Origin of the sequence: Enterobacter sp. GER_MD16_1505_Eko_090 (assembly GCF_003331015.1) — a bacterium.
Taxonomy (GTDB): Bacteria; Pseudomonadota; Gammaproteobacteria; order Enterobacterales; family Enterobacteriaceae; genus Enterobacter; species Enterobacter roggenkampii.
The window spans coordinates 1-57,119 of sequence record NZ_PUQF01000020.1 but is presented as its reverse complement, the minus strand read 5'-3'; the positions used below and the strand labels follow the sequence as shown (position 1 = coordinate 57,119).

52 protein-coding genes and 4 tRNA genes (1 of these 56 running past the window's edge) are annotated in these 57,119 nt (G+C 56.1%); 22 read left to right on the top strand and 34 right to left on the bottom strand.

From position 1 onward, the window contains the following. Positions 1-2,761, bottom strand: the 5' portion of a protein-coding gene (locus C6A40_RS20060; protein ID WP_023293866.1) for a flavocytochrome c. It extends 20 nt beyond the left edge of the window; only the first 2,761 of its 2,781 coding nucleotides appear in the window; the start codon lies at positions 2,759-2,761; its stop codon lies off the left edge, out of view. Positions 2,762-3,370: 609 nt separating this feature from the next. Between C6A40_RS20060 and C6A40_RS20050 the strand changes: the two genes are divergently transcribed. Continuing rightward, on the top strand, positions 3,371-4,879 hold the full coding sequence (locus C6A40_RS20050) for an anion permease (protein ID WP_008500292.1): 1,509 nt from the start codon (positions 3,371-3,373) through the stop codon (positions 4,877-4,879). 52 nt (positions 4,880-4,931) lie between these two features. After that, positions 4,932-6,581 carry a class I fumarate hydratase FumA gene (fumA, locus tag C6A40_RS20045; RefSeq protein WP_058657396.1) on the top strand — a complete coding sequence of 550 codons (1,650 nt, stop codon included), beginning with the start codon at positions 4,932-4,934 and terminating at the stop codon, positions 6,579-6,581. Here fumA and C6A40_RS20040 read toward each other — a convergent pair. After that, positions 6,570-7,463: a LysR family transcriptional regulator gene (locus tag C6A40_RS20040; protein WP_045336397.1), complete on the bottom strand. Its 894-nt coding sequence runs from the start codon at positions 7,461-7,463 to the stop codon at positions 6,570-6,572. The genes fumA and C6A40_RS20040 overlap by 12 nt on opposite strands. 106 nt (positions 7,464-7,569) lie before the next feature. On the opposite strand from C6A40_RS20040, the gene C6A40_RS20035 reads away from it, so the two are divergent. The 3 genes from C6A40_RS20035 to C6A40_RS20025 all read left to right on the top strand — a co-directional run bounded on the left by C6A40_RS20035 (position 7,570) and on the right by C6A40_RS20025 (position 11,247). Beyond that, positions 7,570-8,868, top strand: a complete 1,299-nt coding sequence (locus tag C6A40_RS20035; protein WP_045336399.1) for a serine hydrolase domain-containing protein — start codon at positions 7,570-7,572, stop codon at positions 8,866-8,868. A gap of 280 nt (positions 8,869-9,148) precedes the next feature. Beyond that, the gene (tcuC, locus tag C6A40_RS20030) at positions 9,149-10,462 is read left to right on the top strand and encodes an MFS transporter (protein ID WP_114191380.1); all 1,314 of its coding nucleotides are present in this window, start codon (positions 9,149-9,151) and stop codon (positions 10,460-10,462) included. Further along, a complete protein-coding gene (locus C6A40_RS20025) occupies positions 10,459-11,247 on the top strand; it encodes a substrate-binding domain-containing protein (protein WP_039024963.1) in 789 nt (262 codons plus the stop codon). The genes tcuC and C6A40_RS20025 overlap by 4 nt, the downstream gene beginning before the upstream one ends. Here C6A40_RS20025 and C6A40_RS20020 read toward each other — a convergent pair. The 3 genes from C6A40_RS20020 to C6A40_RS20010 form a co-directional block, all read right to left on the bottom strand. Further along, positions 11,222-12,121: a LysR family transcriptional regulator gene (locus C6A40_RS20020; protein WP_045336401.1), complete on the bottom strand. Its 900-nt coding sequence runs from the start codon at positions 12,119-12,121 to the stop codon at positions 11,222-11,224. The two genes, C6A40_RS20025 and C6A40_RS20020, sit on opposite strands and share 26 nt — an antisense overlap. Positions 12,122-12,215: 94 nt before the next feature. After that, positions 12,216-13,745 carry a cryptochrome/photolyase family protein gene (locus tag C6A40_RS20015; RefSeq protein WP_102135165.1) on the bottom strand — a complete coding sequence of 510 codons (1,530 nt, stop codon included), beginning with the start codon at positions 13,743-13,745 and terminating at the stop codon, positions 12,216-12,218. Then, entirely contained in the window at positions 13,742-13,888 is a 147-nt protein-coding gene (locus tag C6A40_RS20010) for a DUF2256 domain-containing protein (RefSeq protein WP_071530926.1), read from the bottom strand. The genes C6A40_RS20015 and C6A40_RS20010 overlap by 4 nt, the downstream gene beginning before the upstream one ends. 216 nt (positions 13,889-14,104) lie before the next feature. Between C6A40_RS20010 and mtfA the strand changes: the two genes are divergently transcribed. Beyond that, positions 14,105-14,902, top strand: coding sequence for a DgsA anti-repressor MtfA (gene mtfA / locus C6A40_RS20005; protein ID WP_023325586.1), 798 nt, complete (start codon positions 14,105-14,107; stop codon positions 14,900-14,902). Here mtfA and C6A40_RS20000 read toward each other — a convergent pair. Beyond that, positions 14,899-16,110 (bottom strand): MFS transporter, encoded by a 1,212-nt coding sequence (locus C6A40_RS20000; protein WP_045336406.1) that lies wholly within the window; start codon positions 16,108-16,110, stop codon positions 14,899-14,901. The genes mtfA and C6A40_RS20000 overlap by 4 nt on opposite strands. 138 nt (positions 16,111-16,248) lie before the next feature. Here C6A40_RS20000 and C6A40_RS19995 point away from each other — a divergent pair, with 138 nt between their 5' ends. From C6A40_RS19995 to C6A40_RS19970, 6 genes are all read left to right on the top strand, one after another. Further along, on the top strand, positions 16,249-17,991 hold the full coding sequence (locus tag C6A40_RS19995) for an IucA/IucC family protein (protein ID WP_045336408.1): 1,743 nt from the start codon (positions 16,249-16,251) through the stop codon (positions 17,989-17,991). Beyond that, entirely contained in the window at positions 17,991-18,938 is a 948-nt protein-coding gene (locus C6A40_RS19990) for a GNAT family N-acetyltransferase (protein ID WP_045336411.1), read from the top strand. Before C6A40_RS19995 ends, C6A40_RS19990 begins: the two co-directional genes overlap by 1 nt. Continuing rightward, positions 18,935-20,677, top strand: coding sequence for an IucA/IucC family protein (gene iucC, locus C6A40_RS19985; protein WP_045336414.1), 1,743 nt, complete (start codon positions 18,935-18,937; stop codon positions 20,675-20,677). The genes C6A40_RS19990 and iucC overlap by 4 nt, the downstream gene beginning before the upstream one ends. After that, entirely contained in the window at positions 20,674-21,999 is a 1,326-nt protein-coding gene (locus C6A40_RS19980; protein ID WP_045336416.1) for a lysine N(6)-hydroxylase/L-ornithine N(5)-oxygenase family protein, read from the top strand. Before iucC ends, C6A40_RS19980 begins: the two co-directional genes overlap by 4 nt. Before the next feature lie 26 nt (positions 22,000-22,025). Continuing rightward, complete coding sequence (locus C6A40_RS19975; protein WP_008499481.1) at positions 22,026-24,215, top strand: TonB-dependent siderophore receptor; 2,190 nt, start codon at positions 22,026-22,028, stop codon at positions 24,213-24,215. 164 nt (positions 24,216-24,379) lie between these two features. Further along, positions 24,380-24,455 (top strand) — tRNA-Asn (locus tag C6A40_RS19970). A 107-nt stretch (positions 24,456-24,562) separates the two neighbouring features. Here the strand turns inward: C6A40_RS19970 and C6A40_RS19965 are convergent. Continuing rightward, entirely contained in the window at positions 24,563-24,964 is a 402-nt protein-coding gene (locus C6A40_RS19965; RefSeq protein ID WP_045336417.1) for a RidA family protein, read from the bottom strand. A 141-nt stretch (positions 24,965-25,105) separates the two neighbouring features. On the opposite strand from C6A40_RS19965, the gene C6A40_RS19960 reads away from it, so the two are divergent. After that, positions 25,106-26,044: a LysR substrate-binding domain-containing protein gene (locus C6A40_RS19960; RefSeq protein WP_045336419.1), complete on the top strand. Its 939-nt coding sequence runs from the start codon at positions 25,106-25,108 to the stop codon at positions 26,042-26,044. An 8-nt stretch (positions 26,045-26,052) separates the two neighbouring features. Here C6A40_RS19960 and gcvA read toward each other — a convergent pair whose 3' ends face one another. Continuing rightward, a complete protein-coding gene (gene gcvA, locus C6A40_RS19955) occupies positions 26,053-26,964 on the bottom strand; it encodes a transcriptional regulator GcvA (RefSeq protein WP_045336421.1) in 912 nt (303 codons plus the stop codon). 170 nt (positions 26,965-27,134) lie between these two features. Between gcvA and C6A40_RS19950 the strand changes: the two genes are divergently transcribed. Beyond that, on the top strand, positions 27,135-27,743 hold the full coding sequence (locus C6A40_RS19950) for a glutathione S-transferase family protein (protein ID WP_045336423.1): 609 nt from the start codon (positions 27,135-27,137) through the stop codon (positions 27,741-27,743). A gap of 42 nt (positions 27,744-27,785) precedes the next feature. Here C6A40_RS19950 and cbl read toward each other — a convergent pair whose 3' ends face one another. Further along, on the bottom strand, positions 27,786-28,736 hold the full coding sequence (gene cbl / locus C6A40_RS19945) for an HTH-type transcriptional regulator Cbl (protein WP_008499476.1): 951 nt from the start codon (positions 28,734-28,736) through the stop codon (positions 27,786-27,788). A gap of 96 nt (positions 28,737-28,832) precedes the next feature. Continuing rightward, entirely contained in the window at positions 28,833-29,750 is a 918-nt protein-coding gene (nac, locus tag C6A40_RS19940) for a nitrogen assimilation transcriptional regulator NAC (RefSeq protein WP_008499475.1), read from the bottom strand. A 320-nt stretch (positions 29,751-30,070) separates the two neighbouring features. On the opposite strand from nac, the gene C6A40_RS19935 reads away from it, so the two are divergent. Next, a tRNA-Asn gene (locus C6A40_RS19935) sits at positions 30,071-30,146 on the top strand. A gap of 145 nt (positions 30,147-30,291) precedes the next feature. Here C6A40_RS19935 and ldtA read toward each other — a convergent pair. After that, positions 30,292-31,191 (bottom strand): L,D-transpeptidase, encoded by a 900-nt coding sequence (gene ldtA / locus C6A40_RS19930; protein ID WP_039266695.1) that lies wholly within the window; start codon positions 31,189-31,191, stop codon positions 30,292-30,294. A 191-nt stretch (positions 31,192-31,382) separates the two neighbouring features. On the opposite strand from ldtA, the gene shiA reads away from it, so the two are divergent. The 3 genes from shiA to C6A40_RS19915 all read left to right on the top strand — a co-directional run bounded on the left by shiA (position 31,383) and on the right by C6A40_RS19915 (position 36,015). After that, a complete protein-coding gene (gene shiA, locus C6A40_RS19925) occupies positions 31,383-32,696 on the top strand; it encodes a shikimate transporter (RefSeq protein WP_045336424.1) in 1,314 nt (437 codons plus the stop codon). A 73-nt stretch (positions 32,697-32,769) separates the two neighbouring features. Further along, positions 32,770-34,224, top strand: coding sequence for an AMP nucleosidase (locus tag C6A40_RS19920; RefSeq protein ID WP_008499471.1), 1,455 nt, complete (start codon positions 32,770-32,772; stop codon positions 34,222-34,224). Positions 34,225-34,242: 18 nt separating this feature from the next. After that, positions 34,243-36,015, top strand: a complete 1,773-nt coding sequence (locus C6A40_RS19915; protein WP_045336425.1) for an aminopeptidase P family protein — start codon at positions 34,243-34,245, stop codon at positions 36,013-36,015. Positions 36,016-36,160: 145 nt separating this feature from the next. Here C6A40_RS19915 and C6A40_RS19910 read toward each other — a convergent pair. Together C6A40_RS19910 and emmdR are read right to left on the bottom strand one after the other, a co-directional pair. Continuing rightward, a tRNA-Asn gene (locus C6A40_RS19910) sits at positions 36,161-36,236 on the bottom strand. 103 nt (positions 36,237-36,339) lie between these two features. After that, positions 36,340-37,794, bottom strand: a complete 1,455-nt coding sequence (gene emmdR, locus C6A40_RS19905) for a multidrug efflux MATE transporter EmmdR (protein WP_021241423.1) — start codon at positions 37,792-37,794, stop codon at positions 36,340-36,342. Positions 37,795-37,956: 162 nt separating this feature from the next. On the opposite strand from emmdR, the gene C6A40_RS19900 reads away from it, so the two are divergent. Then, a tRNA-Asn gene (locus tag C6A40_RS19900) sits at positions 37,957-38,032 on the top strand. A gap of 53 nt (positions 38,033-38,085) precedes the next feature. Continuing rightward, positions 38,086-38,421: a gamma-glutamylcyclotransferase family protein gene (locus tag C6A40_RS19895; protein WP_023325604.1), complete on the top strand. Its 336-nt coding sequence runs from the start codon at positions 38,086-38,088 to the stop codon at positions 38,419-38,421. 47 nt (positions 38,422-38,468) lie between these two features. Here C6A40_RS19895 and C6A40_RS19890 read toward each other — a convergent pair whose 3' ends face one another. The 6 genes from C6A40_RS19890 to C6A40_RS19865 form a co-directional block, all read right to left on the bottom strand. Continuing rightward, complete coding sequence (locus C6A40_RS19890; RefSeq protein WP_008499467.1) at positions 38,469-38,804, bottom strand: DUF496 family protein; 336 nt, start codon at positions 38,802-38,804, stop codon at positions 38,469-38,471. 158 nt (positions 38,805-38,962) lie between these two features. Beyond that, entirely contained in the window at positions 38,963-40,021 is a 1,059-nt protein-coding gene (locus tag C6A40_RS19885) for an FUSC family protein (RefSeq protein WP_008499466.1), read from the bottom strand. Between the two features lie 92 nt (positions 40,022-40,113). After that, a complete protein-coding gene (sbmC, locus tag C6A40_RS19880; protein WP_023293783.1) occupies positions 40,114-40,587 on the bottom strand; it encodes a DNA gyrase inhibitor SbmC in 474 nt (157 codons plus the stop codon). Positions 40,588-40,706: 119 nt separating this feature from the next. After that, entirely contained in the window at positions 40,707-41,873 is a 1,167-nt protein-coding gene (gene dacD / locus C6A40_RS19875; RefSeq protein WP_008499464.1) for a serine-type D-Ala-D-Ala carboxypeptidase DacD, read from the bottom strand. Between the two features lie 342 nt (positions 41,874-42,215). Further along, the gene (locus C6A40_RS25325) at positions 42,216-42,605 is read right to left on the bottom strand and encodes a HumD family translesion DNA polymerase (RefSeq protein WP_114191379.1); all 390 of its coding nucleotides are present in this window, start codon (positions 42,603-42,605) and stop codon (positions 42,216-42,218) included. After that, positions 42,605-42,844, bottom strand: a complete 240-nt coding sequence (locus tag C6A40_RS19865) for a hypothetical protein (protein ID WP_045355115.1) — start codon at positions 42,842-42,844, stop codon at positions 42,605-42,607. Before C6A40_RS19865 ends, C6A40_RS25325 begins: the two co-directional genes overlap by 1 nt. Before the next feature lie 99 nt (positions 42,845-42,943). Here C6A40_RS19865 and C6A40_RS19860 point away from each other — a divergent pair, with 99 nt between their 5' ends. Continuing rightward, entirely contained in the window at positions 42,944-43,210 is a 267-nt protein-coding gene (locus C6A40_RS19860; protein WP_063927759.1) for a DinI family protein, read from the top strand. A gap of 57 nt (positions 43,211-43,267) precedes the next feature. Here the strand turns inward: C6A40_RS19860 and C6A40_RS19855 are convergent, their stop codons facing one another. The 8 genes from C6A40_RS19855 to C6A40_RS19820 all read right to left on the bottom strand — a co-directional run bounded on the left by C6A40_RS19855 (position 43,268) and on the right by C6A40_RS19820 (position 50,964). Beyond that, a complete protein-coding gene (locus C6A40_RS19855; RefSeq protein ID WP_114191378.1) occupies positions 43,268-44,473 on the bottom strand; it encodes a tail fiber domain-containing protein in 1,206 nt (401 codons plus the stop codon). A 62-nt stretch (positions 44,474-44,535) separates the two neighbouring features. Continuing rightward, positions 44,536-44,769, bottom strand: coding sequence for a phage exclusion lipoprotein Cor (gene cor, locus C6A40_RS19850; RefSeq protein ID WP_114191377.1), 234 nt, complete (start codon positions 44,767-44,769; stop codon positions 44,536-44,538). A gap of 107 nt (positions 44,770-44,876) precedes the next feature. Then, positions 44,877-45,548 carry a hypothetical protein gene (locus C6A40_RS19845; protein WP_048962473.1) on the bottom strand — a complete coding sequence of 224 codons (672 nt, stop codon included), beginning with the start codon at positions 45,546-45,548 and terminating at the stop codon, positions 44,877-44,879. Next, positions 45,549-45,863, bottom strand: coding sequence for a hypothetical protein (locus tag C6A40_RS19840; RefSeq protein ID WP_059362929.1), 315 nt, complete (start codon positions 45,861-45,863; stop codon positions 45,549-45,551). 42 nt (positions 45,864-45,905) lie between these two features. Beyond that, positions 45,906-49,061 carry a host specificity protein J gene (locus C6A40_RS19835; protein ID WP_114191376.1) on the bottom strand — a complete coding sequence of 1,052 codons (3,156 nt, stop codon included), beginning with the start codon at positions 49,059-49,061 and terminating at the stop codon, positions 45,906-45,908. Positions 49,062-49,070: 9 nt separating this feature from the next. Then, a complete protein-coding gene (locus C6A40_RS19830) occupies positions 49,071-49,598 on the bottom strand; it encodes a tail assembly protein (RefSeq protein WP_045336285.1) in 528 nt (175 codons plus the stop codon). Further along, entirely contained in the window at positions 49,541-50,260 is a 720-nt protein-coding gene (locus tag C6A40_RS19825; RefSeq protein WP_114191384.1) for a C40 family peptidase, read from the bottom strand. Before C6A40_RS19825 ends, C6A40_RS19830 begins: the two co-directional genes overlap by 58 nt. Beyond that, a complete protein-coding gene (locus C6A40_RS19820) occupies positions 50,260-50,964 on the bottom strand; it encodes a phage minor tail protein L (protein WP_114191375.1) in 705 nt (234 codons plus the stop codon). Before C6A40_RS19820 ends, C6A40_RS19825 begins: the two co-directional genes overlap by 1 nt. 110 nt (positions 50,965-51,074) lie before the next feature. Between C6A40_RS19820 and C6A40_RS19815 the strand changes: the two genes are divergently transcribed. Next, on the top strand, positions 51,075-51,251 hold the full coding sequence (locus C6A40_RS19815; RefSeq protein ID WP_114191374.1) for an ATP-NAD kinase: 177 nt from the start codon (positions 51,075-51,077) through the stop codon (positions 51,249-51,251). Here the strand turns inward: C6A40_RS19815 and C6A40_RS25035 are convergent. The 7 genes from C6A40_RS25035 to C6A40_RS19785 all read right to left on the bottom strand — a co-directional run. After that, positions 51,248-51,415 carry a hypothetical protein gene (locus tag C6A40_RS25035; protein WP_161958635.1) on the bottom strand — a complete coding sequence of 56 codons (168 nt, stop codon included), beginning with the start codon at positions 51,413-51,415 and terminating at the stop codon, positions 51,248-51,250. The genes C6A40_RS19815 and C6A40_RS25035 overlap by 4 nt on opposite strands. A gap of 10 nt (positions 51,416-51,425) precedes the next feature. After that, a complete protein-coding gene (locus C6A40_RS19810) occupies positions 51,426-51,773 on the bottom strand; it encodes a phage tail protein (protein ID WP_114191373.1) in 348 nt (115 codons plus the stop codon). After that, positions 51,773-54,895: a tape measure protein gene (locus tag C6A40_RS19805; protein WP_114191372.1), complete on the bottom strand. Its 3,123-nt coding sequence runs from the start codon at positions 54,893-54,895 to the stop codon at positions 51,773-51,775. The genes C6A40_RS19810 and C6A40_RS19805 overlap by 1 nt, the downstream gene beginning before the upstream one ends. Positions 54,896-54,955: 60 nt before the next feature. Beyond that, a complete protein-coding gene (locus C6A40_RS19800; RefSeq protein WP_063863418.1) occupies positions 54,956-55,270 on the bottom strand; it encodes a hypothetical protein in 315 nt (104 codons plus the stop codon). Positions 55,271-55,285: 15 nt separating this feature from the next. Beyond that, on the bottom strand, positions 55,286-55,621 hold the full coding sequence (locus C6A40_RS19795) for a hypothetical protein (protein ID WP_239991060.1): 336 nt from the start codon (positions 55,619-55,621) through the stop codon (positions 55,286-55,288). Between the two features lie 150 nt (positions 55,622-55,771). Beyond that, positions 55,772-56,521, bottom strand: coding sequence for a hypothetical protein (locus C6A40_RS19790; protein ID WP_114191371.1), 750 nt, complete (start codon positions 56,519-56,521; stop codon positions 55,772-55,774). A 68-nt stretch (positions 56,522-56,589) separates the two neighbouring features. Further along, a partial coding sequence (locus C6A40_RS19785; protein WP_275061031.1) for a P22AR C-terminal domain-containing protein occupies positions 56,590-57,119 on the bottom strand: 530 nt, incomplete at its 5' end.

The following is a 57,119-nucleotide window of genomic DNA, read 5'->3' as shown; positions in this document are numbered from 1 at the left end:
GAGCCGCCTGATGTCCTGCAAGGGTACCAAAAATGATGATATCTGCCACTGCGTTACCGCCGATACGGTTGCCGCCGTGGATCCCGCCGACCACTTCACCGGCCGCAAACGCACCTGGCAGCACGTTGTGGTTGCTGTCCAGCACGCAGGTTTCGGTGTTGATGGTCACGCCGCCCATGGTGTGGTGCACGCCCGGTGCAATCTGAATGGCGTAGAATGGCCCTTCATTGATTGGCGCACGCAGCGCGGTGGTACGTCCAAAGTCGTCATCGTGCTGTTTTTCAACGAAACCGTTGTAACGTTCCAGGGTCGCCAGGAAAGCGTGGTAATCCATGCCGAGCGCTTCCGCCAGCGCTTTTGGCGAGCTGGCGCTGGTCACGAAGCCTTTAGCGATGTACTCATCCGCGGCTTTGTTTTTGGCGCGAACATGCTCGTCAAAGACGATGTACGCGTATTTCTCCGGCAGGGCGATGATTGACGCCGAGACTTTATCGCGGGTCGACATTTCGTTGTAGAAGCGTTCCCCTTTCTGATTGACCAGAATCGCCCCGCCGCCGCGGATGGATTCGGAAATCAGGTACGAGGTTTTCTGCTCAACGGTTGGGTGGATCTGGATCTCGCCCATATCAACCGTACCTGCCCCGATACGCTCCAGCAGCGCGATGCCGCCACCGGTCGCCCCTTTATGGTTGGTGGTAACGAACCCTTCCAGGTCAGGGCGGTATTTCACCACCATCTGGCTGTTAGCGCTGAAGCCGCCGGTGGCGACAATCACGCTTTTCGCTGCCACGGTGAGGGTTTCGTTCTCTTCGGTGGTCAGGCGCACGCCGGTCACTTCGCCGTTTTCGAAGATGATGTCGCTGACGGAGGTATCCAGCATCACCTCGATGTTGCGTTTGTTGACGTTACGCACCAGGCCGCTGATCAGGTAGCCGCCGACCGCTGAGCCGTCTTTTGGACGGTGGGTACGGTCAATGCTCATCCCGCCGGTGGTGGTGATGTCGTTCAGCATGATGCCGCGGGTTGCCAGCCATTCAATCGCCTGCGGCGCGTTCTCAACGAAGCGGTGCAGCAGTTCCGGGTTGTTCTTGTTGCCGCCACCTTTCAGGCTTTCCTGGTAGAACAGCTCTTTGCTGTCCTGAATGCCCTTCACGCGCTGGAAGCGGGTTTCTGCGGCGTTCATCCCGGCAGAGGCTTTAATGGTGTTGCCACCGATGGTTGGCATTTTCTCAACTATCAGCACGCTCGCGCCTTCGTCGTGCGCCTGAATCGCCGCCGCCAGACCGGCGCCGCCGCTGCCGACAACCACCACGTCCACGCTGCGGGTTTCGTTCGGGTCAACGCCCTCTTCCGCGGCCAGCGCTTTGCTGGATTTCAGCATCGCTTTAGAGACCGCTTTCTTCACCGCCTCGCTCTGGCTGGTGGCGCCGGTGATGGCATCCACGTGCGGGGTGTTGGCATCCAGAATGCGGGTACGGATCTCTTCAAAGCTGGTGACAAACTCAACGTCTTCGCTCGGGCCAGAGGCCAGCTCGATGTCTGCAATGCGGTCAGTTTCCAGACTGACGTTAATCACCAGCTCGTTCGCGTCGTCCTGCACCTTCTCAGTAAACATGCCCGGTTTGAATTTCGACTCGCCCATGCTCATGTCGCGGATCATCGCTTCCACCAGCGAGAAGCGCCAGAGCGGCTCAGGAATGTTCAGCGCCTCGCGCTGGGTGCTGTCCATAAACAGCTCCAGGTTTTCCCCGGCCGCGATGCGGTCGGTCCAGTCCGGGTAAGCGATGGTGGCACGGCCAACGGCAATCAGGTCGTAACCGTGGTCCAGCGCTTCATTGGCATCGGCGGCATTCACCACGCCGCCCACGCCCATCACCGGTACCTGAGCCAGCGTTTCAGAACGCATCGCGCAGTATTTTTCGATAAGCGGCGTCGGGTCCTGGGTGTCAACAATGGAAGGACGCAGGGTCGCGCCGACGGAGAAGTGGAGGTAGTCCACGCCGCGAGCCGCCAGTTTTTCCAGCAGGTACATGGTGTCTTCAAAGCGGATGCCCGGCACTTCAAGCTCTTCAGGAGAGAAGCGGTAGCCAATAATAAAGGCGTCGTCCGCGTACTGGCGCACCATTTTGTGGGTGATATCCAGTACTGCCAGCGGGAACTTCGCGCGGTTGTCGCGGCTGCCGCCCCACTCGTCATCGCGCTGGTTAGAGTTTGGCGAATAGAACTGCTGAATCAGATAGGTGTTTGCCCCGTGGATTTCCACGCCGTCGAAGCCGGCCTGGATGGCGCGGCGCACCGCTTCACCAAACTTGCCGATCATGCCTTCGACTTCTTCGCCAGTCAGTGCCACTGGCGTTGCTGCGCCCTCACGCGGCGCGGCAACAGCGCTTGGGCCAACCGGCGTACGGCCACCGATCAGTTTCGGGTCGACCATGCGGCCGCCGTGGTAGATCTGCAGCAGGGCTTTAGATCCTTTGGATTTGATCGCCTCCGCGATTTTCGCCAGCCCGGCAATTTTCTCGTCATTATCAATCCCGATCGCGCCCGGGAAGGCGAGACCGAGATCGTCGACGAAGCAGCACTCCACAATAATGGTACCGATGCTTCCGGAACGGGCACGATAGTACTCCACCAGTTCGCTGGTGACGGTGCCGTCGTAATAGCCGGTGCAGGTGGTCATAGGGGCCATTAACAAACGGTTTTTCAGTTCAGTGCCATTCGGTAATGTGAAGGGGCTAAGAATACGTTCGTTAGTGCTCATAATTGAAACTCCAAACTTTTTAAAATTAAGAATTCGTTATCGGATTGATTTTTTAGTTCGTCGTTATTTGCCGATGTCATGATATTAATATAATGATTTTTTTAGTTTCTAAAGTTATTACGTTAGTTAAAAAACTATTTAATCCCTGCAATAACACAATTAACACATTGGTGTTAGCGAATGTCATTTAGCCATTCACAATAATTTAAAATTCGTTAAATAATGATTGGTAAAACCACTTCTCCAAATCACTAAAAACACCAAACAAAACAAACATATATAAAATCACAGAAAATAAAAATGTTACAAAAATGATAAAATAAACCAATAAAAAAGGGAATGCCCACATACGCCAGAGTGGTTATTAATAAAAGCATAAAAATATCGCTGCAATTCTATTTTTTTGATCGCGATCAATAGTTATGGCATCCAAAAGCGCAATATAAAAACATCATCAATTTTTAATTTAGCGCCTCCATAAAAGCGTTAAATTGCTATTACTGAAAATACAAAATCGCACCTTTAATAACTAAAAAAAGCAAAGAAGCTTAAGAAAGTGATTTTGTTTTTCAGTACGACCGAATCTTTGACAACTTAAGACGTGAAACTATGAATACAAAAACTGCTGTAACGCCCCCTGTGGCGAACCAGGCATCAAATGGAAACGCAAAACGTCTGCTGATGATGGCACTGCCCGTCATCGTCGCCGTACTGCTGCTGTTTGTTCCGGTACCGGAAGGCCTGCCTCCTTACGCGTGGCACTATTTCGCTATCTTCGTTGGCGTGATCGTCGGTTTGATCTTCGAACCGCTGCCGGGCGCGGTGATCGGTCTCACCGGCGTGGTCGCCATTGCGCTGTGCAGCCAGTGGGTGCTGTTTAGCCCTGAACAGCTGGCTGATCCGAAATTCAAGCTGGCGGGCGCCTCCTTTAAATGGGCGGTGAGCGGGTTTGGTAACTCTACCGTCTGGCTAATTTTCGGTGCCTTTATGTTCGCCGCAGGCTATGACAAAACCCGCTTCGGCCGCCGTCTGGCGCTGATTCTGGTGAAGTACCTCGGCCGTCGCAGCCTGACGCTCGGTTACGCCATTACGTTTGCGGACCTGCTGCTGGCACCGTTCACCCCGTCCAACACCGCGCGCAGCGGCGGGACCATCTACCCGATCATCGCTAACCTGCCGCCGCTGTACGGTTCAAAACCGAACGACCCAAGCGCGCGTAAGATTGGTTCGTATCTGATGTGGGTGGCGATCACCGCGGCCTGTATCACCAGCTCAATGTTCCTCTCCGCACTTGCGCCGAACCTGCTGGCCCTGGCGCTGGTGAAAAGTACGGTTGGAATCGATATCTCCTGGGGGACCTGGTTCCTCGCCTTCCTGCCGCTGGGTATCCTGCTGATTCTGGCCATGCCGCTGCTGGCCTACTGGTTCTACCCGCCTGAAGTGAAGGTAAACAACGAAGTGCCGCTGTGGGCGACCCGTGAACTGGAAAAACTGGGCAAACTGTCCCGCAATGAAATCCTGCTGCTGGTGTTCGTGTGCTGTGCGCTGCTGATGTGGATCTTTGCCGCCGCGTGGATTGAACCGGCTATGGCTGCCCTGCTTATCGTCGGCCTGATGCTGTGGACCGGCGTGCTGGAGTGGAACGACATCACCGGTAATAAAGCCGCGTGGAACACCTTCGTCTGGTTCGCCACCCTGGTGGCGCTGGCGGATGGCCTCTCCTCTACCGGCTTTATCAGCTGGTTAGGTAAAGAAGGCGGTCTGCTGATGAGCGGTATCTCTCCGGGCGTAGCGACCATCGTGCTGCTGCTGGCGTTCTACCTGCTGCATTACCTGTTTGCCAGCACCACCGCGCACACCACGGCGCTGCTGCCAGCGATGCTGACCATCGCCTCCACCATCCCGGGCATGAATATGGAAGTGTTCGTTCTGCTGATGGTGACCTCGCTGGGCGTGATGGGGATCATCACCCCGTACGGCACTGGCCCAAGCCCGATCTACTACGGTAGCGGCTACCTGCCAACCAAAGACTACTGGCGCCTCGGCACCATCTTCGGTGCCATCTTCCTGGCGGCCCTGCTGCTGATTGGCTATCCGTGGATGTCCATGATGTTCTGATTCCTGACCGCCGGACTTCTCCTCCGGCGGTTTTATTTTTTTGGAGCAAGCTATGTCAAACAAACCGTTTTTTTATCAAAACCCCTTCCCACTGGCGCACGACGACACCGAATACTATCTGCTGACCAAAGAGCACGTTTCCGTTGCCGAGTTCGAAGGCCAGGAAGTGCTGAAAGTGGAGCCGGAAGCGCTGACCCTGCTGGCGCAGCAGGCCTTCCACGACGCCGCATTTATGCTGCGTCCTTCCCACCAGAAGCAGGTTGCCGCCATTCTTGACGACCCGGAAGCGAGCCTGAACGATAAGTACGTTGCCCTGCAGTTCCTGCGTAACTCTGAAATCGCGGCCAAAGGCGTGCTGCCAACCTGCCAGGATACCGGCACGGCGATCATCATGGGTAAAAAAGGCCAGCGCGTCTGGACCGGCGGCGGTGACGAAGCGGCCCTGAGTCAGGGGGTGTACAACACCTACATTGAAGACAACCTGCGCTACTCCCAGAACGCGGCGCTGGATATGTATAAAGAGGTGAACACCGGCACCAACCTGCCGGCGCAGATCGATCTCTACAGCGTTGACGGCGATGAGTACAAATTCCTGTGCATGGCAAAAGGCGGCGGCTCTGCCAACAAAACCTATCTGTACCAGGAGACCAAAGCGCTGATCACCCCGGCGAAGCTGAAAAACTATCTGGTTGAGAAGATGCGCACTCTCGGTACCGCGGCCTGCCCGCCGTACCATATCGCGTTCGTGATCGGCGGTACCTCGGCGGAAGCGACGTTGAAAACCGTGAAGCTGGCCTCCACGCGCTACTACGACGCGCTGCCAACGGAAGGTAACGAACACGGCCAGGCGTTCCGCGACGTTCAGCTCGAACAGGAGCTGCTCCAGGAAGCCCAGAACCTCGGCCTCGGCGCGCAGTTCGGCGGGAAATACTTCGCCCACGACATCCGCGTGATCCGCCTGCCGCGCCACGGCGCCTCCTGCCCTATCGGCATGGGGGTCTCCTGCTCTGCGGACCGCAACATCAAAGCGAAAATCAACCGCGACGGGATCTGGATTGAGAAGCTGGAGCACAACCCGGGCCAGTACATTCCTGAATCACTGCGCCAGCAGGGTGAAGGCGACGTGGTCAGCATCGATCTGAACAAGCCGATGAATGAGATCCTGGCGCAGCTTTCCGCGCACCCGGTCTCTACCCGCCTGTCGCTGAACGGGACCATCATCGTGGCGCGCGACATCGCCCACGCGAAGCTGAAAGAGCTAATCGACAACGGTGAGGAACTGCCGCAGTACGTCAAAGATCACCCGATCTACTACGCGGGCCCGGCCAAAACGCCGGAAGGCTACGCGTCTGGCTCCCTCGGCCCAACCACGGCAGGGCGCATGGATTCGTATGTGGACTTACTGCAGTCCCACGGCGCGAGCATGATCATGCTGGCGAAAGGCAACCGCAGCCAGCAGGTGACGGACGCCTGCCATAAGCACGGCGGCTTCTACCTGGGCAGCATCGGCGGCCCGGCGGCGGTGCTGGCGCAAAACAGCATCAAGAGCCTGGAGTGCGTGGCGTATCCTGAGCTGGGCATGGAAGCTATCTGGAAGATCGAGGTCGAGAACTTCCCGGCGTTTATCCTGGTGGATGACAAAGGCAACGATTTCTTCCAGCAGATCCAGAACCCGCAGTGTAAAGGCTGTTCACAGCGCTGAGTGCTTCCATACGTCCGGCAAGAGCGACAGCGTTTCAGCGATTGTGCTGCGCTTGTCGCTCCCCGGCTTCCAGATGGTTACCATCGTCTGACCAATCCCCTGGCTGCCCACTTCGGTGTGCAGCCTTTTTACGTTTTGACACTGCCCGGCGTGAAAATGCGTCGGTAAGAATCCCCAGCCGCAGCCGCGCTCCAGCAGACCGCGCAGCATCTCCGGCTCATTGGTAAAGAGGGTATGCCCCGAAATCTGCAGGCGGCGCGCCACCGGCTCGTCCGAGGCGGGGTGCATGACGAGCTGAGGTACCAGGGAGAGATCGAGCAGCGACAGAGGGGAAGCACTGTCCGCAAACAGCCCGCTGGCGGCATAAAAATCCATCTCGATGGCACCCAGGGCACGCCACTCCATGTCGTTGCCCACGCTGCGGTTGCGCGCCTGGCAGATGGCCAGATCCGCGTCGTTATTCGCCAGCAGCCGTTCCGATTCATCCCGCGAGGCGCAGATAAGGCTCAGGCGGATTTTTCGCACCGCCATTTCAGCAATCACCCCGTGCAGAAAGGCTCTGGGCGTAAAAGGATCGTAGACCAGCGTCAGGTCCTGCGTGGCACCGTGCGGCACCTCTCTGGCAAACGCCTCAAAGGCTTTTACCTGCCGCATCAGGAGGTGCGCCTGGCGCTGAAGCTGTTCCCCTTCGGGCGTGAGCCGCAGGGTGCGGCCGTCGCGAATAAACAGCGCGTAGCCCAACCCATCCTCAAGAAAATCAACCAGATCGCGAAGCGTCGTGCGGTCCTTCTTCAGCGCCACCGCGGCTTTACTGAGGCTCCCATTCTCGGCCACGGCGGTAAATGCCTCGAGCTGTGCAAAAGAGTAAATCAGTCCCGCCACGCTACGCTCCCTCTGTTTTTTAGGGGGATTTTCCCCCACTACGCGTTTTTTATTATAGCCCCGGGGTTTTTAAACTGAAGCCGTTCTTAACCTGTAAGAGACGGATATGAAAAACAGAAAAGTAAACCATGCCGTGCTGGCGGGCCTTGTCTTCAGCACCCTGATCTCCCCTGCGGCAGTGGCGGCCTGTAAAGGCACCGACCTCAGCGCCTGCCCTGCCCCCTTCGACACCACGCTGCCTGACACCCATAAGATGCTCACCTGGAGTCAGGCCGATCGGGTGGTGGGCTTTCGCAATGACTACCGCAACTACACCGGGGATGTTTTCCGCCACGGTAACGCTGTGCCGCTGGAAATGTCGGACAAGCCGCTCACGGACGCACACTATCAGGTCAACGGCAGGCGCTTCGGCCTTAAGGACTACCTCCAGCGGCAGAACGTCAGCGGCATGCTGGTGCTGAAGGACGGCAAAATCGCCTGGAAGTATCTTGGAGAGGGCAATACCGACTCGACGCTCTGGACCTCGCGCTCGGTTGGGAAATCGGTGGTATCGGCGCTGGTGGGCGTGGCCCTCAAAGAGGGAAAAATTCACTCGCTCGACGATCGGATCACGCGGTATGAACCCGACTTGAAAGGCACCGCGTGGGACGGCGTGACGCTTAAGCAGCTTATCACCCATACCTCCGGCGTGGCCTGGAACGAGGATTACGCCAACCCTAAATCCGACTTTGCGCAGCTCACCGAGTGCGAGGCGAAGCCGGGTACCTATGACTGCGTGCGCAAGCTGGTGAAGGGGCTGCGCAGGGCGCACCCGGCCGGAGAGAACTGGTCTTACTCTTCGGGCGGCGCCTGGCTGCTGGGTGACGTGCTGGAGCGGGCCACCGGCATGACGCTCGCAGCCTATCTGGAGAAAAGCATCTGGCAGCCTTACGGCATGGCGAGCGACGGCGTGTGGCATGCCTACAGCAAAGGCCAGCACGACGTCGGCGCGCACGGCTTTAACGCCACGCCGGAGGACTGGGGACGCTTCGGGCAATTTATCCTGAACAACGGTACGTTACCGAACGGTAAGACCATCCTGCCGGAAAACTGGATCCGGCAGTCGTCAGGCTGGACGAAGGCCAAAGGCTCGGTCTCAGACGCCCATCCCGAGGGGCTGTACGGCTATCAGTGGTGGAACAATGAAGTGCCCGCCAACGCCGCGGGCGTAGAGCCGACGGCACAGGATTCGCTGAAAGGTTCGCTCTGGGCGCTGGGCATTTTCGGGCAGATGATCGTGGTGAACCCGAAGGAAAATCTGGTCATCGTCCAGTGGTCTACCTGGCCGCAGGCGGAACCGTCCTTCTGCGCCCAGCCGCTGGAAGCCTCTCTGATGTTTAGCGCGATTGCCAGGGCGCTGCGCTAAATTGCATCCGCCGGGTAATGACGCGGTTACCCGGCTCATTCTGAAACGCGCCTCTGCGCCACATCACAAAATCGTAATATCAGAGACTTACAGAATATTGGTGAATAAAAAACCAACATTTTGTTAAGTTATTGTTGCCATTAATGGTATTTATTCGCCGGATTATATTCATGCAAGAAATGCATCAGTCGATGCGGCATTTGCGCTTATCTAATTCCTCATCCTGATCCAGTTTTCAGAAACAGACGCGTAAAACGTCAACAATAAACTGGAGATAACCATGTTTTCCTCAACCTCACCTGCAACCGTACGGTCGAAGGCGGGCGCGATACTTCGCGTCACGTCCGGCAACTTTCTTGAGCAATTCGATTTCTTTCTGTTCGGCTTCTATGCCACCTACATCGCCCACACGTTCTTCCCGGCGAGCAGTGAATTTGCGTCGCTGATGATGACCTTCGCCGTCTTCGGCGCGGGCTTTTTGATGCGTCCAATCGGCGCCATTGTGCTGGGGGCTTATATTGACAAGATTGGCCGCCGCAAAGGGCTAATAGTGACGCTTTCCATTATGGCGGCAGGCACCTTCCTGATCGTGCTGATCCCGTCTTATCAAAGTATTGGGCTTTGGGCGCCGCTGCTGGTGCTGACGGGCCGTCTGCTACAGGGCTTTTCCGCCGGCGCGGAGCTTGGGGGCGTGTCGGTCTATCTCGCGGAAATCGCCACGCCGGGCCGCAAGGGCTTTTACACCAGCTGGCAGTCCGGTAGCCAGCAGGTCGCCATTATGGTCGCCGCCGCAATGGGCTTTGCGCTGAACGCGGTGCTGGAAGAGAGCGCCATTCGCGAATGGGGCTGGCGCATCCCGTTCCTGTTCGGCTGTTTAATCGTGCCGTTTATCTTTTTCCTGCGCCGCAAGCTGGAGGAGACGGAAGAGTTCAGCGCGCGCCGCCATCATCTGGAGATGCGCCAGGTCTTTAAAACGCTGCTCGCGAACTGGCAGGTGGTGGTCGCGGGCATGCTGATGGTGGCGATGACCACCACGGCCTTTTATCTGATCACCGTTTATGCGCCCACCTTTGGTAAAAAGGTGCTGATGCTGAGCGCGTCAGACAGCCTGCTGGTCACGCTGCTGGTGGCGATCTCTAACTTCGTCTGGCTGCCGGTGGGCGGTGCCCTGTCGGACCGTTTTGGTCGCAAGCCGGTGCTGATTGCCATGACCCTGCTGGCGCTGGCGACCAGCTACCCGGCCCTGACGCTGCTGGCGAACGCGCCCAGCTTCTCGATGATGCTGAGCGTGCTGCTGTGGCTCTCCTTCCTCTACGGCCTCTATAACGGCGCGATGATCCCGGCGCTGACGGAAATTATGCCTGCTGAAGTCCGCGTAGCAGGGTTCTCTCTGGCTTACAGCCTGGCAACGGCGGTGTTCGGTGGCTTTACCCCGGTGATGTCCACCGCGCTGATTGAATACACCGGTGACAAAGCCTCGCCGGGCTACTGGATGAGCTTCGCTGCGGTATGTGCCCTGCTGGCAACGCTCTACCTCTACCGCCGTCGCGCGATGTCGCTGCAAAATACCGTCAAGTCACAGGGGGCCGCATGAAACGCACGTCTCGCTATACCGCCAGCGCGCTGGTGCTGATGTTCCTGAGCGTGAGCGCCTGCGCGCAGGACGTGAAGGTCATGATTTCCGGCGGTTTCAAAGCCGCCCTGGAAAAGCTGGCGCCCGAGTATGAACGCCAGACCGGGGATAAAATTGTGGTCATCCCCGGCCCCTCAATGGGCAATACGCCGCAGGCGATCCCAAACCGGCTCGCGCGCGGCGAGAAGGCCGACGTGGTGATTATGGTGGGTGATGCGCTGGAGAAGCTCGAAAAGGCCAGCCAGACCCGGCCGGGTTCGCGAACGGAACTTGCGGACTCTCCCGTTGGCATGGTGGTAAAAAAAGGAGCGGATATACCGGATATCAGCAGCGACGCGAAACTGCGTGAAACGCTGCTGCAGGCCAGCTCCATCGCCTACTCTGATAGCGCCAGCGGCAGGTACGTCAGCCAGGGGCTGTTCAAAAAGCTGGGCATTGAAAAGGAGGTCGCCGATAAAGCGACAATGGTCGAGCGCATTCCGGTCGCCTCAGAAGTGGCAAAAGGAAAATACGCCGTCGGTTTCCAGCAGGTTAGCGAGCTGTTGCCGGTTCAGGGCGTCACCTTTGTCGGGAAAATCCCTGACAATGTGCAATACATCACGCGCTTCGCGGGTGCGGTCACTCGTCACGCTGAACATCCTGACGAGGGGAAAGCGCTGTTGACCTATCTCGCCTCACCGCCCTCACGCGCCGTCATCGAGAAGACGGGGATGATCCCCGTTACGTCCGGCGATACTGCTCGGTGATCTGCTTTTCCAGTTCAGCCGCAATGTAAGACTGGATGCGCCCCCGGCGCCGGATAAGCCCAACGGTGCGTTTCACTTCCGGCGCCACCAGCGGCAGATGCGTCAACAGCGTGTGCTCTGAGGTCGGCATTGACATGGCGGGAACGGCAGCGATGCCAATCCCCGCCTCTACCATACCGAGCATCGTGGTGACGTGACGCGTTTCGCAGACGCTGGGGCGCCCGGGAACTATATCCCCCAGCATCCGATCGAGCAGGTTACGGTTACCTGACGTTTTATCGAGGGAGATATAATCCTGCTGATAAAACGCCTGCCACGTCAGGTGACTCTTCTGCGCCACGGGGTGATCCTTTCGGCACGCCGCGACGTAGACATCCTCCACCAGCGGGAAAAACTCGATTTCAGACGGCAGGTTTCCTGCGAAGCAGATGCCGAAATCCGCCTGGCTGCGGGCCACGGCGTCAATCACATTGCTCGCGCTGCTGTCGATGAGCTTAATGCGAACGCGCGGATACCGAGACTGAAAACGCCGGATCTCGTCGGGCATAAAGTAACAGGCCGCGGAAGGGACCGCGGCAACCGCGATCAGCCCCGTCCGCTCTTCGCTGGCCTTATCGACATCCGCCAGCATTGACTCCACGCTGTCGAGCAGCTGCGCGGAGCGCTCGGCAAAGTTTTGCCCGTAGAGCGTCAGCGCCACGCGGCGGGTGGTGCGATCGAACAGCCTGTTTCCCAGCGCGGCTTCCAGCTTTTCAATCCTGCGGCTCAGCGCCGACTGGGATAAGCAGATAGATTCAGCGGCGACACGGAAGTTACCGTATTCCACTAACGCTCTGAAAGCATAAAGATCGTTAAGGTCAAAATTCACGGGCATGGCGTCTGGATGTCCTGTCAGGGAATACGCAACAAAGTCAAAAATAATAGCGTCTTATTGACCTGCCGCAACCGGCCAGGCGTTGAAATGCCGATCAGAGGTCGTTGAGATGCAGACGGACGTACCCGGCGCGGTCGGCAATGGCCTGCCGCTCCTCTTCCGTCATGTCCGCAAGCTGTTTAAAGACAATGCCCAGGCGGGGATTGTTGCCGAGACGCGCCTGATTGCGCGCAAAGAAGTCCCAGTAAAGGGCATTGAAGGGGCAGGCCTGCTCTCCGGTACGCTGGTTGTGCTGATACCGGCATCCCTGACAGTAATTACTCATCTTATGAATATATGACGCGCTTGAGACGTAGGGCTTACTGGCCAGCAACCCGCCATCGCCAAACTGGCTCATGCCGAGGGTATTGGGCAGCTCCACCCACTCAAAGGCGTCAATATAGACGCCCAGATACCATTCATGAACCGCCTGCGGCGACAGGCCGCTGAGCAGGCTAAAGTTTCCAATGACCATCAGGCGCTGGATATGGTGGGCGTAAGCCTCGGTGAGCGACTGCCCAACGGCGTGCGCCAGGCAGCGCATCTGCGTCTTGCCCGTCCAGAACCAGTCCGGCAGCGGGGCGTGCTGGTCTAAGGCATTCAGTTCCCGATAGCCGGGCATCTGCGACCAGTAGATCCCGCGCACATACTCCCGCCAGCCGAGAATTTGCCGGATAAACCCTTCAACGGCAGGCAGCGGCGCGTGGCCCAAACGCCACGCCTGCTGGGCGGCGGCAACCACTTCCCGCGGATTAAGCATCTTTGTATTCAGCGCAAACGAAATTAACGAATGGAAAAGAAAAGGTTCCTCTGTGTGCATCGCGTCCTGCCAGTTTCCAAACTGCGGGAGCACGTGCGTGATAAATTCATCCAGCCTGGCTTTGGCTTCCGCACGGTTGAGCGGCCAGCGAAAATTGTCGGCCTGCGGTTCGCCGAAGGTCGTTACGCCGCAGCGTTGGATCTCCGCCCATAAGGCGGAACGATCGTGGCAGGGACGCGCGTCCCCCGGCGCGGGAGGCTCGCCGGACCAGCGCTTTCGGTTTTCAGCATCGAAATTCCATTTCCCCCCTTCCGGCTCGCCTGCTGACGTCAACAGGACGCCGTGCTGACGACGCATTTCCCGGTAAAAGTACTCCATTCGCCAGCTTTTGCGTGACGCAAAGAACGTGCTGACCTGTTCCCGAGTGGTGAAGAAATGCTCGCTGCTGACGCAGGCCGTGTCAACGGAGACCGTCTTCGCCCACGCCTGCAGTTGCGTATCAAGTCGCCATTCGTCGGGCTCCTGCCATATCACCCTGCCCGCGCCGTAATGCGCGACAAGCGCGTTGAGATTGTCTTCCAGCGCGCCGCGGTTTGAGTCATCAGAGAGCCGGACATACCTCACCCGATGCCCCTTCTCTTTTAATGCAGAGGCAAACGCCCGCATGGCGGCGAAGATAGCGATAACTTTCTGGGCGTGATGAAGCACATAGGCGGTTTCTGCCCGGAGTTCCAGCATCACGTAAATGATGTTCGGACTGCAGGTATCAAACCAGCTGTGATGCGGATTAAGCTGATCGCCCAGGATCAGACGTAGCTCGGTCAACGGTGGCTCCTGCGACAGCGCTCAGAACAGTATTTAACCTCATTCCAGCATTTCGCCCATTTCTTGCGCCACGTCATGGGCCGCTGGCAGTGCACACACAGTCGACTGGGCAGGTCCTGCTTGTTACCTTTGAAATCGCTCATCTTTTCAATACCGTACTGATTTATTCACCCCACCTGCGGATAAAGGCTACGACAGACTTCACAAAATGAAGGTGATGCCCGCAAACCGCTACCCACCGCTACGTACGAAATGATAGTTTATTCAGGCTGGATTTGTCGCAGCAGGCGATATTCTGGCATCTTAACCGAATCTGACTTTCCCATTTTTGTTCAAGTGACGAGTTTGCGAGCAAAGCGATGATAAAGTGGCCCTGGAAAACGAATGAGGCTGGCCGGGATGTGGCGCTGCCATGGGATGACGCGCTGACAATCCCTGTTCTGGCTAATCTAAACCCGGATGAACAATCGAAACTGGTTCAGCTGGCGGATCGTTTTTTACAGCAAAAGCGCCTGGTGCCGCTGCAGGGGTTTGAACTCGATCCTCTGAAAAACGCCCGCATCGCGCTGCTTTTCTGTCTGCCGGTGCTTGAACTTGGCATTGAGTGGCTGGACGGTTTCCACGAAGTGCTTATCTATCCCGCGCCGTTCGTGGTGGATGATGAATGGCAGGACGATATTGGGCTGGTGCATAACCAGCGCGTGGTGCAGTCCGGACAAAGCTGGCAGCAAGGGCCGATAATCCTCAACTGGCTCGATATTCAGGACTCGTTCGACGCCTCCGGTTTTAATCTGATTATCCATGAAGTGGCGCACAAGCTGGATACCCGCAACGGCGATCGCGCCAGCGGCGTCCCGCGGATCCCGCTTCGCGAGGTCGCGGGCTGGGAGCACGACCTGCACGCGGCGATGGATAACATCCAGGATGAAATAGACCTGGTCGGCGAAAGCGCGGCCAGCATTGACGCCTATGCGGCAACCGACCCGGCTGAGTGCTTTGCGGTGCTCTCCGAGTACTTCTTCAGCGCGCCCGAGCTCTTCGCGCCCCGTTTCCCGGCCCTCTGGCAACGTTTCTGCCAGTTTTATCAGCAGGATCCGCTACAGCGCCTGCGGCAGAATGAGGCGTCCGGCGGGCATTCGTCCCGCCAGGTCCATTAAGGTTTTTCAGCAGGGGTACGCTCGGTTGACCATACCCCTATGCTCAGGGCTAAAAACAGCAATGCCATTCCCCACGCGGCCACCGTTAAAGACTGCTCCCCGTAAAAGCGCGTCACGACCGGCACCATCAGCGCGCTGACGCCGTAGCCTAACGTGTGGCTGGTGGCGATGACGCCCGCCCCTTTCCCCGTGGTTAGCCGATCGTTCAGCAGCAGCTGGTAGCCCGGCGTGGCCATCGCCGCCCCGAGTGACGTGATAACAATCCCCACGTAGAACAGCGCTAAACCGGCGACAGCCATCAGCCCAAGCCCGGCCACCATCAGCACCGCCGCGATGCAAAGCAATGTCACCGGGCTGAAATGCTGCGGGCGGACCACCAGAAACTGTGCCGCGAGCGTGGCCAGCGCGGCCAGGCTCAGCAGGAGCGCGACATGATGGCTGATCTCCCGGGCGTTACTGTCCAGCAACGGGCTAAGATGCGGTGACAGGCCAATCTGCATCAGGCTCACCAGCGCCGCCAGCAGCAGCGCCAGCAGCAGGAACGGCAGCATGGAGGCCTGCAGGCGGGTTGCCTGGTGAGCTACCGGCGGCAGCGGCGGGTCAGCGACTTCACGAAGCACCAGCAGCAGGGCGATAAGCGGCGCAACCGCCATCAGCCAGAGCGGTGCCACCGGATTAACGCTGAGCATCAGCGCCGCCAGCGGCGGGCCGAGCAAACGCCCGCAGCTGAGGCCGGAGCTTATCGTCGCCAGCGCCGCCATTCTTTTCTCCAGCCCCGCACGCTGAATCGCCCACGTCTGGGCCGCAGGCACCAGCCCCGAGACCGTCAGTCCGTAGAGCAGGCGCGAGAAAATAAGCCCCGCCAGCCCCCAGACTGCATCCAGCCTTCCGGCCGCCATCGCCCAGACCACCAGCGCCATCACGACGAAACTCGCCAGATAGCCGCTTAGCGAGGCCAGCATGACGGACTTACACCCCTTCCGCTCGCTCTGACGCCCCCACCAGGGCGAGGCCGGTAAAAAGAGCATCGATCCGAACATCAACAGCCCGGCCCAGACCGAGAGTGACAGCCCGGTCAGGGTGACCAGCTGCGGGAGCATCACCAGCAAGCCGTTTTGTCCGATGCCGAGTAACCCCGCAGATAGCGCCAGGGGCCAGTTAGCTTTTGAAGTGACGTTTTCCGTCAAGGTTTCAGAGTCAGCGCGCATGAGAATGTGAACATAGTGTCAATAAATGTGTGGAAATTATGAAGTTTATGAAAACAAATATTGCAAAAATGGTTGCGAGTGTAAACAGAATGAATATCATAACGAGAATTATTATCAATCATGGAATGAGGTACATCTATGCGTGCTCTGCTCCGCGCCGCCGGTACAGACGTTGCAGCCCAGTGCTTTTTAAACGCCCTGTTGCGTGAAACGAAGGACTGGCGCTATCTCCCCGCTACCGATGCGGATGCACTATCTGAGATCCATATCCCGCTTTCCCAAACCCAGGCGCTTCGGGTGCCGGTACGCTATTTCTCACCCACCCAGCATCATCAGTACCGTTTCCCGGCAACGCGGATTCAGAGCAACAGCGACAGGGGTGACGCCGTCACTTTCCCTCAACTGGTTGATTTAATTCTTGAAAAACCGTCCGTAAAAGGCTCGCTGGATGCCGATACACTGGCGCGTTTTAAGCAGCGCGTTCTCGAAAGCCATGCCCACACCTGGCAGGCGATTGATTTACGCCACCGCTGGGCAACCCTGCGCGATAAGCCGCTGACGTTTGCCGAAGCGGAACAGGCGCTGCTGGTCGGCCATGCGTTTCACCCGGCACCGAAGTCCCACGAGCCGTTCAACGAAGCCGAGGCGCGCCGCTATTTGCCCGATTTCGCCTCCCGCTTCCCGCTGCGCTGGTTTGCCGTTGAGAGCACGCTCGTTGCCGGCGACAGCCTGAACGTCTCCCTGCGTGAGCGTCTGCTGCGCTTTGCGGCCCAGAGCGCGCCCGAGCTGCTCGGCCACTTTACCGACACCCGCTGGCTGCTGCCGATGCACCCGTGGCAGGCCGACTATCTGCTGGAGCAGGACTGGTGCCAGCGTCTGGTGGAAAACGGTTCGTTGCAGGACCTGGGTGAAGCGGGCGCACAGTGGCTGCCCACCAGCTCCTCCCGCTCGCTGTACAGCGAGACCAACAGCGACATGATTAAGTTCTCCCTCAGCGTGCGCCTGACCAACTCCGTGCGCACGCTGTCGGTGAAAGAGGTAAAGCGCGGCATGCGCCTGGCGCGTCTGGCAAAAACGGAACGCTGGCAGGAACTACAGGCACGCTACCCGACCATGCGCGTGATGCAGGAAGACGGCTGGGCGGGGCTGCGTGACGAAAGCGGCACTATTCAGGAAGAGAGCCTGATGGCCCTGCGCGTCAATCTGCTGTTCGATACGCCAGACACCCAGACCAACGTGCTGGTGAGCCTGACGCAGGCCGCGCCGGACGGCGGTGACAGCCTGCTCGCCGCGGCGGTGCGCCGTCTGAGCCAGCGTCTCGATTTACCGCTCGCCCAGGCCGCCCGCTGCTGGCTGGACGCCTACTGCGACCGCGTATTGCTTCCGCTGTTCAGCGCCGAGGCGGACTACGGTCTGGTCCTGCTGGCGCACCAGCAAAATATCCTCGTTGAGATGCAGCAGGATTTCCCGGTCGGGCTGATCTACCGCGACTGCCAGGGCAGCGCGTGGACCGAAGGCGCCGACGCGTGGCTGAAAGAGGCGGGCGAAACTGAGGTGGAAAACCGCTTCGGCGAGAGCCAGCTGCTGCGCTACTTCCCTTACTACCTGCTGCTGAACTCTACCCTTGCCGTCACCGCCGCCCTCGCCGCCGCCGGTTTCGACAGCGAAGAGAGCCTGATGTCCCGGGTGCGCGACGCGCTGGGAGAACTGCGCCGCACGGCGAAGCAGACCCGCTGCCTCGACTTCGTGCTCGACAGCCCGACCTGGAACTGCAAAGGCAACTTCTTCTGCTACCTGCACGATCGCAATGAAAACACCATCGCCGATCCGGCGGTGATCTATTTCGACTTTAGCAACCCGTTCTACAAGGAGAAGGCGTGATGGCTATCGCGAATATCGTCCATTCCGGCTACGGCTTTCACTGCACCGCAACGGATCGCGCCCTGCCGCTGGCGTTGGGTCTCGACGGCAGCGCGGTGCTGGAGCGTCTGAAGGGGATCCCGGACGGCTGGCTGGTGGACGCCCTGGATCAGCTGTTTGTGGCCGCCCCCGCGCTGACCGGCATTACGTTGCCGTGGGCGGACTGGCAGGATGAACCCCAGGCGCAGACGCTGTTTGGCCTGGCCCACGGTGATTATCTGGCGCGCGACGCCTTCTGGCAGCTGCCGCTGTGGCTGAAGGGCGAACGCCCGCAGGCGAGCGGCGGAATGCAGTTTGACGAGAGCCGTCAACTGTACTTCCCGCTGCGCCCTCGCCGCCCGCAGGGTGAGGTGTATCGCCGTTACGATCCGCAAATTAAGCGTACCCTCAGCTTCCGCGTGGCCGACGTGGCGCTGGACGGCGAGCGTTTTACCCGCTGGATGAATAACCCGCGCGTGAACGCCTTCTGGGAGATGGCGGGCCCGCAGGCCGAGCAGGAAAACTACCTGCGCCGTCAGCTCGACTCGACCTACTGTTACCCGGTTATTGGCTGCTTCGACGATCAACCGTTTGGCTATTTTGAACTCTACTGGGCACCGGAAGACCGCATTGGCCGCCACTACCGCTGGCAGCCGTTTGACCGCGGACTACACATGCTGGTGGGGGAAGAGAACTGGCGCGGCGCGCAGTACATCCGCAGCTGGCTGCGCGGTCTGAGCCACTATCTGTATCTCGACGAACCGCGCACCACGCGCATCGTGGCCGAGCCGCGCTTCGACAACCAGCGCCTGTTCCGTCACCTTTCCTCTGCCGGTTTTGACACGGTGAAAGAGTTCGACTTCCCGCACAAGCGCTCGCGCCTCATTATGAGCCAGCGTCACCGCTTCTTCAGCGAGGTGGGCCTGTGAACGCGCTCTGGGAAAAAGTGAACCGCGAGATGGTGGCGAAGATCCTCGCCGAGCTGGAATACGAGCGCACCCTGCGCGCCGAGCCGGTTTCGTCGGACGGCTGGCGCATCGCCATGGGCAACGCGTCCTGGCAGTTTTGCGCCACGCGCGGGATCTGGGGCTGGCTGCATATCGACCCGGACAGCCTGACCACCGCCAGCGGCGATGCCGTCGAAGCGGAAAGCGCGCTGCTGCAACTGGCGACGGTGCTGGAGATGAGCGACGCGCAAACGGCGGAGCACATGGAAGATCTCTACGCCACGCTGCGCGGCGACATGCAGCTGCTGCAGGCGCGTGACGCGCTGGATGCGGACGCGCTGATCCACCTCGATCCGGACGAATTACAGTGCCTGATGCGCGGTCACCCGAAGTTTATTTTCAACAAAGGTCGCCGCGGCTGGGGGCTGGACGCGCTGCGCCAGTACGCGCCTGAGTATCGCGAACGTTTTCGTCTGCACTGGATTGCCGTTCAGCGGGAGCATCTGGTCTGGAGCAGCGACGCCGATTGCGATATCAGCGCCCTGCTGGCGAGCGCCATGGACAACGCCGAGCGCGCCCGCTTTGACGCCCGCTGGCAGGCGCTGGGCCTCGACGAGAGCTGGCTGCCGGTGCCGCTGCACCCGTGGCAGTGGCAGCAGAAGATTGCCATTCATTTCCTGCCGCAGCTGGCGCGCGGTGAGATGGTTGAGCTGGGCGAGTTTGGCGATGAGTACCTGGCGCAGCAGTCCCTGCGCACGCTCACCAACGCCAGCCGTCGCGCGCCGTTTGACATCAAGCTTCCGCTGACGATCTACAACACCTCCTGCTATCGCGGTATTCCGGGCAAGTACATTGCCGCCGGGCCGCTGGCCTCGCGCTGGCTGCAGCAGCAGTTTGCCACCGACGCCACGCTTGCCCGCTCTGGCGCGCAGGTACTTGGCGAACCCGCCGCCGGATATCTGTCGCATCCGGGCTATGCGGCGCTGCCGAAAGCGCCGTACCGCTATCAGGAGATGCTGGGCGTGATCTGGCGCGAGAACCCGTCCTGCTATCTGCAGGAGGGCGAACAGGCGGTGCTGATGGCGGCGCTAATGGAAACCGACAACGCCGGGCGTCCGCTGATCGACGCGTGGATCACGCGCTCGGGGTTAACCGCCGACGCGTGGCTGGAAAAGCTGTTTGAGGCAACGGTGATCCCGTTCTACCACCTGCTCTGCCGCTACGGCGTGGCTCTGATTGCCCACGGCCAGAACGTGACGCTGGTGATGAAAGACTACGTCCCGCAGCGCATCCTGCTGAAGGATTTCCAGGGCGATATGCGCCTGGTGGATGAAGATTTCCCGCAGGCGGAAAGCCTGCCGGAACAGGTGAAGGCCGCCACGGCGCGCCTGAGCGCGGATTACATCATCCACGATCTGCAAACCGGCAACTTCGTGACGGTGCTGCGCTTTATCTCGCGCCTCACGCTGCAAAGCGGCGTCAGCGAAACGCGTTTCTATCAGATCCTCGCCGGCGTTCTGCACCGCTATATGGCCGCGCACCCCGAGCTTGCCGAGCGCTTCGCGACGTTCGACCTGTTTAAGCCGCAAATTATTCGCGTGATCCTCAACCCGGTCAAACTGACCTTCTCCGAACACGACGGCGGCAGCCGCATGCTGCCGAACTACGTCACCGACCTTGATAACCCTCTTTTTCTGGCCTCCCGGGAGTCCGCGCAATGAAAACCTATGATTTCATCGGCATTGGTATCGGCCCGTTTAACCTCAGCATCGCCGCGCTGGCGGAAGGGCTGGACGGCTTTAGCTCGCTGTTTCTTGAGCGTAAACCGCACTTCTCCTGGCACCCGGGAATGATGGTGCCGGACTGCCACATGCAGACCAGCTTCCTGAAGGATCTGGTCAGCGCCGTGGAGCCGACCAACCGCCACAGCTTCCTGAACTACCTGGTGCAGCGTAAAAAGTTCTACCGATTCCTGACCACCGAGCAGCGCACCGTTTCACGGGAAGAGTTTGCCGACTACCTGTGCTGGGCGGCGGACAACCTCACCAACCTCGCCTTCAGCCAGCAGGTACAGCAGGTGAGCTTTGATGAGAAAAGCGGCCTGTTTGAGGTAGTGACCCAACGCGATCGCTTCCTGGCGCGCCACGTCTGCGTGGGGATCGGTAAGCAGATCAACCTGCCGGACTGCGTCACGACGCAGGACGATAGTTGCTTCCATGCCAGCGAGATGATGCTGCGCACGCCGGATCTCGCGGGCAAGCGCGTTACCGTCGTCGGCGGCGGCCAGAGCGGCGCCGACCTGTTCCTGAATATTTTCCGTGGCGAATGGGGCCAGCCGCTGAGCCTGAACTGGGTCTCGCGCCGCAACAACTACAACGCGCTGGATGAAGCCGCCTTTGCTAACGAGTATTTCACGCCGGAGTACGTGGACAGCTTCTCCACGCTCGGTGAAGAGGCGCGTCGTCAGATGCTGCACGAGCAGAAGATGACCTCCGACGGGATCACCACCGAGTCCCTGCTGGCGATTTACCGCGCCATGTACCACCGCTTTGAAGTGCTGCGCGAAAAACCCTGGGCGCACCTGATGCCGTCCCGCTCGGTGACGGCCCTGACGCGCCTGGAAAACGGACAGCGTCTGAGCATAGAGCATCACCTCGACGGCGGCCGAGAGCAGCTGGAGAGTGACGTTGTGATCTTCGCCACCGGCTATCGCGCCGTGCAGCCAGCGTTCCTCGCGCCGCTGTCTCACCGCCTGCATCTGGATACGGACGAAGCCTTCTGCATCAACAACGATTTCACCCTCGAATGGGACGGCCCGCAGAGTAACCGCCTGTTTGCCGTGAATGCCGGGATGCACCGTCTCGGCATTGCCGAACCCCAGCTCAGCCTGATGGCCTGGCGCGCGGCGCGAATTCTGAATCGCGCGCACGCCGACGAGCCGTTTGAGCTGGCTACCACCCCTGGCGTTATCCACTGGCGAAGCACCACCAGCCCGGAGAACAGTCAGGTTTTTAAATCATTAGCAAAAACCACCGAGTACTGACACACACAATCAGGGTCAACATAACAATGAAACGTTCTCATCTTTGGGTTTTAAATCCTTGCTTGCTTGCAATGCTTTCTACCTCTGCGTGGGCGGAAGAACAAAAGGAAGAAAATATCGTTGTCTCCGCCAGCCGCGCGCACCGCAGCGTGGCGGAGATGGCGCAGACCACCTGGGTCATTGAGCGGGCTGAAATTGAGCAGCAGGTTCAGGGCGGGAAAGAGATTAAAGAAGTGCTGGCGCAGCTGATTCCGGGCATGGACGTCAGCAGCCAGGGGCGTACCAACTACGGCATGAACCTGCGCGGCCGCTCTATGATGGTGATGGTAGACGGCGTGCGCCTGAACTCGTCCCGCAGCGACAGCCGTCAGCTGGACTCTATCGATCCGTTCAACATTGACCGTATCGAGGTTATCTCCGGTGCCACGTCACTCTACGGCGGCGGCAGTACCGGCGGTCTGGTGAACATCGTCACCAAAAAAGGCCAGCCTGAGACCGAAGTCGAATTCCAGACCGGGGCTAAAAGCGGGTTCAACAGCCACAACGACCACGATGAGAACGTGTCGGCAGCGGTCAGCGGCGGCAACGATAACGCGTCCGGTCGTCTGTCGGTGTCGTATCAGCGCTACGGCGGCTGGTATGACGGCAACGGCGACGAGGTGATCATTGATAATACCCAGACCGGCTTACAGTATTCTGACCGTATCGATGTGATGGGCACAGGCACCCTCAATATTGACGATCATCAACAGCTGCAGCTGACGACCCAGTACTACAAGAGCGAGTCCGACGGCAAGCATGGTCTCTATCTCGGGAAGAACTTCTCGGCGGTCACGGGGGATGCGACCGCGTACAACAAAGGTAACCTCGATTCTGACCGCGTGCCGGGTACCGAGCGCCATCTGATCAACCTGCAGTACTCCAATACCGACTTCTGGGGCCAGGATCTGGTCGCGCAGATTTACTATCGCGACGAGAGCCTGACCTACTATCCGTTCCCAACCCTGACCAAAGGCGTGGTCACCAGCATCGGCGCGTCGCAGCAGAAAACCGATTTCTACGGCGGCAAGCTGACGCTGAACAGCAAGCCGGTGGACGATTTGACGCTGACCTGGGGTATGGATGCCGACCACGAAACCTTCGACGCCAACCAGCAGTTCTTCAACCTGAAAAAAGCTGCGGCGAGCGGCGGCATGGAGCTGGATAACGCCTACAACGTGGGCCGCTACCCGGGTTATAGCATCACCAACCTCGCCCCGTTCCTGCAGGCCAGCTATGACATTGACGCCATCACCCTGAGCGGCGGCGTGCGCTACCAGTACACCGAGAACAAGGTGGACGACTTTGTCGGTTACACCCAGCAGCAGGCCATCGCTACCGGGAAAGCCACCTCCGCTGACGCGGTGCCGGGTGGGAAAACCGATTACAACAACTTCCTGTTTAACGCCGGGATCCTCGGTCGCCTGACCGAACAGCAGCAGCTGTGGTTTAACTTCTCCCAGGGCTTCGAAATTCCGGACCTGGCGAAGTACTACGGCTCCGGGACCTATCAGCTCAGCAACGGTCACTATCGCCTGCTGAACAGCGTCAACGTCAACGACTCGAAGCTGGACGGTATCAAGGTCAACGCTTATGAGCTGGGCTGGCGCTACACCGGGGATAACCTGCGCACCCAGGTTGCGGCGTATTACTCGCTCTCGGATAAAACCATCACCATCAACAAGACGGACATGACCATCAACCTGGAAGACGACAAGCGTCGTATCTACGGGGTGGAAGGTCAGGTGGACTATTTCTTCACCGACAGCGACTGGAGCACGGGCGCGAACTTTAACGCCATTAAGTCGGAAACTCGCGAAAACGGGAAATGGGAGAAGCTGACGGTCGACAGCGCCAGCCCGTCGAAAGCCAGCGCGTGGGTCAACTGGGCGCCGGGCGACTGGACCCTGCGCGTGCAGAGCACGCAGACCTTTGATGTCTCTGACGCCGACGGCAAGAAGATCGATGGCTATAACACAGTCGACTTCCTGGGCAGCTACGCCCTGCCGGTGGGTAAAGTCAGCTTCAGCGTGGAGAACCTGTTGGACAAAGACTACACCACCGCCTGGGGCCAGCGCGCGCCGGGGCTGTATAGCCCAACCTACGGTGCACCGGGCCTGTACACCTATAAAGGCCGTGGACGGACGTTTGGTCTGAACTACTCCGTTCTGTTCTAATCCTCAGCGCCGCCTGCGGGCGGCGCATTTTGCTGTGTAATTTTGAAGCAAATTTGCCATAAAATCAGCGATTTGCTGAAATTGTCGGCAAACGAACAAAAAGCGCGTTTTCACCCTTTGACAAGGCGAACTGAGGTCGCTACTATGCGCCTCGTTCACACGATTCCTCTGTAGTTCAGTCGGTAGAACGGCGGACTGTTAATCCGTATGTCACTGGTTCGAGTCCAGTCAGAGGAGCCAAATTTGAAAAGCCTGCTTTTGAAGCAGGCTTTTTGCTTTTCTGCGTCGGGTAAAATTGTCGGGTGGCGGCTTCGCCTTACCCGACCTACGGGACTGCATCTCTGAAGTTAACTCTGAATCGCATCCAGCCTGGCAATCACCTTAATCTCAAACTTAAATCCGTACAGCCACGTCACGCCGATCCCGGTCAAGGTAGGGTAAGGCGCGTCCCCCCAATATTCTGGCAGGATACTCCAGATAGCGTCGAGGTTTGATTCGGGATCGACGACAAAGAGGGTCACGTCAAACACGTCAGCGAACGTGCAGCCCGCAGCCGCAAGGACAGCATTAAGATTATCGAAGGCCAGCCTGACCTGCGCTTTCAGATCGGGTTCAGGCGAACCATCCTCGCGACTACCCACCTGCCCCGAAACGAACAAGAAACCGTTGGATTTGATGGCCGGTGAATAGCGATTACGCTCATAGAGCGCCTGCCGACCGGAGGGGAAAACTGCTTCGCGTGCTGTCATGTTTGTACCTTTGCAATAGGGCAAAATCAGCCCGTTGAACATAAAGACACTTTACAGGTGCAGGTTCGGGCGGATAAACAAGCGACTTTGTCCATCATTGTTTGTAATATCCAAACAATCGGTGAAAAGAGAGGATAAGGGATGGATCGTTTCGACGCGATGCGCGCCTTTGCTCGCGTGGTTGAGGCAGGTAGTTTCACAAAGGCTGCCCAAACGCTTCATATGAGCAAAACCACGGTGACGCAGCTCATTCAGCAGCTGGAAGCGCGCCTGCGCGTCAAATTGCTCCATCGCACCACCCGAAGGCTCGGTGTGACCCCCGATGGCGCGGTCTACTACGAACGCGTCATCCGCCTGCTGGCAGACATGGAAGATGCTGAAAACAGCCTGTCCAGCGCGACGATGACGCCCAGGGGACGGCTACGGGTTGATGTGCCCAGTCCGCTGGCCCGCCTCATCCTGGTGCCGGCGCTTCCGGCTTTTCACGCACGCTACCCGGATATCCAGTTCGATATGGGCGTGAGTGACCGGGTGGTGGATCTGATCGGCGACAACGTGGATTGCGTCCTGCGCGGCGGCGAAATCAACGACCAGTCCCTGATCGCACGCCACGTCGGCGATTTGCAAATCGGTGTTTACGTCGCACCGAGCTATCTGGAACGCCTCGGCGCCCCTGCGCACCCGCGAGAGCTGGACAACACCGACCATCGCATTGTAGGGTTCTTGTCCTCGCGCACCGGTAAGATTGATCCTCTGGTACTGCGCAGTGAGAGTGAACATATTGACATCACGGGCAGCTATGTCCTTGCCGTGGATGATGGCAATGCTTACCTCGAAGCTGGGTTAGCCGGGTTAGGCGTGATTGCGCTGCCAGTCTATATGGCAGAAGCGCATCAGGCTTGTGGTTCCTTGATTCGGCTATTCGAACATTGGCGTATTAAGCCAATGCCCCTGTACCTGGCATTTCCCCCTAACCGCCACGTCAACGCCAGACTGCGCGTTTTTATTGATTGGATCGTTGAATTGATGCAGCAGCATGTCCCTAATTCCAATAATAAGTCACTCCCTCCCAGCCCCTGATTCGCTCATTAGGGTTGGTTACTTTCCACAGCACTCACCGCTCGCCGCCAGGCCGCCACCTCCTCATCCAGCCACGCCACAAAAAGCCCCACCTCCGGCTTCTCCTCCTTTGACTGCGCTGTCACCAGCCAGTAAGGCCAGGGATATGGCGCAGTGATGGAGGTTAGCTGGACCAGTTCACCTCGGGTGATGGCATCCTGAACCAGAGAGCGACGCTCCAGCGCGATGCCTTTCCCGAGCCGGACGGCTTCGATAATGATATTGGAGTCGTTAATACATAAACCGTCAGGCACGATCTCTTTCTCAAGACCCGCATTCATGCACCACGTTTTCCACGACTCCATGGAAAAAATAAGATGACTCTTTGCAATCTCCGCTGGCGTAGCGGGCAACACGCCCCTGTTATAGCCCGGTGCGGCCACCACAATAAGCTCATCGGAAAAAAGGTAATGGCTTTCGCTCCCTTCCCAGTTTCCCTGCCCCATCCGTATCGCGATATCTATCCCTTCCTGCTGCAGGCTGGTGACCGTCAGACTGGCCTGGATCCGCAGGGTAATAAGCGGATATTTCGCCCGAAAGCGTTCCAGACGCGGTAATAACCAGTGGCATCCAAATGACGGCACCATCGCCAGCGTCAACTCCTGCTTTCTCGGCTTCACCTGCACGAGCCGGGTGGCATCCGCGATGTGGTTCAACGCTTCGCGTACCTGTAAGGCATAGAGCCGCCCTTCTTCGTTGATCTGCACTCCTCGCCCCTGACGGATAAACAGCTTTACGCCCACCATCTCCTCCAGCGTTTTGATCTGCTGGCTAATAGCGGAATGGGTAACGTGGAGTTCTTTCGCCGCCAGCGTCACGCTGCCAAGACGGGCGACGGCTTCAAAGCTTCGCAAACTGGCAATGGGTGGAAAATCCGACATGAAAGCACTTCCTTATCTGCGCTGGATATACAGCGGCAACCTGACCATATGTCAGTAATACTAACCCTTACGGTAAGATACTGAAGATATTCGCCATGCAAATTGTATTGTAATGTCGGGTCATCCTTTTCAATGACGCGTTCTTTCACACAGACAGGAAAACGGGAAAGATGATTAAGCTTGTTGGCATGATGGATTCACCTTATGTACGGCGCGTGGCGATCTCCCTTGAGCTTTATGGGGTTGAGTTTGAAAGCCAGCCGCTGTCAGTCTTTAGCACCTTCGACGCATTCTCCCGGATCAACCCCGCGGTAAAAGCCCCGACGCTGGTTCTGGATAACGGAATACGTCTGATGGATTCCTCGCTGATTCTGAATTATTTTGAGGCTCAGGCCGACCCCGAGCGGAGACTCCTGCCCGTCGCGCCGGATGCGCAGGCAAACGATCTTCAGACGCTGGGCTTTATTCTCGCCGCCGCTGAAAAAGCGGTGCAAAATGTGTATGAACACAACCTGCGCCCGGTAGAAAAGCAGTACGTTTCATGGGTCGAACGCATTACAATCCAGCTGCTGGCGGCCTGCAGGGAATGGAATACCTTACTGGAGGGGCGTCCCGCCACCGCCGTTCCCGATCAGGTTGCCGTCACGAGCACGGTTGTCTGGACTTTTATTCAGTCGATGATCCCGCAGGTCGTTAACGCAGCGGATTTTAGAACGATTCAGGCGTTTGCCGAATCATTCGAATCACAGGCGGTCTTTAGAAAATACCCATTCAGCTAAGTGGCGAGCCCGGTAAGCACTCGCCACCGGGCAAACCCGCACCTAAATCTGATAATCAATCGCCACTTCTTCCGGCTCCATCACCTGACGTTTAATCTCATCCACCGACAGCCCGGCGTTGCAGAGCTCGATAAAGCGCCACACATAGTTACGCTGCAGCTGCCCGCGCTTCAGGCCAAGCCATACGGTGTTGGCGTCAAACAGATGACGCGTGTCAAGACGCACCAGGTTGCCGTCCTCGCGTTCTCCGCTGGACTGTTCCGCCACCAGGCCAATACCCAGACCCAGCTCGACGTAGGTTTTGATGACGTCAGAGTCCTGCGCGCTCAGCACGATGTCGGGCGTTAACCCTTTACGATTGAAGGCTTCATCTATGCGCGAGCGTCCCGTGATCCCCTGGCGATAAGTAATGAGCGGCCATTTCGCAACGTCTTCCAGCGTCAGGGGAGAGACCTGATTCAGCGGATGATCGACCGGGAGCAGTAAGCTGTGATACCAGCGGAACCACGGGAACGCCACCAGCAGCGGGTCGTTGCTCAGGCGTTCGCTGGCGATACCGATATCCGCCCCACCGTTTTGCAGCAGCACTTCAATTTCCTGCGGCGTGCCCTGGATAAGCTCCAGACGCACCTCCGGAAAAAGTTCGCGGAACGCCTTAATCACCGGCGGCAGGCTGTAGCGCGCCTGGGTGTGGGTGGTGGCAATGGTAAGCACGCCCGAGGCGTCATTGGTGAAGAGATCCGCCAGGCGACGCACGTTGCTAGCCTCGTTGAGGATCCGCTCAGCGATGGTGAGCAATGCTTTACCCGGCTCCGTCATGCCGAGCAGCCGCTTGCCGCGACGGATAAAGATCTCTATGCCCAGCTCCTCTTCCAGCTCGCGGATATGGCGGCTGACGCCTGACTGAGAGGTATAAAGCATATTGGCGACCTCGGTCAGGTTGTAGTCCCGCCTGGCCGCCTCACGGATAATTTTAAGTTGCTGGAAATTCACGATTCACTCCGGCGCATCTGACATAGCTCTATTGTTAGAGTCAGCCGAGCTGCAGAACAAATAATAAAAACCAGCATCTTATGCTTTTATGGAATATCAGCTCACGAGCTGGAGTTCACGGTTCTCAAGCGATGGCTTGCTGACCAGCGACATCAGAATCTCTTTTACCGCCTGCGCCTGTGGCGACAGCGAACCGCGTGCGGACATGTTCAGCGAGAGCGGCAGGCTCATGGAAGGCGTGGTGATCCGCGCCATCCAGCCGTTCGCCGCGCTGCACAGCGAACGCGCGGCGGATTCCGGCAGCACGGTGACGCCCATGCCGCTGGCAATGGCTGCGGTCAGCGTGGAGATCGAGTCAATTTCGCCGATGATTTTGGCCGTCAGGCGGCGCAGGGAGAACGCTTCGTCCACGCGCACGCGCACGGCGCTGTAGTCGCGCGGCAGATAGAGGTTCATCTCTGCCACGGCGGTAAGGTCTACGCTCTGGCCCGGACAGTCGCGGGTGCCCACGAGGTAGAGATCTTCTTTCAGCAGCGGCTGGCTGGTGATCCCGGCGACAGGAGAGCGATCGTAAAGGACCGCCATGTCCAGCTGGCCGTTGAGCAGTTTGTCATTCAGTACGGACCCGCTGTTTTCGTGCAGGTACACCAGCACTTCAGGCAGCTCAGCGCGAACGGCCTGCAGCAGCGGCATGGTAATAGAGGACGCGGCCGTTCCCGGCGCCAGGCCAATAGAAACGTGTCCGCTCAGGGTCTGGCCCACGTTATTCACCGCCAGCTGCGCCTGCTCGCACTGGCGCAGAATCGTGCGCGCATGGGTATAGAGAATTTTTCCGGCTTCCGTTGGCGTGACGCCGCGTTTGGTACGGATCAACAGCTGCTGATCCATCTCGCCTTCCAGAGTAGCCACCTGCTGGCTCAGCGCAGGCTGCGCGATATGCAGCACTTCTGCTGCTTGAGTCAGGCTGCCGATATCGACGATTTTTACGAAGTATTTCAGTCGTCTTAAGTTCATTTTGCCCCCTGTTCGAAATGCTGTGCCGGAACCGGCTGTCGTTGTTGAACAGGTTTTGCAATATGAATGCCACTTTTACCAGGCGGTCTGAATCGGGCGCTAAGCGCCTGAAAATAAGGAAACCTAATCATGGAGGGGGGTTTTATTACCGAAACAGCAGTTTATGATCTGCCCCATTAGAGGTATATCCGCACCAAAGCGGTGCATTCCGCTGTCAAAAACAGCACTTTGCCGATTTTGTCAGCAAACGATCAAAAGGCGGCGATCCACCCTTTGACAAGGTGAACGCAGGTCGATAATATGCGCCCCGTTCACACGATTCCTCTGTAGTTCAGTCGGTAGAACGGCGGACTGTTAATCCGTATGTCACTGGTTCGAGTCCAGTCAGAGGAGCCAAATTTGAAAAGCCTGCTTTTAAAGCAGGCTTTTTGCTTTTCTGCGTCGGGTAAAATTGTCGGGTGGCGGCGTTGCCTTACCCGACCGACAAAAACCTCGAATCGTAGGCCGGGTAAGGCAACGCCGCCACCCGGCGAAAATGTCCTCAATTGCCGAGCTTCACCGGCATCCCTGACCGCCGTTCCAGCTCAGCACCTGCACCCTCGTTGATCAACTCTGTCCGCAGCGCGGCCGATATCGGCAGCGGCACTTTCCGGGTCGATTCAAATTCCGCACGGTTACGTGACAACGGCTCATGCACTTCCACCCAGCGGCTGCCGTCCGGTTCCGTGGTGACTTTAACGGGCCGATCGATAAGCTGCACGCGGGTTCCGACGGGAACATTATCGAAAAGGTATTTGATGTCGTTATTCCGCAGACGAATACAGCCCTGGCTCACCCGCAGCCCGATGCCGAAATTGGAGTTTGTGCCGTGTATGGCATACAGCCTGCCGATATAGATTGCATACAGCCCCATCGGGTTATCCGGCCCGGCGGGCACGAAGGCAGGCAGCGTTTTTCCCTCTGCCGCATAGGCACGGCGCGTATTGGGCGTCGGAGACCAGGTGGGTCCCACCTGCTTACGTTCAACCGCCGTTACCCAGTTACGCGGGGTTTCGCGCCCGGCCTGACCGATGCCGATGGGTAGCACTTCAACAGTATTGCTGCCCGGCGGGTAATAGTAGAGACGCATTTCCGCCACGTTAACGACAATCCCCTCGCGAACGGTGTCGGGCAAAATCAGCTGCTGGGGAATGACCAGCCGGGTACCGGATTTAGGCAAAAAAGGATCCACGCCCGGGTTCGCTTCCAGCATATTGCTCAACCCCTGCCCGTACTGCGCGGCAAACGCCTCAAGCGGTAACGTATTATGATCCGGCACGGTAATGACCTGCGAGCTCCCCACCAGGCGACTGCCCGCCGGCGGTAAAGGATAGCTCACCGCCTGCACGCTCTGGCTGATGAGTAACGCAGCAAGACAGCCCAACGCCTTTTTACGACACATATTCCCTTCCTCAGTCGCTTCGCTCTTTAGTAAGCATAGCGTAGCCGTTTTGCATTACCCATCAGGAAATAAAATCAGTTTGCACAGGCCCCCTGTCGCGGTAGTCTCATAGGTTCCGTTTATATGACGGCCGCTATGTGAGTGACCTTTTCTTATACCAATAATTAAAAATCAGTGCAGACAGGACAACTATGGACTCCACTCTCACCTCCACACATCCCAACGAGGAGACACCTTCGCTCAATCGTGCCCGCCGCGCCGCACTCGGCAGCTTCGCGGGTGCCGTCGTCGACTGGTATGATTTTCTGCTCTACGGCATTACCGCCGCGCTGGTGTTTAACCGCGAATTTTTTCCGCAGGTCAGCCCCGCGATGGGCACCCTCGCCGCGTTTGCCACATTCGGCGTCGGTTTTCTGTTTCGCCCGCTGGGCGGGGTGATCTTCGGCCACTTTGGCGACCGCCTCGGCCGCAAGCGCATGCTGATGCTTACCGTCTGGATGATGGGGATCGCCACGGCGCTGATTGGCATTCTCCCGTCGTTTTCCGCGATTGGCTGGTGGGCACCGGTATTGCTGGTGACATTACGGGCGATTCAGGGCTTCGCCGTGGGCGGTGAATGGGGCGGCGCGGCGCTGCTATCCGTTGAGAGCGCGCCCAAAAATAAGAAAGCGTTTTACAGCAGCGGCGTGCAGGTCGGATACGGCGTGGGTCTGCTCCTTTCTACCGGGCTGGTCTCCTTGATCAGCCAGCTCACCACCGATGAGCAGTTCCTGAGCTGGGGCTGGCGCATTCCGTTCATCTTCAGCATCGTGCTGGTCATCGCCGCGCTGTGGATCCGTAACGGTATGGAGGAGTCGGCAGAGTTCGAAAAACAGCAGGAAAAACCGACCGTCAAAAAAAGGCTGCCGGTCATGGAGGCACTCGTCCGGCATCCTGGCGCTTTTCTGAAAATTATTGCCCTGCGCCTGTGTGAACTGCTGACGATGTATATCGTCACCGCGTTTGCCCTGAACTACTCGACGCAGAACCTCGGCCTGCCGCGTGAACTGTTCCTGAATATCGGTCTGGTGGTTGGCGGGATCAGCTGCCTGACCATCCCCTGCTTCGCCTGGCTGGCGGACCGCTTTGGCCGCCGTCGCGTCTATATCACCGGGGCGCTGGTGGGCACCCTCAGCGCCTGGCCATTCTTTATGGCGCTGGAGGCGCAGTCGATATTCTGGATTGTCTTCTTCGCCATCATGCTCGCCAACGTCGCTCACGACATGGTGGTCTGCGTCCAGCAGCCGATGTTTACCGAACTGTTCGGCGCCAGCTACCGCTACAGCGGCGCGGGCGTGGGCTACCAGGTCGCAAGCGTGGTCGGCGGCGGGTTTACGCCATTTATTGCCGCCGCGCTGGTGACCTTCTCCGGCGGAAACTGGCACAGCGTGGCGATTTATCTGCTGGCCGGTTGCCTGCTCTCTGCTGCGACGGCGCTGGTGATGAAAGAGCCCCGCCACACCTGATCACCCTTTTGTTTCACAGGCGTGTGACATACTATCGGGTAGAGTCGCACACCTGTGGAACAAGGAGACAGAGATGAATAATAAGGGCTCCAGCCTGACCCCGGCTCAGGCGCTGGAAAAACTCGACGCGCTGTATGAACAGTCCGTCAATGCGCTGCGCAGCGCCATCAGCGAATATATCGAAACAGGGAAACTTCCCGACCAAAAGGCCAGAAACGAGGGCCTTTTTGTTTATCCATCGCTCTCTGTGACCTGGGACGGCAGCGCCAGCACGACGCCAAAAACCCGCGCCTACGCCCGTTTTACCCACTCCGGCTGCTACAGCACCACCGTCACCCGCCCGGCCCTGTTCCGCCCGTATCTTGAAGAACAACTTACGCTGTTGTACCAGGATTACGGCGCGCACATTGCCGTTGAGCCCTCGCAGCATGAGATCCCCTATCCGTACGTAATTGACGGTTCGGCGTTAACCCTTGACCGCTCCATGAGCGCGGGGCTGACCCGCCACTTCCCGACGACGGAACTGTCGCAGATTGGCGATGAGACCGCCGACGGGATTTATCACCCGGCAGAATTTTCTCCTCTGTCGCACTTTGACGCCCGCCGGGTCGATTTCTCCCTGGCGCGACTGCGCCACTACACCGGTACGCCCGCTGAACATTTTCAGCCGTTCGTGCTCTTTACCAACTACACCCGCTACGTCGACGAGTTTGTCCGCTGGGGATGCAGCCAGATCCTCGACCCGGAAAGCCCGTATATCGCCCTCTCCTGCGCGGGCGGGATCTGGATCACCGCAGAGACCGAAGCCCCCGAGCAGGCCATCTCCGACCTGGCGTGGAAAAAACACCAGATGCCCGCCTGGCACCTGATCACCGCCGACGGTCAGGGCATTACGTTGATTAACATTGGCGTCGGCCCCTCGAACGCCAAAACCATCTGCGACCATCTGGCGGTGCTGCGCCCGGACGTGTGGCTGATGATTGGTCACTGCGGCGGCCTGCGTGAAAGCCAGCTGATTGGCGATTACGTGCTCGCCCACGCCTACCTGCGCGACGACCACGTGTTGGATGCGGTGCTGCCGCCGGATATCCCAATCCCGAGCATCGCCGAAGTACAGCGTGCGCTGTATGACGCCACCAAAGCGGTCAGCGGCATGCCGGGCGAAGAGGTGAAACAGCGCCTGCGCACCGGTACGGTCGTCACGACGGATGACCGCAACTGGGAGCTGCGTTACTCCGCCTCCGCGCTGCGGTTCAACCTGAGCCGCGCGGTAGCCATTGATATGGAGAGCGCCACCATCGCCGCACAGGGCTATCGCTTCCGCGTCCCGTACGGCACGCTGCTGTGCGTCTCCGATAAGCCGCTGCACGGCGAAATTAAGCTACCGGGCCAGGCCAACCGTTTCTATGAAGGGGCCATCTCAGAGCATCTGCAAATTGGCATTCGCGCCATCGACCTGCTTCGGGCGGAAGGTGACAGGCTGCATTCCCGCAAGCTGCGCACCTTCAACGAGCCGCCGTTCCGCTAATAACGATAAGGAATAACCATGTCCAGCACATCTCCGCTCTCTGCCCTGCGCCACTGGCTTGAGGCCAGCCATCTCGACGGGATGATCGTCCCGCGTGCGGATGCGTGGCAGAGCGAATACTGCGCGCCCTGTGACGAAAAGCTGGCCTGGCTGACGGGCTTTGACGGTTCTGCCGGCGTCGCGCTGGTACTGAAGGATAAAGCGCTGCTGTTCGTCGACGGGCGCTATCAGGTGCAGGCCCGCGTTCAGGTGAATCTGGACGAGATTGAAATTCACCACCTGCACAACGAGCCGCTGGCTGAATGGCTGACAGAAAACGTGGAGGCAGGCACGCGCATCGGTTTTGACGCACTGCTGATGACCAATACGGAGTTTGAGCAACTGTCCGCCACGCCGTGCAGGCTGGTACCGCTGAAGGTTTCGCCGTTTGACGCCTTATGGACCGATCGCCCTGCCGCACCGGCGGGGCTTATTCGTGAAATGCCGGTTGAAGTAAGCGGTGAAAGCAGCGAGGACAAACGTCAGCGCGTCGCTGCCGTGCTGGCCGCGAACAATGCTGATTATCTGGCCGTTACGCTGCCGGATAACATTGCATGGCTGCTCAACGTAAGGGGCTCAGATATCCCAACCAGTCCGGTACCGCTCTCATTTGCCCTGCTGAGTCGTGACGGCCACGTTGAGTGGTTTGTAAACGACAACAAGCTCGGCGCCCTGCCTGAAGAGGTGCGCAATGCGTTTACGATTGCGCCGCAGGACGCCTTCATCGAACGCTGTCAGCAGATTGCTGCAGGCAAACGGGTGATGGTTGATGCCGATTCCGCTCCGGTCGCCCTGCGCTTTGCCATTGAACCACGGGGAGAGATTGTCTGGCGAACCGATCCCATCACCCTGATGAAGGCCACCAAAAACCCGATCGAGCTGGCTGGGTATCGCGCGTGCCATCACCAGGACGGTGCCGCCTGGGTCAACTTCCTGGCCTGGCTGAGCCGCGAAGTGCCGCTGCGCGAGGCGGCAGGAAATCCGCTCACCGAGCTGGAAGTGCAGGCGCAGCAGCTCGCGTTCCGTAAACAGCAGCCCGGGTTTATCGAGCAAAGCTTTGCGACCATCTCCGCCTCTTCGAGCAATGCGGCGATGTGCCACTATCATTCGAGCGAGGCCAGCAACAAGCCCATCGGCCATGATCATTTTTACCTGAACGATTCCGGCGGTCAGTACATTAATGGCACCACCGATGCCACGCGCACGCTGGCATGGAGTAAGGTCGACCCGCAGCAGCGCCTGCACTACACCGCCGTGCTGAGAGGCTTTCTGTCGCTCATTACCCTGCAGTTCCCCTCTGGCACTCAGGGGCATCAGCTGGATGCCTTCGCGCGTCGTCCGCTGTGGGAGATGGGGCTGGATTACGATCACGGCACAGGGCATGGCGTGGGGCATCAGCTTCTGATCCATGAGAATCCGCATCGCATCGCCAAAAAGGTCAACCCGTGGCCGCTGGTGGCGGGCAATATCATGACGATTGAACCTGGCTACTATCTGGGCGATAGCCACGGGATTCGCATTGAAAACCAGGTGGAGATTGTGGAGAGCCGTCCGGGATTCTGTAAATTTGCCTCGCTGACGCTGATCCCGATTGATTTAAGCCAGGTCGAGCTGGATCTGTTGAGCGAACAGGAAAAAGCGTGGCTGGATGCGTATCACCAGCAGGTGCGTGAGGCGCTGTCACCACTGGTGAACAGCGATGCGCGTTCGTGGCTGGAAGAGGCGACGGCACCGGTTCGTGTGAACGGATAGTGCGGCTTTTGCCGGGTGGCGGCTTCGCCTTACCCGGCCTACGATTCGAGGTTGTTGTCGGTCGGGTAAGGCGCAGCCGCCACCCGACAATTTAACCCAACCCAGAAAAGCAAAAAGCCTGCTTTAAAAGCAGGCTTTTCAAATTTGGCTCCTCTGACTGGACTCGAACCAGTGACATACGGATTAACAGTCCGCCGTTCTACCGACTGAACTACAGAGGAATCGTGTGAACGGGGCGCATATTATCGATGCTCCCCCATGATGTCAAAGGCAGAATGCATATTTCCGATCGTTTGCCGATTTATTCTCCACTTCGCGCAATTGTCAGGCATTTTTCCGCGGGTATTTCCACAGCCAGCGCCCGCTGACCATGCGCCAGTAGAACAGCGCGCCCCGTACGGCCCAGTCCAGGAACATACCCAGCCAGACGCCAACCACGCCCCATCCGAGCATCACCCCGAGCGTATACCCCGCCACAACGCGACATCCCCACATGCCGAGCATCGACACCCACATCGCAAAGCGGGCGTCACGCGCGCCCTTCAGCCCGGCTGGCAGTACCCATGAGGCCGCCCAGATGGGCATAAAGGCCGCATTGAGCCAGATGAGGATTTTAACGACCTCTTTAACGTCCTCTTCGTGGGTATAGAACGAGGCCATCAGCCCGGCAAACGGCGCCGTTCCCCAGGCAATCACGGTCAGTCCAATGGTCGACAGCCAGAAAACGTGGCGCAGCTGCCGCTCAGCCTGTCCGATCTGCCCTTTCCCGAGCCGTTTCCCGGTAATGATAGTCGAGGCCGAACCCAGCGCGTTACCCGGCAGGTTAATCAGCGAGGCGATAGAAAAGGCGATGAAGTTACCGGCGATAACGTCGGTGCCCATCCCGGCGACAAACATCTGCGTCAGCAGCTTCCCGCCGTTAAACAGCACCGACTCAATACTGGCGGGAATGCCGATCCCCATCACTTCCCAGATAATGGCGAAGTTAAAGGGGCGGAAATAGCTCTTCAGCGTGAGGCGCAGCGAGGGAGTAATCCCCGCCATCAGCACGCCGATAATCGCCGCCGCACCGATATAGCGTGAAATGGTTAGCCCCAGTCCGGCGCCGACGAACCCCAGCCCGTCCCACGAGAACACGCCGTAGATCAGCACGCTGCTGATGATGATATTCAGGATATTCATTCCGCCGTTGATCAGGAGCGGAATTTTGGTGTTACCTGCCCCGCGCAGCGCGCCGCTGCCAATCAGGGCGATAGCCGCCGCCGGATAGCTTATTACGGTCATCTCCAGATAGGTCAGCGCCAGGTCTTTGACCTCGTTCGTGGCTTCCCCGGCGACAAAATCGATAATCTCTTTACCGAAATAGTGGATCACCGCCGCCAGAACAATCGAAAAGACAGTCATGATCATCAGCGACTGGCGGGCTGCCTCGCGCGCACGTTTGGGATCGAGCTTGCCGAGGCTAAAAGCCACCACCACCGTCGTCCCGAGATCGATGGCAGCAAAAAATGACATCACCACCATGTTAAAGCTGTCCGCCAGCCCGACCCCCGCCATCGCCTCTTTCCCCAGCCAGCTCACCAGGAAGGTGCTCAGTACCCCCATCAGCAGAACGCAGGTATTTTCCAGGAAGATAGGCACAGCAAGAGGGGTGATTTCACGCCAGAACAGGACACGATAGCTTTTACGTTTTGCATACCATGGCGTGCGCGCGATCGCCTGGCGTAAGGAGGCAGTGACGTTCAAAATGGACCTTAGCGAGAAAAGTTGAAACTCCATTTCAAATGATGGGGGAGAAATGCTAATCCTGCAAAGTATTTTCCTGAAAAAAGATGTGTGGAATTACAACAAACTGACGACAGAATCAGCAATCAGTCGATATTCCCTAAGATCAGGTTTGACAAAAGTTTTTTCGCCGCTAAGATAAGCCTCCACAACGATTCCTCTGTAGTTCAGTCGGTAGAACGGCGGACTGTTAATCCGTATGTCACTGGTTCGAGTCCAGTCAGAGGAGCCAAATTTAAAAAGCCTGCTTTTAAAGCAGGCTTTTTGCTTTGCGGATGAGGGAAAATGAACGCTCTGTTTGTCTACGGCACGCTGCGTCCGGGCCATTCTAATGCGCATATCCTTGAAAACATCGGCGGTGAATGGCTGGCCGGTTTCGTCTCCGGTACGTTCTACGAACGCGGCTGGGGTGCGGCGGCAGACTTTCCCGGGATTGTCCTCCACTCTGATGGACCGCGCGTCGAAGGCTATCTGTTTATCTCTGATAACCTTTCCGCACACTGGCAAATGCTGGATGAGTTTGAAGACGGCTATGACCGGGTTGAGGTCACGGTGACTACCTCTGAAGGCAAGCAGGTTCAAGCCTGGATTTATCAGCTACAGCCACGTTCTGAGTCATAAAAAAAGGCTCTCTGTCACCAGAGAGCCTTTTTCACGATTCGCTGCGATTACTCGCTTTTTGCTTCGCCGTTTTTGATTTCGCCCATCACTTTCAGCTTCTTAGAGATGTCGCGACGCTCTTTGGACAGTTCAGCGTTTTTGATGATGTAATCATCAACACGGTCTTCATAGTCGCTCTTCATGCTGGCGATGATGCCCTGAATAGCTTCAACGCTCATGCCTGGCTTGATGTAGTCGCTCAGGTTGTCGAGCAGCAGAACACGTTTCTGGTTGTCACGGATCTTCTTCTCAACGTCCTGGATTTCACGCTGCAGCTTGTTTTTGCGGCGGAACAGGCGGACGAATTCCAGAACATCCTGGAACGAAGGCTTGGTAGTTTCCATTTTTACACCCCTGATAATGTGAGATTCGGATTCGTTAAAGCAACCGTTGTAACAACAACCTTACTGACAGCGGCTGCGAATGACAATGAGTATATCGTTTAAACCTATCATAACCCCAATTGCTGCTGAATCGAAGCAGCAGGCGTCACATCCGCGTTTTATTTGCGCAGCGCCCGACAAATCAGATGCGATAGCAGCTCAAGCTGTCGCGCCAGTTCCATACTCAGCCAGACATAGCCATGAATGGGCGTTTCCGCCACGTTATCGCCCTGCCGCTCATTGATTAACTGCTTCAGCTCCGCAACGATCTCATTCAGCCGCTCGCTGTTTGCCAGTATCGGCTGCGGGTTACCTTCGTAGAGCGCATGAGCGATAGTCAACAGCGTTTGCTGCGTCATCTGCTGGGTCTCTTTGAGGGTCTGCGCGTTAAGCATCAACAGATGGCTCGGGCGAGAGGCCCAGTGCGCGTTGATTTGCAGTTCAAGCATGCAGACCAGGTTGCGGCTTACCGTCTGGATGGCTTCGAAAATCGCTTTCTGAATATGGGTCTCTTTGCTGGCGGGCGTGATCAGGCCGCGCATTTTGACCACGTCGTTGAGGATGGTTTGCAGATGCTTTTCCAGCCGGGGGCGTTCAACCAGATTAGGGGAAAAACCGGCCTGATAGACGCGGTTAAACGCGGTGACATAGTTGGCCATCTGGATACGCCAGTGCAGAAAAGCCCGCTGCGGCCAGATGCCGGTAAACAGCATGGCGAGCAGTGAACCCAGAATGACATCCCCGCTTCGCCACAGCGCCGTGGTCATATCCCCGGCGGGTGCGCCGACCACCACCGCAAGCGTAATACCAATCAGCAGCGCCTGATAAGGACGCTTGCCCAACGCCAGCCAGCCGCACAGGAACATGGCGGCACCACACCATATCAGCATGACCGGAAACGAGATAAGTTCCAGCTTCAGGGCGATAAGCCCAAGTGCCGAGCCTAACACGGTCCCGCCAATACGCTCGAAGGCGCGCGGGACAACGTTGCCCCAAAACGAGATGGGCCCCATCACCACCACCAGCGTGATCAGCGGCCACGTCCCTTCCGGAACCTCCAGCAAGCGGACCAGTACAAACGTCAATACGAATGCCAGCGCGATGCGACACCCGTGCACCACACGGTAGTGTTTATACAACCGAATTTCAAAAGGGGTTAATGATTTGTCGGGACGCACACCCGCTCTCCAGCTACACGGCAAATCACAATTGTACTGTGTTTTCAGCCGGGCGGAACGGTCCCGGCTGAAAAACCCTTTATTCAGCAGGCCTAAACCGGTTTGTGCTCTACCGCGATATACATTTCAATATCCCAGTAGCCGTCCGCGTTGCCGTCATTCAGGTAGCGCTCGAAGCAGGGTTTGAGCGCCATCTGATACGTATTGTCCTGCAGCAGGGAATTGAAGAACTGATACCACGGCGTGGCAAAGTCGTAGTTTTCCACACGCGCCGTCGCCACGGCATAATCACCGCCCGCGATTTCCGTCATCATGACGCCTTCGCTGTTTTCCGGGATCACAAAATCGTCCGGTACGGTAACGGCCGTATCGCAGCGCAGTTTTTCGGCCGGGACTTCATCCGGGTTATCGTAGTAGACCGCCACCCACTCCAGCGGCTCAATGTGACGCCCGTCGACCCACATGACCAGCTGTTCAAAGCCCTGTTTTACCGTGTGTTCCCACGGACCGACCAAATGAAAACCGGCAATCTTACGTTTCTGTTGCTGCGTAATGCTGTAGTCCATGCTGCCTCCGTTTATCACTGTATATTTATACACTATAAAACTGGATTATCATTATCAGCAAACGAGGAGTGTTTATTATGTGAGCAGACTCGCAACCCTGCCAGTCTGCTCATCGGCGGTTAAAGCGTGTGATGCAGATAATCGCTCAGACGAGAGAACAGGCCGCCTTTATCAACGGCTTCCAGCGTGACCAGCGGCCAGTGGGCTACCACCTTGTCACGATCGTAAAGCTGGATCTCCCCGACACGCTGATGCGCGGCAATCGGCGCTTCCAGCTCTTTTTTATCCAGCACGTATTTGGCTTTGATATTGGGCACCTCCGCTTTCGGCAAGGCCAGCCAGAAGTCCTGGTCGGTGCCCAGTTTTACCTGCTCCTTGTCGCCGTACCAGATGCGCTCCGTTCCCACTTTTTTTCCGTTATGCAGGATCTGCACCGTATCGAAATTCTGCTGCCCCCAGTGCAGCAGTTTTCGGGCCTGGTCCTCACGCCCTTTCGGGCTGTCCGCTCCCATTACAACGGCAATCAAACGACGCTGACCGTCAACGGCGGATGCAATCAGGTTAAAGCCGGCCCCCGAGGTATGCCCCGTTTTCAGCCCGTCTACGTTCATGGTCTTATCCCACAGCAGGCCGTTACGGTTCTGCTGGGTGATCCCGTTCCAGGTCAGGCTCTTTTCGCTGTACATATGATAAAACTCGGGCTCACCGTGGATAATGGCCCGGGAGAGAACGGCCAGGTCATACGCCGAGCTATGCTGGCCAGGCGCGTCCAGCCCGTGGACGGTTTCGAAGTGGGTATCACGCAGGTTCAGCTTCTGCACATAGTCGTTCATCATCTTCACGAACTGCGGCTGCCCGCCCGCCACGTGATCGGCCAGCGCCACGCAGGCGTCGTTGCCGGAATCGACAATCAGGCCGCGGCTCAGATCGCGCACGGTGACGCGATCGCCCTCTTTCAGGAACATCAGCGACGAACCGTCAAACACCGGGTTCCCTTTTGCCCACGCATCGCGCCCTACGGTGACGATGTCATCCGGGGTAATGCGGTGGCTATCAATGGCCCGATCCACCACATAACCCGTCATCAGCTTGGTCAGGCTCGCCGGATTACGTTGTTGATGTTCGTTGCCCGCCGTTAAAATCTGACCAGTCGTGTAATCCATCAGCACCCAGGAGCCAGCCTGAATGGCCGGAGGCTGCGGCGAAAAATCCAGTGGTTCGGCCGCAAAAGCAGATGAGACACTCGAAGCGAGTAAAGAAACAGCAATAAACAGACGGCGTTTCAACGGTATATCCTCAGGTCATTAAAAATCGATGACCTTTTTACGGGAGTTCTGATGTCGTTACCTGGCTTAATTGCAAAAAAATGTGACAGAACGCAGATTTTTCTCTGAAGCTGGCGCGCAAATTTGCGACGCGGCGGTGCTTTTTATTCGGTCTGACCCGCACGATCGTTTACCATAGTGACGTCATTTTTTAACAGGATGGTATTACTGGTGTCTGACTCTGCCGCTCGCCCGACTTTTTTGTTCCACGATTACGCGCAGCAACGCTGAGAGCAGCCACCAGTAAGGGTAAGGTGATGTGCTGATTTTGCTTGGTACGCAATTTGGTACACAACGCAATTTTCACATCACCGGGCAGTCGTCGAACTCGCCAGACCGCGCGTCGTTGATGATATACGTGATCACCCCAAATACCGGACGCGAAGTGTCGGATACCTCATCCTTATCTGGCAAACTCTCCCGTTTACCGTTCTCAAGGTTTTCCAGGTGTGGCCGCGGGTGTGTGCGATACCGCTTAATCCTAAACTCACCGCTATCTATGCAAACCAGCAATGAACCATCACATGGAGACAGTGACGCGTCGACAACCAGCAAAGCACCGTTGAGGATACCTTCCCGGTAATGCGTTGCACCGGCCCGCATAAAGTACGTAGCCGCTGGCCTGGTGATGATGCGCTCGTCAAGCGATATACGCTGTTCAACGTAATCCGTAGCCGGCGAAGGAAAGCCCATTAGAAAACCCTCCCCATGTTACGTAGGATCCAGTACCGGTTCTCGCTTTCGTTTGTCGTCTTATCGGCGAAGTCCGGCTGGTATCGCTCGATCCATGTATTTGCATCCGCCTGACTGAAATGCCAGTTCCTCTCCTGCAGTTCAGCGATGAATTTGTCTGTATGCAGACAGAGATAGCCCTTCGGGTTTTGCTGTATGGCCGCAATAAAAGCAGCACGAATATCCGGTTGACGAGGCATAAACGCACCCTTACTCGCTCATTAACTGTATGCATATACAGTAGTATTTTCACGAAAACAGATCAAGCACAGGCAGTTTTCACTTATAAGAGGATCGGTATGTTTGTTGAACTGGTTTATGACAAGCGAAATGTTGAGGGGCTCGAAGGGGCCAGGGAGATCATTCTGGCCGAGCTGACGAAGCGGGTGCACCAGATTTTCCCTGGTGCCGAAGTGAAGGTAAAGCCGATGCAGGCGAACGGGTTGAATAGTGATGCCAGCAAAAGCGATCGGGAAAAACTCAACCGCATGCTGGAGGAAATGTTTGAAGAGTCCGATATGTGGTTGGTCTCAGAGTTCCCGACCGTTCGTCAGGTTGGCCTTTAAAACTTGTTCGGGTAATCTGTCGCCGCCCATTTTTGCTTACGATGAGCGGCGGCTTCATCAGCTTCCAGAGTGCAACTCTGCTACCTTTTTCTTTAAATCTTCAACTTCCTGCATTAATGCCAGAATCGCTTCATGGTGAAGTGCTGCAGCCACACCGTAGGTATCAGGGCTTAAAACCTTCTCTACGACCGTACCATCATCCAGAGTACGGTCACCACCCTCGAAAACGAATTCAGGAAATACATCCTGCACTTCCTGGGCAATAAACCCAATCCCTGGGGCCACGCCATCCAGACGCTGCCAGGTTACGCCGCGAAGCTTAACCATTTTTCCTAACGGGTCCTCGATGCGTTTGATGTCGAACTTAAGTCTACCATCTGAGTTAGGAACCCATGACCCAGGAGCAGTTGCTGAACCATTGCCAGAAAAAATGTACGATGCCCCCCTCACATAGTTGCCAGAGCCGTCTAAAAGAGCTACGTCAAGCTGACCATATCCGTTTGATTCACCCCATTTGTATCTACCTGACAATCCTGTAAGAACCCGTGTAACACCGTTAACTATATAATTTGATGAGAACGCACTACCTGACACTTCAGTGCCTGAGGCTGGATCTGAGGCCGATTTATTAATTGCATAAACATTTCCAGACACTGAAATCTGAGTGGAAATATCACCACCAGTTTTGCCATTCACAGTGACAAATCTCGAATCATCTCCGGCGGCTACCGTGCTGGCAGTCGTTCCAACATTTCTGGTTGCGCTGTTTCCCAGACCGAGGTTTATGCGAGCGCCTGATTCGGTTGTCGATCCGGTACCGCCCTGGTTAACAGGTACGGCCCCGCCGCTCTTAGTCGCCATATTGTCAGACAGATATTTCCATGACGGGCCGGTGAAGGTAGTGCCGTCTGGCAGCTTCACTGTGATGTTTCCGGCGGCGCTGTATACTTGCTGCCAGTTCTGTTTGTCGTAATTCAGTCCACGCAGCGCTTCTGCACTTTGTGCCACCAGCGCGGCAGTTACCATGTTCAGCGCAACGCGGGGGACGGCTGACCAAGCAGCGCCGGATTGCGTTGGCCCGGTAAAGTTGCTGACCAGCGTCACCTGGGTATTACTGTCGACCGTTTTCACCGGCAGCGTGTAGGGCACACCGCCCACAGTCGAAACAATGAAATCACCTGCGGCGAGTTCGGTTGCGAATGAGGTTCCGGCACCGCCAACAACAGCGGACCCATTTGTCAGGTTGATAGTTCCTGCAGACATATGCGCTCCTTTCGGGCAATAAAAAACCCCGCCGGAGCGGGGTTTATTCAAAAATGTTTGAGTTATTGGCAGGTGGTACTACTGAACGTGTTTGCGCTGACCCATGACCAGTTAAAGGGGTAACCGGCGCGGTACTGGGTCTGGTTACTTTGCTTGCGCACTCCGTAAATCTGGACGATGTTTTCCTGTCCTCCGATCAGGGCCGTTCCGGTACATATGGGATGCTGCTTCTGAAGAACGCCAGCGCAACCGGAGAGCAATACAGCCACCGCCAGGCAAAGAATCATGTTTTTCATCGTGGTTATATCCCAGGGTATTAACGAAGCTAAACAATAACAAGATGAATCAAAGGTATATAATTGATTTTGTAGATCAATAAAACATAATTGATCGCCGAAAACGATCAATCGTAGTTGACGCAGTTGATGGCCATAATCACGTTTCTCAGATTAGAATACGCGACGTTCTGAAGGCTTCCGCTGGGCGTTGTTTGTGGTCTGGCGAATATTCGCGTGTTGCCTCCCTCAAGTTTCGCCATGCTCTTGTATATCGCCGAGTAGGGCTGCGGCTGGCCGCCAGCCGATATCACTCCAGTAATCAAACCCAGCATGGCAGGCATACAGGCCCATTTCCCCGCCAGCGTGGTATTGATGTTATAGCCTGAACTTGCATCTATCCCGGCAGTACCGAGGGTTACCACATCACTGAGTGTCCGCGTTTCGTTTGTCAAAATAAGCGTCCCTGACGCATCCCAGACGGCCAGCCCGTAGTCTGGCTTTGTCTGTGGGAAAATAGAGAAAAAATAAACGTACGCTGTGCCGGTTGCATTTGGTCTGAGGAAATCAATAGTGATGGTGTTCCCGCTTATCGTCTGGGTGATTTCCACCTCAACTGTGCAATGAACAAAGGCGACAACGGGCTGACCTGAGGGAAATGTGTGCGTCACTTTGGTATTGAAACCCGATGTCCCCTGTAGTTCTGCTGTCTTCCGTGCCTGCAACGAAATAGGCGAACTGTTAGCGGTGACCCATACTTCTCCGGCCGTCGTCGTCAGTAAAACGCCATACTGCGCCATTTATGCCCTCTCTATCTGGAAAATGAGATACGCCGCGGCCGCAGGCTCAGTCCCTGCAGAGTAGTCGGTATCGCCTACTGCCGATACCGTTGCGGTCCCACCTGAAATAGTGATCTTCCTCCGGCTTGTTCCCCACTGATCGCCGTTCATGATCTGAAAATAAGTAAGCTTACACCCCGGTGGAAGCACTACGGAGTAAGAGCCTGTTTTTTCATTCTGGGCCAACTGTAGGTAGCCGCTTACACTGACAGGCTTAATTCCATAGTTGTTCACCCTGCCTGATGCGTCCCAGGTTTCAACACCGTACTGAGCCATCGCTGTTCATCCTAAAAAAGGGCCCCACCTGAGGCCCAATGTTTACCATGTTCCCGTGATTCTCCCGATCTGCACCCTCAACACATTGTTGGCGTCACGCACACTGATTGTCTGGTTTGTCTGTTTCATGGCTCCCTCTCCAGCTGTCGAACCGTAGTTCTCAAATGTTCCTGATTTATCCAGCCTCCACCCGACAGACCCTGCAACATAATTGTTGGACTGGATAAAGTTACCGATTTTGGCATTGGTGATCGTGCCATCCTGAATAAACGCTGAGCTGATAAAGACCTGGCCGTTGTAAACGAAGAACGCAGCCTGGTAATTTCCCGGGTCGCTTCCTGAGTAAATACCAAACTGATCTGCAGCAAAGACCACTGTGGATTTATAGCTGTTCCCCGATGGCTCAATCGACATACCGAACCCGGTGCTGTATTTCACTCCATTCCTGATAATGCCGAGATTAGTGACATAAGAAGCTTTTGCCGTTCCATCAATATTTACTTCGGCGGTAAGTTTCTGGTTAACCGCAGCCGTCAGACTGCCCTCTGGTCCGATTGATGCCTGAACATAGGTTGACAGGTCAGCGAGCCCCTGCTCGGCTGTAGCAACGGTTGTTTTAACCTCTAGGATGTCAGCACGAACTTCGCCATACTGAGCCCACTGGTGTTCCACGGTTCCGTGGTTTGCCAGCGTATTTGACATGATACCTTCCAGATTAGTATCAACACCCTCCTGAACATTTTTAAACGCGTCTGACTCGCGTATCTGCTCATCAATGAGATCTATCATTCCAGGGATATCAGATGACGCCTGGCCTGACACCTCAACGAATTCAGACACACCAAAAGCATTCCTGGTGCGCACATAAACGTAATACGTTTTATCTGCTTGTAGGCCGTGAAGCGTCCACTGGTTTGAGCGACCCAAAAACTGCGCCAGGTCTTCGATATTAGCCGGATCGGTAATCTTGTTTTGCCCTGAGTACCAGAATTCGAAAGAAGTATCTGTGGTAGCGGTGATACGCATGACTGGCACCAGGTCAGCAGAAAACAGGCCGGGCGTCCAGATAATGCTGGATGGTGCAGGTGGCGCACCGATAATCATACTGATCTGCGTTTCAACACCTTTCATCCCGTTTTCATTGCGGCCACGAACACCCAGCGTATAGCTACCGGCAGCCAGCCCATAAAACTCATACCGGAACTGGTCGGTTTCGTACTGAGAAACCACTTTCCCATCAGCCGAATAGACATACAATTCGAAAACCAGCTTTTTGGTCGTCGTGGCTGTTTCCCAGGTTGCCGTGACCTGTACTGTTTCCGAATTGGTGTTAATAATCCGCAGGTTTTCAACGTTCGGAACGCGGTAGCCATTAAGCGTGTCGTTAGGAATTTCGAACACTGCGCCTTCATCCACAATGGCCTGTTTATTCGGATCATGCTGTGACGCAGTAATACTGTATACGGAATTGTTTTCTGTCTCTGCGACGCTGAGGATACGAAATAACCGAGTTGAGACGTTGCTGGAAGAGATAGCAAACACTGTTCCATCCCGCACCCATGATGGAGTCGTCTTCAGGGTTACCACGTTGTTAGCAACGCCATCAATCACGTACTTCACGAACTTACCGCTGCTCCCCATGATAGACATGGTATCGCCGCCAGCTATAAGCGATGATTCGACAGCATCAACGGTAATTTTATTGCCTGAATGTGACATAATTCTGCCGCCGAGCCGCGCGCCAGCATAGTTGTTGTCCATGATTTCAACTATGTCACCGGGCGTGAAATGAATGGCATCTCGGGCCATCTGGAATGTTAATCGACTGCTCTCACGCTTTGCAGTTTCCAGTAGCCACTTCCCTGCTCGCCATGCCTGCCCGCGAGAGGTACACCCGAAAGCCTCAAGGGTAGTCTCGTTGTAATTTCCACGTGCAATCATGTCGTCATCGGATACGTACTCTTTTACCTGCTCCCAACCGTTATCCGGGTCGGTCCATGACACCACCACTGCATTGTATTTCTCAGAGCGCTTCACAGAGCTTCGCTTGAAGTTGCCATCAACCACGTTAGCATTCGTGATTGTCGCAATCGGATCTTGTGGCGCATCCAGCATGACAGACAGGCGCACACCGTCCCACAATGCAATTCCACGGAACATGCTCGCTATCTTGTCGAGAATGTCTCTCGCACTAGCCTGCTCTGTGATGTAGGCGTTTAGCGTCATGCGTGGTTCTTTTCCGCCGAACCCATCATCAACAAGCTGATCGCAATATTGAGACAGAACATAGAGTGCACCGTCATCAACATCTATGTAGCCGGCACGTTTAGCCAGTCCGAAACGGGTATTCTTCGCCAGCTCTCTGAACAACCATGCCGGGTTATTGGTCCAAGCCTGCTTAAATCCACCCAGCCATAAACCGGAGTAAGTGCGGGTTATCGGGTCATAGTTGTCTGGTACAGACACAATCAGCCCGCGGAGATGGTAAGTACGGCTTGGAGTGTCAGTGTACTGGTCACGGTCGATAACAGCGCCAGCGATGGCTGAAAATGGATAGCTCAGATTGTCGTCGGTGATTTCACTGTAGCTATTCCAGGTAGTGCCGTTGGACAGCAAATCGCTGCTGCTGTCCGGTGTAATGCGGCGAACGCGAATATCAAACGGCTTGATATCCGGAGCATCAATAAGATGGGCCTCAAGATATTCGCCTGATATCTTCCCGGTGATGGTCACGGTCTTTTCAATAACCCAGCCTGAAGCGCCAGTTCTGCTCTCCAACACCAGAGTGACGGACGTGTTTTTCTGATTGCCTTTGGTGTCCTGCTCGACCAGTCCGGTGACACCAACGTTAAACCGCACCCGGGTAACGTCCTGATCGGTTATGGTGCGAACCAGCGGAGTATCATAGGTTACTTCGGTGTTTACGATGGTGGTCGCTTCAATAGCAGAGAAGCCATTAATGGGGGATTGCGTTTCAGAGCCGGGGCGCCAGGCGACGCTGACACCATTTACGCTGACACTGCCTGTCGCATCAGTTACGGGAGTCTTATTGAGCTTGAATGATGACAGGTGTTCCTGATCAACGGGCCCATAGATAGGCCCTTCGCTGATGAGATCCAGTACCCGGTAAAATTGCTTTGACTTGAGGTTATCGTCGAGGAGTTTGGGGGTTGATGCTTTGCCGCCGCCTGAAGACATAATGCCACCTTAGCTAATAGATTCCGTCCAGTCCTGGTTGTTGCTTGTGTCGATACCGAGTGAAATTACGTTCGAACCGACCTCCATTTCTCCCAGTAGGAGTGGCACCGCGCGCCCCTGCCCCACCCGGTTCTCAGCACTGGTAAATGAGTTATTTGTGAGCGTATTGGTCTCTGCGGCTTCTGCGGAGGTTTTGGTCTTCATGTTGCGTGACATGTAAACCGAATAAGCTATAGACGCTACGCTAACGGCAACCGCAATCCATGCGGCCGCAGCGGCGGTGATCGCCCCCTCCACTACCGGCACGAACAGGACCACTGAGCCATCTTTAAGGTGGCGGTCCATATGCCATTGCATCGCAGATGCCTCAATATCCTCGCCCGCTACCCGCATACGCAGCTTTGTATTGAGAAAGGCTTTTTTGAATTCGAAATCCTGCGCCAGAAGAAGGCGTAATCCCTGCGCTGGAGTATCAACGTTCAGGGATATCTGGCGGTAAAATCGGCGTAGATTGCCTGCAAATTTAAAGATGAGCACTGTTCGTGTCTCCAGATTGAATGCGTCTGCTTGATGTATGCCGGGCGCATTTGTTCTCGTCTGCTGAGGTGTCCGGCATGGTCATGGTGAAGTACCAGGTTGTCATGAAGGAGAATCATTGAGTGGCATGGGTCGGCGCCGGGGAATGGCTGCCTGATAATGACGTCACCGGGTTGTGCATTCTGCATAGATACCTGATAGAACCCGTTGTCCGGCATGTTAGCCAGATAGAGATTCTCTCCCCGCAGCCACCATCCGTTAGTGCGCTCAAAATCAGGCAGGTCGATTCCGCAAAGGTGGTATGCGTCCCGAAAGAGCGTGTAGCAGTCCATGATGCCGTGCTCGAACTTGCGCCCCAGCAGGAGTGGCACAGGCCTGTATTTCCTGAGCTCTCCGTCAGATGCCAGCCACCATGACAGACCGGTCATAACCTGCGTCTGCCGGTCAGCACCTGAAAGCGCTGGCTGGCTTTGCGGGTGCGAATGGAAGACCGCTGTAATCTCCCCTTCTTCCTCCGCCGCAAGCCAGTCATCGTCACTTATGCGGAAATTATGCCAGGGCTCTGGATGCACATTCCGACAGCGAAATACTCGCTCGTCGTTCAGGATTAGCGCGCACACTTCATCCTGCGACGATGCCGCATAATCGAGTAATTCATGCATCAGGAGACCTTTTGAGAGCCGGGGAAACTGCTTATTGGCATTGGTTCAGGACGTGGGTAGCGAAACCGGCAACCGGTACGACGGTGGGAGCATTTATCCTTCGCTGGATCAGTGGTTGGGTTGTCACGCTCATCTGCAACAGGCGGCCCGTCATATCCACACCCGACGCCGCGATACTGCCACTGGCATACGTCGGCGAGAATGGTCCGGGCCGGGATGATGGCGTTGTCGCAGTCAATCGGTGTCGCCAGCGTGTATGTCACCTGCTCGAAAGTCTCCTCTGTCATCTCCTCGACAACGTAGCGGGACACCGCCTCCTGTGTCGGGTCCGCGTCAGGGTTCCCATTCGGGAAATTCACCGCATCCAGATTTTTTACCGGAACCTGCCGGCGAGTTATAACCACACCGAGCATATCGTCGAAGTCGTGGTTGATGCCCGTCAGCAGGCCGGTAATGTTGGATACCGCCATTGACGGCCTGGCATAGGTCCCTTCGTTCTTTGACTCGAATCCTTCCACTGCTATCGGGTACGCCTGGTACTGGTTACCTTTCCATATAACATTGCCATAATAGCCGTTTGTGCCGGAATGGAACCGGATAAGGTCGCCACCAAAGGGTTGCAGGTCAGCTTCGAACAAATCGATGAATGCGCCTACTCCGGCGTCAACGCTGTCGATAATTAAATTTGCTGGTATGTCGCGCACGGCAAACTCCCATAAAAAAAGCCGCTCGACGGCGGCTACTGATCTTTTGTCAGGATGTGAAACAAAATAAAGAGGGGTTAGGCTGAAGCTTCAACACAAAAGGAGGTTTTATGTCTGGCCTGATAAACCCAAAAGACTCACCAGAAGAATCAGCGTATGCATTATTGATTGAAATGATTAGAGCCCAAAGAGTACCCGTTTACTCCAGCGGAAATATTTCTGGTCTTCTAACAATGTATGACCAGGCAGTGCAGCATTTTAAAGATGAGGATAAAGAAAGCAGTTAATCCCCATCGCAAAGCCTGATAAAGCTCTCACGAACGGATTCGGCAACAGCATTGGCCTTTTCCGTTCGTTTATCATCTTCCCACGTCGATATCCCATCAAGTTCGCGAGAAAGCGTCTTTGCCGCTGCTTCAATTACATGATCAGGTAGTTCGGTAAATTTCATAATAATCCCCTTATCGTGGCACTTGTTCAAACGTTGCCGTCAGTTCAAATAGCGGCCCCGTCTTTGTTAAACTCCAGGAGCGGCAGACAAACAGCGCCTGCACTCCGGTATCTGATGGCGTCCAGTAGAAGGATTCAACCGCGCCCCGTGCTTTTAGGAACGCCTCAGCATCCTTGGCAGAATTACTCCGGCAGACACCGCCTACCCCCCTGAAGGTCAGGGAGTATTTATCCATTAGCGGATTGATACCCTTCACCTGTCGCTGCTCGTAGCCGTCACCGAGCTTAACAACGGCTACGTTTGGGGTACGTTCAACCTGGTAAGCGCGCTGTGGTGTCCATGTGAATGTTTCTGGCATCACTTCCTCCGTAACAGTCCATTTGGCCTTTGTTCATTGCTTATTGCTCGCAGTGCTGCGTTGTAAGCCATCTTTTCAAATTGCTTAACGGTCTCAGGGCTGTTTGGGCTTCCTTCAAAATGATAATGATTGGTTTGCTGCACAACCACCCCACCGCCACCTCCGGCCTTATCGGCAGGAATAATCTTCCCTGACTGGTTCGGGATGAATGCCTGCTGTCCACCTGCAGTCTGAAAGATTTCAGAGCGTCCATCTTCGTTGATGCGGTAGGCATTGCCGGCAGATACCCCACCACCGTAGCGACGACCACCACTCATGCTGATACTGGCAATATTGGAAAGCAGTGACGCTCCAGCAGAAGCAATCGCGGCATAGTTTGCCAATTTCTGTGCAGGTGTCAGTGCTGTTGGATCGGCCATTGCCTGCATGATTGCTGTGTTAAGGCTTAAGGTCGACTGAGCCACAGCAAATGCTTTCGCTGCAGCGAACATCGCAGTATAAGCTCCAGCGCTTTTACCTGATGAGTTTGCAATAATGGACGCAAGGCTTTCGAATCCCTGAGAGACCGACCCCAGCAAAGATCCCATAGCTGCGACTTGTGCGTTTGCTTCATCCACCGCAATTTTTTTACGTGCATTGGAAGCCGTCAATTGGATTGCGGTTTTTGCATCCTCATATTGCTGGACGCTTAATACCCCCATCTGCTGATAACGATTCAATGCAGCGAGTTTTTCCGTTTCCTCAGCGTTAATCTGCGCGGTCGGGTCTAAAACCGCTCCTGTCACAGCATTTGGTGTAACTTTATATTCTGCATTTACTTGGTCGGTAAATTTCTTTGCTTGCTCTGACTGCTGACGTTTTTTTAAGGCATTCGCCGCATCCCATTCAGCCGCAGCATATTTCCTTATCTCAGCGACCTGCTCTTTCGTAGCGCTACTATTTAAAGACTGCTCAGCCCTTAAGATGGCTTGTTCACGAGATAGCTCTTGCGTGGTGGTTGCAGCAAGACCTGCTCTTTGTTTGTAGTCTGCAATTTTCTGCGCATTTGACTGCATTGCTGTGGCAGCTTTTGACGCTTCAGACGTGGCGTCTTTAGTTTCCTTTTTGCCTTTCTGCTGAGCTTGCTGGGCGTCGTATTCGGCAGCAGCCCTTTCCCGTGCAAGCCGTACATCTGGTTCGCTTCCACCAAGCTTCCTGATGTCCTGCTCGGCCCTCAACTGCGCACGCTTGCGATCGTTGAGTTCGCTCTGAAGCGTCACCTGGTCTTGCAGTTTATCAAGGTAGTCCTGAACATCTTTCGGGCGCTCTACCATCAAACTGCTGGAGTTGAATTTTTCCTTCGCTTTTGCAGCGAAATTAATCATGTCGCCAAGCCTGCCCATCATGCCAGCGGCGACACCCGCTTCCTCCCCATCCCGGCGAAGCAGATCAATCCCTTGCCTCATCGTGCCATTAAGCGTGGCGCGTCCAATGTTAATAGCATTCTGAGTCTGACTAAGGCGATTCTGAGCACGTTCAAGTTCAAGGGCTGCAATTGCTAATTTATCCTGAGCCCCACCTAACGCTTCAGCAGCCTGACGGCCTCGGGTAGTGTTCGTTCCCCAGTTAGCTATCTCCCTTTCTTGCCTTTGAACAGCAGCTGTAGCGTCGTTAAATTCTTTCTGTGCGTCGGCTACCGCATCGCTAAGTGCGGGAAGGTTCTGGCTTAGCTTGCCAATGGTTGCTGCCAGCTCAGTATGCGACATGGTCTGGAACTTGGCACTAAGTTCATTAACGCTATCTGCCAGGTTGTTGGCATCATCTCTGGCCTCTTTAGCTCTCTGGGAGAAATATAGAATCGCACTGGCCGCGAGCATGGCGGCGCCAGCAGGGCCACCGATGAGAGACAATCCTCGGCTAACCAGCCCTGCTCCTGTAGACAATCCAGCCTGTGCGGCTTTATTTGCTGCCAGAGCGCGATTGTAATTATCAACAGCTCCAGCTGCTGCTACACGGGCCGCAGATAAACGTTGCTCAGCAGCGGCAGCGTTCGTTGCGCTAACTGCTGTCTGCTTCATCATTTCCGCAAGGCGGATTTCATCCAGCGCACGTTCTTTTGCGACGGCGGCAGCGCGGAGATCTGCTGTAGCTTTGTTTGCCGTCGCCTGTGCGGCCTGCAGTTCAGCGGCTGACTGATTTCTTGAAGCCACAGCAGACTTAACTTTAGCAGCGGTCGCCATAGTCAGAGCGCCAACGTAACGACTTCCCATTACCGCTGCGACACCAGTCAGAATGGCGCTTAAAGCGCCGATGTTCTCACTGACGCTGATTACGGCGTCGTTGAAAATCGCTGTACCGGTTTTAACCGTAGAGTTTTCACCAAAGAACTTGGTGATATTGTTTCCGGCAACCTGCAAAGCCTGACTGATAGTTGTGGTTGTATTGGCGAACTCATTGCCGATCGTCACCCCCTGTGAAAGTAACCCGTTCACCACAACATCAGTAGTCAACTTTCCAGCCGCAGCCATCTGACGCATCTGTCCAATACCAACCCCCATAGAGTCAGCAAGCGCCACTATCAGGCGGTTCCCCTGCTCATTCACAGAGTTGAATTCTTCACCGCGCAGCGCACCTGATGCCAGCCCTTGAGACAGCTGGATAATAGCGTTTTCCGCCTCTTGCGCGGTCGCGCCGGAGACAACAAACCCTTGGTTGATGATGGTAGTCAGCTTAGCCAGATCATCAGCACTGGTTCCATATTCCCTGGTTGCTCGCTCCAGTCGTGCATACAAAGAAGCTGTAGCGTCGAGGCTGCCCCGAGTTTGCTGTGTGATGTTGAATACTCGCTCAGTAACGTCAACCAGCTGCTCGCTAGGCCGAAGGGCGTTTGCCAGTTTGTTGTTCAGAGTCGTCCATGCGTCAGCGTATTGAGCCACCTGCCGCACAGACAAAATTGCCATAAGAGAAGTGGCAACCCGGCTTAGGCTGCCGAAGGAGGAGCTCAGCGATGATGCAGCCTTGTCTGCGCGGTTGAACCCGCCTTCCATGCCGTCAGTTACGTTCCGCACCTGCTTGTCAGCGCGTAGCAACTGAGCCGTATCAGCCTTAATTACATATTCAATATCGCCTACGTTCTCGGCCATTTCATTTTCTCCGGGCAATAAAAAACCCCGCCGGAGCGAGGTTTTTTTATGTGAGGTTCGTTAATTGCCTTGGATGGCATTGATCATCATCGACTGGTTGGACTGCTGAATGATGCCATCGCTTGTTTTCATTTTGACCTTGGCATCCTGAATACCTGTTTTGGTGTAGGTGTCACAGTCAGCTTTGGAAATGCTCAACTCGCCTCGCCGGGCAAATTCATCTTGAATCTTGGGTATAATGTCGGTATTGCCGTAACCCATTGCCTGCCCCTTTAAGATACATAGCCCTGTATCATCATAAGATGTCAAAGGCCGCTCTTGAGCGCATCCCGCTAAAAGAAGTGCACCCGCAACAATTAAAGCCATGCTTTTCATATTCCTATCACTCCACTACTTATAATCAGATTGCGTAACGACCTTTTTATTATCTGGCCCTGAGCAAGAGACCATAATCACGCCATCGTTTGTCCAGATTTTTACGATGTATAAGACCCCTGTATCGACTACCTCTTTCGCGGGGTAATTTCCAGCAATCTGATTCATAATGTCGCGAGCGCTGCTTTTGCATTCATCGAACGAAACGTTTTCTACGCTTTTTGTTACAGGCGCCCCCTGCGCTGGATACTGTCCAGCCGCGTCCATGTTGTTCAGTTCTTCTTTTGTATATGTTGTAGCAGCGCTAACATTAAAAGCAAAAGCTGCTAATAATAAGACCAGCCTCTTCATATCCCTATCCCCTTTGGTAAAAGTGGAAACATCCTACCCAGGAATAGCACAGGTGCAACGGCAAACGCTGATTTATTGATCTCGGTCGACTGGAAACAGGAAAACCCGCAGTTAAGCGGGTTTGAATTACTCACGGTTTAAACGGGGTTATTAGGCCACATCAGCACCATGAATCAGGTGGCGCAACGCTTTCACGCCTTCAGCGTTATAACGAAACGCTTCGACCTGCTTATTGGAGTGCACTGACTTGTCCAAGAAGAACTTGCCATTCTGCTCAGTTTTGAGGTTGTTGGCGTTGGCGATGCGCCCAATCTTTTGAGCGGAAACACCAAGCATATCTCCAACCTCTCCAGCCGTGTGGTAGTGTTCCTCAATTACCGGAAGCGGGATTGCATCATAGCCGATCAGTGGGTTAATCAGTGACGCCGCAAGGGTTTGATGCGCCATCGGGTCGAGGCGTGGCAGCAAAGACATAATCTCACGGGCGCTGGCGATGTTCTTCTCCAGCGCTTGCGCTTTCAGTTGATCAGCTTTTGCCAGGCGATACTCGGTGATGCCTGTGTTGCTTTTCGGCATTGCCGGTAACGCCTTCATGTCTTCCAGCTTATCAACCAGAGAGCGTCGAACGGACTTAGACTCACGTGCAGCTACACGTAAAGCCTGCTTGATCGTCATGTCGATAACCTCTACAGGGCGACCGCCGTTGCTGCCGGAGGGTTTTACACTTTTGGTGTAAAACTCCCCCTCAAGTTCATCGACAATTTTTTCAATGAACTTATTATTACGCACTTCCGGCTCTCCGCATTGCTTACGCGCCTGATTGACCATTTCAAGCAATGACTGGCTATCGATGGTTTTCTCGACGAGATGCCCTTTACCTGGTAAACTTACTTTTGTCATGAGTTGGATCCTTTTGACAAGTTTCAATGGAAGCCGGCAGGTGCGAACTGTCGGCTTTTCTATTTGCATCACTGCAAAATTCCTTTCCCGTATGAGAAGACGTTTTTCCAGTCACTGTCTCCCCATGGTTGTTCTTTGATATGGTTCGTTTCTCGCTTGAGAATTTCGCGAGCTTTATTGATCCCACGACTGTAATTAGTACCAATGGAACTAAAGCGTGGAACCAGTCGGTGCTCAGCCACCAGCAACAAAGGGTGAACCTCACGACATGCCTCATACATAACCGCAGCAGAGCGCCACAGATATGCCAGGCTACATAACTCTTCATCCGTAAACTGTTTTGCGATAGGTGAGTGTTGTATTTCGCGATCCAGGATATCCAATACCCAGCGGCGGAAATCCTTAGCTACTTTCGTAGTGGCGAACATTGCGATCAGATGACATCCACGCAGAGAGAAAACACGAACCGGAATATCAACGACCCCAGTCTTTCTAACGACACTCATTTTGAGGGTCGTTGATGTTACCAACGGTGCAAAACTGATCCACCCCAGCGGTTGAAAATTGATCCAGGGGTTAATCTGCTCCTCTGAATACA

What these genes read in the sequence shown, in the direction of transcription:
- C6A40_RS20050 (WP_008500292.1), top strand. Translation starts at nt 3,371, where the DNA reads ATGAATACAAAAACTGCTGTAACGCCCCCTGTGGCGAACCAGGCATCA.
- fumA (WP_058657396.1), top strand. Translation starts at nt 4,932, where the DNA reads ATGTCAAACAAACCGTTTTTTTATCAAAACCCCTTCCCACTGGCGCAC.
- C6A40_RS20035 (WP_045336399.1), top strand. Translation starts at nt 7,570, where the DNA reads ATGAAAAACAGAAAAGTAAACCATGCCGTGCTGGCGGGCCTTGTCTTC.
- tcuC (WP_114191380.1), top strand. Translation starts at nt 9,149, where the DNA reads ATGTTTTCCTCAACCTCACCTGCAACCGTACGGTCGAAGGCGGGCGCG.
- C6A40_RS20025 (WP_039024963.1), top strand. Translation starts at nt 10,459, where the DNA reads ATGAAACGCACGTCTCGCTATACCGCCAGCGCGCTGGTGCTGATGTTC.
- C6A40_RS20020 (WP_045336401.1), bottom strand. Translation starts at nt 12,121, where the DNA reads ATGCCCGTGAATTTTGACCTTAACGATCTTTATGCTTTCAGAGCGTTA.
- C6A40_RS20010 (WP_071530926.1), bottom strand. Translation starts at nt 13,888, where the DNA reads ATGAGCGATTTCAAAGGTAACAAGCAGGACCTGCCCAGTCGACTGTGT.
- mtfA (WP_023325586.1), top strand. Translation starts at nt 14,105, where the DNA reads ATGATAAAGTGGCCCTGGAAAACGAATGAGGCTGGCCGGGATGTGGCG.
- C6A40_RS20000 (WP_045336406.1), bottom strand. Translation starts at nt 16,110, where the DNA reads ATGCGCGCTGACTCTGAAACCTTGACGGAAAACGTCACTTCAAAAGCT.
- C6A40_RS19995 (WP_045336408.1), top strand. Translation starts at nt 16,249, where the DNA reads ATGCGTGCTCTGCTCCGCGCCGCCGGTACAGACGTTGCAGCCCAGTGC.
- C6A40_RS19990 (WP_045336411.1), top strand. Translation starts at nt 17,991, where the DNA reads ATGGCTATCGCGAATATCGTCCATTCCGGCTACGGCTTTCACTGCACC.
- C6A40_RS19980 (WP_045336416.1), top strand. Translation starts at nt 20,674, where the DNA reads ATGAAAACCTATGATTTCATCGGCATTGGTATCGGCCCGTTTAACCTC.
- C6A40_RS19975 (WP_008499481.1), top strand. Translation starts at nt 22,026, where the DNA reads ATGAAACGTTCTCATCTTTGGGTTTTAAATCCTTGCTTGCTTGCAATG.
- C6A40_RS19965 (WP_045336417.1), bottom strand. Translation starts at nt 24,964, where the DNA reads ATGACAGCACGCGAAGCAGTTTTCCCCTCCGGTCGGCAGGCGCTCTAT.
- C6A40_RS19960 (WP_045336419.1), top strand. Translation starts at nt 25,106, where the DNA reads ATGGATCGTTTCGACGCGATGCGCGCCTTTGCTCGCGTGGTTGAGGCA.
- gcvA (WP_045336421.1), bottom strand. Translation starts at nt 26,964, where the DNA reads ATGTCGGATTTTCCACCCATTGCCAGTTTGCGAAGCTTTGAAGCCGTC.
- C6A40_RS19950 (WP_045336423.1), top strand. Translation starts at nt 27,135, where the DNA reads ATGATTAAGCTTGTTGGCATGATGGATTCACCTTATGTACGGCGCGTG.
- nac (WP_008499475.1), bottom strand. Translation starts at nt 29,750, where the DNA reads ATGAACTTAAGACGACTGAAATACTTCGTAAAAATCGTCGATATCGGC.
- ldtA (WP_039266695.1), bottom strand. Translation starts at nt 31,191, where the DNA reads ATGTGTCGTAAAAAGGCGTTGGGCTGTCTTGCTGCGTTACTCATCAGC.
- shiA (WP_045336424.1), top strand. Translation starts at nt 31,383, where the DNA reads ATGGACTCCACTCTCACCTCCACACATCCCAACGAGGAGACACCTTCG.
- C6A40_RS19920 (WP_008499471.1), top strand. Translation starts at nt 32,770, where the DNA reads ATGAATAATAAGGGCTCCAGCCTGACCCCGGCTCAGGCGCTGGAAAAA.
- C6A40_RS19915 (WP_045336425.1), top strand. Translation starts at nt 34,243, where the DNA reads ATGTCCAGCACATCTCCGCTCTCTGCCCTGCGCCACTGGCTTGAGGCC.
- emmdR (WP_021241423.1), bottom strand. Translation starts at nt 37,794, where the DNA reads ATGGAGTTTCAACTTTTCTCGCTAAGGTCCATTTTGAACGTCACTGCC.
- C6A40_RS19895 (WP_023325604.1), top strand. Translation starts at nt 38,086, where the DNA reads ATGAACGCTCTGTTTGTCTACGGCACGCTGCGTCCGGGCCATTCTAAT.
- C6A40_RS19890 (WP_008499467.1), bottom strand. Translation starts at nt 38,804, where the DNA reads ATGGAAACTACCAAGCCTTCGTTCCAGGATGTTCTGGAATTCGTCCGC.
- sbmC (WP_023293783.1), bottom strand. Translation starts at nt 40,587, where the DNA reads ATGGACTACAGCATTACGCAGCAACAGAAACGTAAGATTGCCGGTTTT.
- C6A40_RS25325 (WP_114191379.1), bottom strand. Translation starts at nt 42,605, where the DNA reads ATGGGCTTTCCTTCGCCGGCTACGGATTACGTTGAACAGCGTATATCG.
- C6A40_RS19865 (WP_045355115.1), bottom strand. Translation starts at nt 42,844, where the DNA reads ATGCCTCGTCAACCGGATATTCGTGCTGCTTTTATTGCGGCCATACAG.
- C6A40_RS19860 (WP_063927759.1), top strand. Translation starts at nt 42,944, where the DNA reads ATGTTTGTTGAACTGGTTTATGACAAGCGAAATGTTGAGGGGCTCGAA.
- C6A40_RS19855 (WP_114191378.1), bottom strand. Translation starts at nt 44,473, where the DNA reads ATGTCTGCAGGAACTATCAACCTGACAAATGGGTCCGCTGTTGTTGGC.
- cor (WP_114191377.1), bottom strand. Translation starts at nt 44,769, where the DNA reads ATGAAAAACATGATTCTTTGCCTGGCGGTGGCTGTATTGCTCTCCGGT.
- C6A40_RS19845 (WP_048962473.1), bottom strand. Translation starts at nt 45,548, where the DNA reads ATGGCGCAGTATGGCGTTTTACTGACGACGACGGCCGGAGAAGTATGG.
- C6A40_RS19840 (WP_059362929.1), bottom strand. Translation starts at nt 45,863, where the DNA reads ATGGCTCAGTACGGTGTTGAAACCTGGGACGCATCAGGCAGGGTGAAC.
- C6A40_RS19835 (WP_114191376.1), bottom strand. Translation starts at nt 49,061, where the DNA reads ATGTCTTCAGGCGGCGGCAAAGCATCAACCCCCAAACTCCTCGACGAT.
- C6A40_RS19825 (WP_114191384.1), bottom strand. Translation starts at nt 50,260, where the DNA reads ATGCATGAATTACTCGATTATGCGGCATCGTCGCAGGATGAAGTGTGC.
- C6A40_RS19815 (WP_114191374.1), top strand. Translation starts at nt 51,075, where the DNA reads ATGTCTGGCCTGATAAACCCAAAAGACTCACCAGAAGAATCAGCGTAT.
- C6A40_RS25035 (WP_161958635.1), bottom strand. Translation starts at nt 51,415, where the DNA reads ATGAAATTTACCGAACTACCTGATCATGTAATTGAAGCAGCGGCAAAG.
- C6A40_RS19810 (WP_114191373.1), bottom strand. Translation starts at nt 51,773, where the DNA reads ATGCCAGAAACATTCACATGGACACCACAGCGCGCTTACCAGGTTGAA.
- C6A40_RS19805 (WP_114191372.1), bottom strand. Translation starts at nt 54,895, where the DNA reads ATGGCCGAGAACGTAGGCGATATTGAATATGTAATTAAGGCTGATACG.
- C6A40_RS19800 (WP_063863418.1), bottom strand. Translation starts at nt 55,270, where the DNA reads ATGAAAAGCATGGCTTTAATTGTTGCGGGTGCACTTCTTTTAGCGGGA.
- C6A40_RS19795 (WP_239991060.1), bottom strand. Translation starts at nt 55,621, where the DNA reads ATGAAGAGGCTGGTCTTATTATTAGCAGCTTTTGCTTTTAATGTTAGC.
- C6A40_RS19790 (WP_114191371.1), bottom strand. Translation starts at nt 56,521, where the DNA reads ATGACAAAAGTAAGTTTACCAGGTAAAGGGCATCTCGTCGAGAAAACC.